This is a genomic window from Pseudomonas songnenensis (assembly GCF_003696315.1).
In the GTDB taxonomy this organism is placed as follows: domain Bacteria; phylum Pseudomonadota; class Gammaproteobacteria; order Pseudomonadales; family Pseudomonadaceae; genus Stutzerimonas; species Stutzerimonas songnenensis.
In genome coordinates, this window is sequence record NZ_RFFN01000008.1 from 57,672 (window position 1) to 114,952 (window position 57,281).

The following is a 57,281-nucleotide window of genomic DNA, read 5'->3' on the forward strand; positions in this document are numbered from 1 at the left end:
AAGTCCCCTTCCGAGCACCAATCGGGCAACGGCCCCGGCTGCATGTCATCTTCGAACAGCGTGCCGTCGGCAGGCTTGTCTTGCAGCAGCAGGTTTCGCTCCTGGTAGTACATGAGTAGGCGCAGGGTGCGATCGATATCGGCGTCCAGCTCACGCTCGGCGCGTCCTGGCTCCTGGAAATAGAGGATGTAGTTGAATCGATCTCCACTGGTTTCACGCATGATTTCGATCGCGGGCCGCCGCGGCCTTCCAGCGAAGGGAACCGACATGGTCACCAGCGCGGTGACCCGCTCCGGCTCCAGCAACGCGAAATACCAGGCGACCATTGCGCCCCAGTCGTGCCCAACCAGTGCCACCTGCCGGTGACCGAAATGATCCATGGCTGCCCGAATATCGCCACACAGGGTCAGCACGTCGTAGGCGGCAACCTCAGCTGGCGCACTGCTGCGCCCATAGCCACGCATCTCGGGAACGAACACGCGATAACCAGCAGCCACCAGCGGATCGATCTGATTGCGCCAGGAATACCAGCACTCGGGGAAGCCATGCAGCAGCCACACCGGCCGGCCCTCTTCGGGGCCGGCGCTATGAAGGCTGAGTGAAATACCGTTCAGGTCGAGCTGGAAATGGTCCGTGGTACTGTTCATGAGGCCTCCTGACTGGGAGGCCCACTATGGCAAAGCCAGACGCGCGCGTGTGTTGTATCAGCGGGACGAAGGCCACGACATCGGGCCGATGGATCAGGCCTGGACGCTGGTCCAGTCGATCAGCCCGAGCTGCCAGGTAGCCAGAATCAGCAGTCCGAAGCCAATCCGGTACCAGGCAAATGCCGCATAGCTGTGGTTGCCGATGAACTTGAGCAACGCCCGCACTGCGAGCATCGCGAAGATGAATGAAGTCACGAAACCGATGGCGAACACAGCGAAATCACCAGGCTGAAACAGGTCGCGGTACTTGTAGCCCGAGTAGACCGCCGCACCCACCATCGTCGGCATCGCCAGGAAGAAGGAAAACTCGGTTGCCGCCTTGCGTGACAGGCCGAAAAGCAATCCGCCAATGATGGTCGACCCTGATCGCGACGTGCCGGGTACCAGCGCCAGACACTGCGCGAAGCCCACCTTCAAGGCCAGCGCCCAGTTCATGTCATCGACTGTCTCGGCGCGAATGGCATGATCGCGGCGCTCGGCCCAGAGCATCACGATGCCGCCGATGACAAGCGCGGTCGCCACGGTGATCGGGTTGAACAGATACTCGTGAATCAGATCGGCAAAGGCGACGCCGAGCACCACGGCAGGAAGGAAGGCAATCAGCAAATTGGCGGTGAACTTCTGCGCCTGACGTTCCTTGGGCAAGCCTACAACCACATCGATGATCTTGCGGCGGTACTCCCAGATCACGGCGAGAATCGCACCCAGCTGGATGATGATGTTGAAGGCCAGCGCCCGCTCGCCACCGAAGCCGATCAGGTCCGCCACGATGATCTGGTGGCCCGTGCTGGATACCGGGAGAAACTCGGTTACACCCTCTACCACGCCCAGAATAAGCGCCTGAATCGCAACCCAAAGATCCATCTATTCCCCTAAAGCGATGCAGTCCATCGCGACTCAATGCAACCAAGGTATATGTCAGACAGCCATCTGGCCGGCTGTTCTGACTCGCCCCGGAGAATTAAATTCCTCGGCAGGACGACGAGGGGGCTCATTTTTAGCCACGCGCGGCCGAAAAGCTATTCAGAGTGCCACGGCACGACCGGTGCGGTCGGGTGAAGCGCTTACCACCGACCAGCCAGTGAAGAACGATAAGAAAAGAAACCTCAGGAGCCGTATTCATGAATCTGCTGCGCAACGTTCCCATAAGCAAGCGCCTCTGGCTGATCCCCGTGGTCGCCGTGGTCATGCTGTTCATCCTTGGTCTGCTGATGATTCAGCAGGTGCGCTCCGATCTGTATCGCGGCAAGCAGGAGTCCACGAGGCACGTGGTGGAGGCAGCTTCAGGTGTCTTCGAACACTATCGAAAGCTCGAAACCAGCGGTGCCATGACCACCGCTGAAGCTCAGCAGGCGGCCATCGAGCAGATCCGACTGCTGCGCTACGACGGCCAGGACTATTTCTGGATCAACGATCTCGGCCCGACCATGATCATGCATCCGATGCAGCCGAAACTCGACGGCCAGGATCTGTCGAAGATCAAGGATCCGGAAGGCAAGGAACTCTTCAATGAGATGGTCCGGGTCGCCCAGCGCGAAGGTGCCGGCCTGGTCGATTACATGTGGGCCAAGCCGGGCGAAGAAGACCCCGTTCCGAAGATCTCCTATGTGCAACTGTTCAAGCCGTGGGGCTGGATCATCGGCTCGGGCATCTATGTGGATGACGTCGAGCAGGAATTCTGGAACTACCTGACCCGCTTCTCCCTGATCGGCCTGCTGATCTCGGCAATCATGGCTGTCCTGGTGGCGATTCTGATCCGCAGCATTGTCCGTCCGCTTCGTCACACGATGGCGGCCATGGCCAATATCGCCAGCGGTGAAGCCGACCTGACCCGTACCCTGGACGTTTCCGGCAATGACGAGCTGAGCACCCTAGGTCGTGATTTCAACCGGTTCACCCAGAAGCTGCGCACCGTTGTCGGCCAGCTGTTCGAGACCGCGGGAGCATTGGACCAATCCTCTCGTTCGCTCAGCCAGTTGTCTGGCCAGGCACACGAGCAGAGTCAGCAGCAGATGCTGCAGATGGAGCAGGTAGCCACAGCAATCAACGAAGTGACCTACGCCGTACAGGAAGTGGCAAAAAACGCGGAACATGCCTCCAGCGAGGTAGGCAGCGCCGAGAATCAGGCGGGCCAGGGCCAGCGCAACATCGAGACAAGCCTGCAGCAGATCGACGAGCTCTCGGCAACCATCGGCCAGGCAGTCGACGTCATCCAGTCACTGGCTGACGAAACGACCAAGATCGGCTCGGTACTTGAGGTCATTGGCTCGATCGCGGAACAGACGAACCTGCTGGCGCTCAACGCCGCGATCGAAGCCGCCCGCGCTGGCGAGCAGGGCCGTGGTTTCGCCGTCGTCGCCGATGAAGTTCGCCTGCTTGCCCAGCGCACCCAGCAATCGACCGCCGAGATCCACGGCATGATCGAGCGCCTGCAGAAGAACTCGGGAGCTGCGGTAAACGTGATCATGGAGAGCAACCGCGCTTCGCAGCTGACTGTCGAGCAGGCGAGCCAGGCGGGTGAGAGCCTGGGTGAAATTGCCCAGGCCTTGCGCAACCTCTCCGGCTTGAACGCCTCGATTGCCAGCGCAACGCTGCAGCAATCCCATGTGGTTGAAGACATCAACCAGAACGTCACACAGGCGGCAGGGCTCGCTCAGGAAAGCACCTTGGCAGCCGAGCAATCCAGCGAAGCCGGCAAGCAACTTGGCGAGCTTGCCGGTCAGCTGAACCGACTGCTGAGCCAGTTCCGCGTTTGATCGTCTCTGCGACTCGCCCGGCGCGGGCGAGTCGCAAGGCGCCATTATCAGGCACCCTCCCTCCTGATCGACACCACGGTGAAGCCGCGACGCTCCGAAAAAGGTGGTTTCTGTTCGCGACAGGTTGTCGCACCGAAAAATTTTCGCGACTCGACGCCAGCGGCCTAACCCGTTCGATCGCCACCGATTTTTCCATTATTTCCAGCGACTTAAGTAGGCCTGCCGAACCACTGCCAGAGAACCGCCAGCCTTATACTTTTGGCTAATTGCAAAGACCTTCAAATTTTTTCGAACTCGCATGTGACTTGCCAGTCCTCTGGGTACATCAACTGCAATGTAAGGCCAACGCCAACGAGCTTGGCCGCAGGTATTTTGGGTATCACACAGAGAGACATGCCCCATGCACACCCCGCTGCGTATCAACGAAGCCCTTTTGATCACCGACCGCGCCTTCAAGCCTTTCCAGTGCGTTGCCTGGACGCTGCCCGAAGGAAACGGTGAAGTCAGCATCACCGTCGTCGATCGCGACGAAGCCCGCCTGCTCGGCCGCTGCAAGATGTCCAGCAGTGTCTTCACCGACCCGGTGAAGCTTGGCGAAACCCTGGAACAAACCCGTGAACAACTAAGCCGCAACGGTGCTCACTTCTCGCCGTGGCACATGCCCGAGTAAGCATGAGTTGCTCGAATCAAGGCCTGCAGCGGCGCGCTCCAGGCCTTTTTTCTTGCTTGACGTTCTGTATGCAGCCAGACGCTGACTGATCCAATCGCCTGTTTGAAGGTCACAACATCAACAAACGAAACAGGAGAAGTTCATGAAAGGCGCAGAAGCATACGTCAACGACCAATGGCACAGCTGTGGGCTCGCAGACCTCCCACAGGGACCTGAAGCCCATGCCGTTAAGCTGCACTTCGTTGTGCCGCGCGACGCTCAGATGCCCGGCCTGATCGAACACATCAACGAAGTGGCACAGCGACATCTGAACGAGTTCTATGAAGGCCGTACCGTCACACACAAGCCCGTGGTCGGCTCGGTGGTAGGCGACGGCAGCGGCGACGGAATCAACCTGGAGTTCGACGTAGCGCCAGCAAGCTGAACTGGCTGGCAACCTGCCCTTGTGTAGCGAAGCGCTCTAGAATGAGCCGGGAAGAGGCGCTCAGCTGCGTCTGTGCCCGCTCTATCGGAAGGATGGACCGTAATGACTCCCTTTGACCTGCAGCGCATGCTACTGCACGAATTTCCGCTGATGTTCGTCGCGGAGGTCGCGCTGAGGGCGCTGTTGGCGTTCATCGCGGTTTTCGTCTTCCTGAAAGTCAGCGGACGGCGCGGGATTCGCCAGCTGTCGGTGTTCGAACTGGTGATCATCCTGACCCTCGGTTCGGCTGCGGGCGATGTTTCCTTTTACGACGATGTACCCCTGCTGCCGGTCGCGGCAGTGTTCGCCACGTTACTGGCGCTGTATCGCCTGACCGTGTTCTTCATGAACCGCAGTCCGCGTTTCGGCGTCTGGCTGGAAGGCAAGCCGGTCACCATCATTCGCGACGGCATCTATGAACTGCGCAGCCTGGACGGCCTGAACATATCCGCCGACGAGTTCTTCATGGAGCTGCGCCAGCAAGGGGTCGAACACCTCGGGCAGGTCAGGCTCGGCATTCTCGAGAACGATGGCAATGTCAGCCTGTTTTTCCATGAGCCCGAAGCGGTGCGCCCAGGGCTTTCCGTGCTGCCACCGGAGTACCGCCCGGTTTTCCGTCAGGTGCCGGCAGCCGGTATGTATGCCTGTAGCCGCTGCGGCTTTCCTCAGGCACTCGAAAGCCAGCAAGCACAACCATGCCCACGCTGCTCCAACCCGACCTGGTCGAAAGCACTTTCTACGCTTAGGTCGCGCTGATACACGGTACGAACCGCCACGACTGTCGCCGGTCAGTTCTTTACAGGCTGCCGAAACAAACGTTTCGACACCCCGTCCTTCCGATCCAGCAGCAGGAGCAAACCATGCTTGGCGACTATTCATCGATCAACGACCACCTCGAAACAGCGCGCAAGCACGCCGACCAGGCGGAAACCGAAGCCAAACCGGAGCTTTATCGTGAAGCCGTGGATGAGCTGGTTGCAGCCATCCGCTTGCTGATGCGCAACAGCGACGAAAAAGATAACTGAGCCCATCCGATAGTCGTGCCGGCGCACCGTCGGCGCGGCCATAGCGGGAATCGCAGACATGCGTAATGACACCGTGCTGGACGAGCCTCCGCGACTGGCCGAAGGTACCCGCCCTGTTCCCGCCGACGAAACCAGCGATACCGGTACCCTGCTGTGCCCCGCCCTGCCCGATGATCTGCATTACGTCGATGACTCACAGCCTGGCATCAGTCGCAAATTGCTGCGCGGCAAGTTCGTTTACTTCGGGCCAGACGGCGAGCGCATCCGCGACGAGTCGGAGATACAGCGGATCAACAAGCTGGTAATACCACCTGCCTATCGTGACGTATGGATCTGTCCTGACCCGCAAGGGCATCTGCAGGCCACCGGACGTGACGCGCGTGGTCGCAAGCAGTATCGCTACCACAGCCGCTGGCGGGAAATCCGTGACGGCAACAAATATGACCGCATGCTCCAGTTCGGCGAAGCGCTACCGAAACTGCGCCAGAGACTGGAAAACCACCTGTTGGCTCCGGGGCTCTCGCGCGAGAAGGTCATGGCATTGGTAGTGACGCTGCTCGAATCCACACTGATCCGAATCGGCAATTCCCGCTATGCCCGGGACAACCGGTCCTATGGGCTGACGACCTTGCGCACGCGGCATGTCGATATCAGCGGCACCTCGATCCGTTTTCATTTTCGCGGCAAGAGCGGCGTTGAACACGAAGTGACTCTGCGCGACCGCCGCCTGGCCAGACTGATGCGTCGCTGCATGGAGCTGCCAGGTCAGCAGCTGTTTCAATACCTGGATGAAGACGGCCAGCGGCGTGCCGTCAGTTCCAACGATGTGAACCTCTATCTTCGCGAGATGACCGGCAGCGACTTTACCGCCAAGGACTACCGCACCTGGGCTGGTAGTGCCCTGGCGCTGGAAAGGCTGCGCAAACTCGATAGCACCCCAGAGAGTGTTGCCAAGCAAAACCTTGTGGAAACGGTCAAGCGGGTCGCCAGTCAGCTGGGAAATACCCCTGCAGTCTGCCGTCAGTGCTATATCCATCCGGCAATCATCGACGCCTTCAGCGCAGGCGATCTGACCAGACTAAGGACTGCGCGCAAGCGCAAATGGCTCAGCGCGGAAGAAGTTGCCCTGCTCAACTTTCTGCAGCTACAACGAATCGCTTAAGCGCGGCGCGCAAACCCGCAACGGCATTAATGCTCGTGCAGCGTAACCCGATTGCGCCCAGAGGCTTTCGAGACATACAGCGCTGAATCGGCCCATTCGATCAATTGGGCGTGGCTGGTGGTTGGCATGCTGAGATCGGCCACACCCAGACTGATGGTGAAGCGAATGCGGTACTGCTCATGGCGAATTTCGCGGGCCTCGACCGCCTGCCGTAGTCGCTCGGCAAAGATCAGCGCACCTTGCTTGTCGGTATCCGGCAACAGCACCACGAACTCTTCACCGCCGTAACGCCCGGCCACATCCGAGTCGCGCAGATTTTCCCGGATCAGATCCGCAACCTGTTGAATGACGCTGTCGCCGACCTGATGGCCATAGCTGTCATTGATTGCCTTGAAATGGTCGATATCGAACATGACGAGCGCCGCCTGGCTGTCGTAACGCCGGTGGCGGGCGTAATCCAGACGCAGCATTTCTTCCCAGTGTCCGCGGTTGTACAGGCCCGTCAGCCGATCGGTGCTGGACAGGCGCTGTAATTCGGCATTGGCCGCCTGCAACTGGCGTCGGTTCACGGCTACGTCGGTGACGTCGTAGATGATCAGGCATACCTGATCGATGCTGCCGTTGATGCCCTTGAGCGGCAGCAGCGTGGTGTTCTGATACATGAAGTCTTCCAGCCCGGTGATTGGCTGGTAGTTCTTGAAGCGCAGCAGATACGGCCGCTGCTCCCAGATGGTGAACGACGGCGTGCCCAGGGTCATCACACTCTCGACCTTGCGGCGGAACCAGTCCTCATCCACCTCTGGAAAGAGCGAAAAGAAACACTGGTTGCGCGCAGTCTCCGGCTGCAGACCGGAGCGGTTTTCCATGAAGGTGTTCCAGACTTCGACGCGGTAGTCGCGGTCCAGCACCACCACGCCCACATCAATGCTCTGGACGATCGCCAGTAACCAGTGAAGCTCGTTCAACTCGTGGGTATCGCTCATGCTCAATCCATCAGGTGGGCGAGCTTGCGGGTCAGCAGCTCGACCGAATCTTCCGTGAACAACAGCAGCAGGTCGAAATGGATATCGTGACCTTCCAGGCTGTAGCTGATCTCCACCGCCAGCGTCTTCTTCCACCGACCGCTGTTGATCCTGATCAGCTCTTCGATCGAGGCGTGCTGACCGAGTACCTGTGGGTGCCCCTGGGAAAAGACCACCTCGATCTGCTCGGCGATGCCGCTCAGGCAGGCGCTGATCAGCAGGCTCGAGAGATCCAGCAGCATTTCCATCTCGAGGTAATCCTGCCGCCGCATGAGTCGCGCCATGTCGGCTACTTCCGAATCATGGAACAGTAGCAGTGCTTCACCGGCGATGCCGCCGCCAATGTAGCCCTGGCAGACAGCGGTAAGCTTTTCGCCCCGCGCGGCATCGGCCAGTGCCATGTGCAGCTCGCCGACCTCGAGGATGTTCACGTTGGGAATCGGCAACTGGATGAACACGCCGAGCACTCTCGCCAGCAGGGCGGCGGCGCGCCCCATGGCGATATTGACGACTTCGCGGAAGGTGTCGCGAAAGCTGATACGCTCCCCGTCGACCCGGGTGATCAATGCGGATACATCGTCCAGCAGCCCGAGGCTGGCTAGGGTCTGCCGCAGGTGAACCGGATCGGCCGGCTTCTTGATGAAGGCGCGTGCGCCGAGCGCCAGGACGCGGCGCACGGCCTCTTCCTGGATATCGGCGGAAATCACGATGGTCTTGCATTCGAGCTGCTCTTCGCGCAGCTGTGCGAGAACCTGATACCCATCCATTTCCGGCATGGTGAGATCAAGCAGCAGGACATCGATGTCGCCTTGGCGAATCCGGTCCAATGCCTCGACGCCAGTAGCCGCTTGGCTGACCGTAACCGGCCAGCCAGCGGGCAGCGCATGCAGTAGCTGCTTGCGCGCCAGGCTGGAGTCATCACAGATCAGCAGGGAAATGGCAGACATCTGGTGCGAGCTCTCGTTGCCCGATCAACCTAAGCGCGAGAGCTTATCGCAGGACTGACCTGCTGTGTGCACCATGAAGGCAAAATAGTGGCATTTGGTCCGAAAAACTGCCGGACGGCCCGGTGAGCGGGGCTCACCGGAAATGCCAGGGATCAGTAATAGGCGTTTTCGCGATTGGTGTGATCGGTCACGTCGCGCACACCCTTGAGCTCCGGGATACGGGCCAGCAGGGTCTTCTCGATGCCTTCCCTGAGCGTGACGTCGGCCTGGCCGCAGCCCTGGCAACCACCGCCGAACTGCAGTACCGCGATGCCCTCGTCAACCACATCGATCAGGGTGACCTGCCCGCCATGGCTGGCCAGGCCAGGATTGATTTCCGTCTGCAGGTAGTAGTTGATGCGCTCGTTCAGCGGGCTGTCTTCATTGACCATCGGTACCTTGGCATTAGGCGCCTTGATCGTCAGCTGGCCACCCATGCGATCGGTCGCATAGTCGACCAGTGCATCTTCCAGAAACGGCTCGCTGGTGCCGTCGATCCAGGCAGTGAAGCTCTTCAGAGCCAACGCCGTGTCGTCCGGCTTCTCCTCGCCCGGCTTGCAGTAGGCAATGCAGGTTTCGGCATAGGGAGTGCCTGGCTGGGTGATAAAGATGCGAATGCCGATGCCCGTGGTGTTCTGCTTCTCGAGCAGGTCAGCCAGATAATCGTGTGCAGCTTCGGTAATAGTGATCGCGCTCATGAGAACTCCTCGCAGACATGCGCCGCAGTGTACGCCAAACCACTGCCGCGGTTAAGTCCTAGTATTTTAGTCGGACTATCGATTTTCAAGTTCCCTGAATCATCCGAACGCTCCGCAGTGCGGGGGTCACAGATTCTCGTAGCGGTTCATGTCGAGCACGCCGGCCTCAACCGGATCGGTTTCCTCAAGGTAACGAGTCAGATCGGTGAAGTAGTCCCAGAAGCGCGGATGGCTGCGGCGCACGCCCCAGCGCTCGACCAGGCGCTCGAAGTCACGGTCTTCCCGGACCTGCTCGAGCGCGGAGACAAAGGCCGGCACATCCGCTGCGGGCATGTTGAACAGGAAGTTCGGGTAACTGCTGAGGATGCCGGGATACACCGTCAGGGTGTCCAGCCTGGGCTGCCAACGCAGTGATTCGCCGTACATGAAGGCTACATTGCTGTGGGCGCGATTGCGCAACAGGCTGTAGAGCTCCCGCCGGCCATCACCAGACTCGACGCGCAGCAGCGTGGCTTCAGGCAGGTACTGAATAACGGGCAACCCGGCTGCCAGCCGGTTGGTAAGGCGGCTGAGCGCCTGGTCGGCGCGCTGCAGCGACGCTGGCTGATCCGCGCGGTAGCAATGGCTACCCTGGCAACGGTTGATCGGATCGGGCGTCGCATTGATGCCGGCATAGCGCGCAAGCAGTTGGCGGGCAAACGCTCGCTTGGCGTCGGCCTTGCCCAGATCGATCCGCGAAGGCGTTGTACTGTCGATCGACGTATAGGCCAGCAGCAGCTTCAGCTGCCCGCCTTGCTCGTACCAACCGTTGAGGATCGACTGCCGGGACGCGGCGGGCAGCAAGCGGAGGAAATTCAGCTCCGCACCATTGCGAATCAGGTCGAAGTACAGCCGCGTCTGGCCCTGATGGGAGACATTTCCGAAGACGTCGAAGTTGACCACAAGCTGGTAATAGGTGCGCTCGAGCAGCGGATAGTCCATCCACCAGAGCGTCTGCGGAATTTCCCCTATCAGACCCTTGCGCACCGAGGCACTGTGATGCTGGCGGAAGATGCTCAGCAGCGCGTTGTCATTGTCGGACCAGATCTGCTCCCAGTCAGCGGGCTTGTTGGCATAAGCCTGCGTCCGCAACTGCTCGTACTGATTGCGTTTCACACGGTAGGTCTTCCAGAACGCCAGCAGGTTACCCATCTCGTCGAACTGTCCCGGAATCGCCAGTAGCGGTGTTGTCTGCTGGCGGTAGCGACGGTCGGTTACGTACAGGTCGTGCTCTGGATGCTGGAAAAACACCCAGAAATTATCGCGAATCACGTCGGTCGCAATCTGTCCGCGGCACACCGGCCCACGAATGAAAGTGCGGACGAAATACTCTGCGTTATCCAGCATGAACTGGTAGCGCGCCTCGGCGGGTATTGCCTGGAAGGTCTTGAACGGATTGGCGCGGTGATCAGCGCCGTAACCGGGAATCGCATCTACCGACCAGTCGCTTTCGAAGAACAGCGATCTGACTCGAGCCAGCTTTGCCGCGCTCAACGGATAGGTGATGTGCGTTTTGTGCACGATCACGTCGGTAATGGGCCGCAGACGATAGCTGAAGTGGTTTCCCGGATCGTCATTGGGTCGTCGCGTCGCGATGGGGTCGATCGGCTCGCCACTGGACGTGCGCGAGCGCACCAGCTGATAGAAGCGACCGCCCTCTCCCCCTTCGAAGTAAAGGTGCGCAATGAAGAGGTGCTCATACAGCCAGCGACCAACAAGGTTACCGCGAGCGCCAGGCGTGTTGAGCAGACCCTCCCACTCGGCGATCTGAGAGACTTCTGCAGGCGTCGGCGCAAGCTGCCGATGCTCGACCGGTGCGCCTTGTTCTAGCCAACGCTGAATGGTGGCGTATTCCTCGTCACCAAGGCCGGTGACGGCGAACGGCATGCCACCGTGGGCGTTCTTGCGCGCATAGCTATCGAACTCACCCGGGAGGGGGCAGCTATTTTCCCGGTCAATGCTGATATCCAGCCCCGCCGGCAGCTTGGCGTTCGGCACCAGCGGTTGACTGCGCCCCAGCTCCAGCATGCGCGCCATCAGCGCCGCCTGATTGCCTTCAGCCTTCAGAACCGAGTGAAAGCCCTTGCGCCGCCATGCTGCATCGCCATCGGCATCGAGAAACAGTCGGGTCGGCTGTTGCGCCTTAACCCGAACGCCATTGTAAACCGGCAGTTTGTGGCCACCACGGGACGCTCCCTCGCCGCTGCCCAGATTGAGCTGACAAGGCGAGTCATAACAGGCATGGCAGGCGACACACTTGGCGGTAAAGATTGGCTGGATATCGCGCTGGTACGAAACAGCTTCGGCCTGCACAGCGCTGCCAATCAGTAGCAGCAGACAGCCGAGCCATACACGGATGGACATGAAACGAACGCCTGGGAGTGAGTCTGCATTCTATTCGTCTCAGGCGGCAGCCGCTTGCGCGTTGAACCTGAATAATCTTCATGCAAAAGCGCGGAAGCTAAAAAAGCATGCAGCTTTGCTATCATTCGCGCTCTTTTGTCTCAGCTTTTTCAGGTAGTTCCCATGTCCACTCGCAGCTCACGTCTTCAGGCCCTCCAGCAAGCGCTCAACGAGCGCATTCTGATTCTGGATGGTGGCATGGGCACGATGATCCAGAGCTACAAACTGGAGGAAGAGGACTACCGCGGCGCACGCTTCGCCGATTGGCCACAGGATGTCAAAGGCAACAATGACCTGCTGCTGCTCAGCCGCCCGGACGTGATCCAGGCCATCGAGAAAGCCTATCTCGATGCCGGCGCTGACATTCTCGAGACCAACACCTTCAACGCCACTCGCGTTTCCCAGGCCGACTACGGCATGGAAGAGCTGGTCTACGAGCTGAACGTCGAAGGCGCGCGCCTGGCCCGTGAAGTGGCGGACGCCAAGACTGCCGAAACACCGGACCGTCCGCGCTTCGTCGCCGGCGTACTCGGCCCGACCAGCCGCACCTGCTCGATCTCCCCGGACGTCAACAACCCCGGCTATCGCAACGTCACCTTCGACCTGCTGGTGGAAAACTACGTCGAGGCCACCCGCGGCCTGATCGAGGGCGGCGCCGACCTGATCCTGATCGAAACGATCTTCGACACGCTCAATGCCAAGGCGGCCATCTTCGCCGTACAGCAGGTGTTCGAAGACGAAGGCGTCGAACTGCCGATCATGATCTCCGGCACCATCACCGATGCCTCCGGCCGCACGCTGTCCGGCCAGACCACCGAAGCGTTCTGGAACTCGGTGCGCCACGCCAAGCCCATTTCCGTCGGCCTGAACTGCGCGCTGGGCGCCAAGGATCTGCGTCCGTACCTGGAAGAGCTTTCCAGCAAGGCCGACACCTTCGTTTCCGCGCATCCCAACGCCGGCCTGCCCAACGCCTTCGGCGAGTACGACGAAAGCCCGGCGGAAATGGCTGCGGTGGTCGAAGAATTCGCCGCCTCCGGCTTTCTCAACATCATCGGCGGCTGCTGCGGCACCACGCCGGCGCACATCCAGGCAATTGCCGAGGCCGTCAGCAAATACCCGCCGCGCGTGATTCCAGACATTCCCAAAGCCTGTCGGCTGTCGGGCCTGGAGCCGTTCACCATCGATCGCAGCTCGCTGTTCGTCAACGTAGGTGAACGTACCAATATCACCGGTTCTGCCAAGTTTGCCCGCCTGATCCGCGAGGAGAACTACACCGAGGCGCTGGAAGTCGCCCTGCAGCAGGTGGAAGCCGGCGCCCAGGTGATCGACATCAACATGGACGAGGGCATGTTGGATTCGAAGGCGGCCATGGTCACCTTCCTCAACCTGATCGCCGGCGAGCCGGATATCTCCCGCGTGCCGATCATGATCGACTCGTCGAAGTGGGAAGTGATCGAGGCGGGCCTCAAGTGCATCCAGGGCAAGGGCATCGTCAACTCGATCTCCATGAAGGAAGGTGTCGAGCAGTTCAAGCAGCAGGCCCACCTGTGCAAGCGCTACGGCGCCGCCGTGGTGGTGATGGCCTTCGATGAAGCCGGCCAGGCCGACACCGCTGCACGCAAGCGCGAGATCTGCCAGCGCAGCTACGACATTCTGGTCAACGAAGTCGGCTTCCCGCCGGAAGACATCATCTTCGACCCGAACATCTTCGCCATCGCCACCGGCATCGAGGAACACAACAACTACGCGGTCGACTTCATCGAAGCCTGCGCCTTCATTCGCGACAACCTGCCCTATGCCCTGACCTCGGGCGGCGTGTCCAACGTGTCGTTCTCCTTCCGCGGCAACAACCCGGTGCGCGAAGCGATCCACTCGGTGTTCCTCTTCCATGCGATCAAGGCGGGCCTGACCATGGGCATCGTCAACGCCGGCCAGCTGGAGATCTACGACGAGATCCCCAAGGAGCTGCGCGACGCGGTCGAGGATGTGGTGCTCAACCGCAGCGCCGGCGGCACCGAGGCGCTGCTGGACATTGCCGACAAGTACAAGGGTGACGGCTCGGTCAAGGAAGCCGAAACCGAGGAATGGCGCGGCCTGCCCGTGGACAAGCGCCTGGAGCATGCGCTGGTCAAGGGCATCACCGCCTTCATTGTCGAAGACACCGAGGAGTGCCGGCAGCAGTGCGCGCGGCCGATCGAGGTCATCGAAGGCCCGCTGATGAGCGGCATGAACGTGGTTGGCGACCTGTTCGGCGCTGGCAAGATGTTCCTGCCGCAGGTGGTCAAGTCGGCGCGCGTCATGAAGCAGGCCGTGGCCCACCTGATCCCGTTCATCGAGGCGGAGAAAGGCGACAAGCCGGAAGCCAAGGGCAAGATCCTCATGGCGACGGTGAAAGGCGACGTGCATGACATCGGCAAGAACATCGTCGGCGTGGTGCTGGGCTGCAACGGTTACGACGTGGTGGACATGGGCGTGATGGTGCCGGCGGAGAAGATCCTGCAGACCGCCATCGCCGAGAAGTGCGACATCATCGGCCTCTCCGGCCTGATCACGCCGTCACTGGACGAGATGGTCCACGTCGCCAAGGAAATGCAGCGCCAGGGCTTCAGCCTGCCGTTGATGATCGGTGGCGCCACCACCTCCAAGGCGCATACGGCGGTGAAGATCGACCCGCAGTACCACAATGATGCCGTGGTCTACGTCACCGATGCCTCGCGCGCGGTGGGTGTCGCTACTACCCTGCTCTCCAAGGAGCTCAAGCCGGCCTTCGTCGAGAAGACCCGCGAAGAGTACGCGATGATCCGCGAGCGCACCGCCAACCGCAGTGCACGCACCGAGCGCCTGAGCTATGCCCAGGCCGTCGCCAACAAGCCGCAGTTCGACTGGGCCAGCTACACGCCGGTCAAGCCGAGCTTTACCGGCCGCCAGCTGCTGGAAGACATCGACCTGCGCACGCTGGCCGAGTACATCGACTGGACGCCGTTCTTCATCGCCTGGGACCTGGCCGGCAAGTACCCGCGCATTCTCGAGGACGAAGTGGTCGGCGAAGCGGCCACCGCACTGTTCAGCGATGCCCAGGCCATGCTGAACAAGCTGATCGACGAGAAGCTGATCCGCGCCCGTGCGGTGTTCGGCTTCTGGCCGGCCAACCAGGTGCAGGACGATGACCTGGAAGTGTACGGCGACAATGGCGAGAAGCTGGCCACCTTGCATCACCTGCGCCAACAGATCATCAAGCCGGATGCCAAGCCGAACCTGTCCCTGGCCGATTTCGTCGCACCAAAGGACAGTGGCATCACCGACTATGTAGGCGGCTTCATCTGTACCGCCGGCATCGGCGCCGAGGAGCTGGCCAAGGCCTATCAGGACAAGGGCGACGATTACAACTCGATCATGGTCAAGGCGCTCGCCGACCGCCTCGCCGAGGCCTGCGCCGAATGGCTGCACGAACAGGTGCGCAAGCAGTACTGGGGCTACGCCAAGGATGAACAGCTGAGCAACGAGGAGCTGATCCGCGAGCAGTACAAGGGCATCCGCCCTGCCCCGGGCTATCCTGCCTGCCCGGACCATACCGAGAAAGGCACGCTGTTCCAGCTGCTGGATGCCGACGGCATCAGCCAGGTAACGCTCACCGAGCACTACGCCATGCTGCCAACCGCGGCCGTCAGCGGCTGGTACTTCGCCCATCCCGAAGCGCAGTATTTCGCCGTCGGCAAGATCGACAAGGATCAGGTGGAAAGCTACAGCCAGCGCAAGGGCGAAGACATCGCCGTCAGCGAACGCTGGCTGATGCCGAACCTGGGCTACGACAACTGATCCCGCGGCGGGCGCTGGTGAGCGCCCGCCGTCGTTCCGCTCAATGGAGCTTGCACCATGTCATCCGAAACACCGCTGCTGATCGACGAACTTGAAACCGCCGACATGCTGATCATCGACGACCTGCATGCCTGGCAGTTCGCGCTGAACGAGACGCTGCTCGACGATGCCGACGCCGCGGCTGAAGCCAATCAGCCATTCGCGAGCGAAGACATCCTGCTGACCATCGATCTGGTCGACGGCCGCACGCGTCGCCAGTGGCAGTTCAGCTACAACCAGATCATGGAAGCCCAGCGCCAGCCCGACGGCGAGAGCTGGCTACTGGAAGGCCCGCATCGCCTGCAGTGCCTCAGCGCCATCGGCGGCGAGGACGAGAACGAGTAACGCCTGTTCCTAGCCGCTTCGCCCCGCGCGGGCGACGGCTATTGAACTCGCGGCTGTCCCGTCTCCGGCGGGTGCCGCTGACTTGCGACCCTCCATCAACGGCCGTTCGATATAGCGATAGCTCAGACCGGCGACGATCAGCGACATCGTTACGCAAACCGTCACGCGCGGCAGCAGCGGCTGGCCGTCGAGCCAGCCTATGCACAGCAGCCAGACCGGGATATGGCAAAGATACAGCGAAAACGATATCTGGCCGATCGCCTCGAACGGTCGCGACAACGCGCCGAATACCGCCTCGCTGGAACAGACCGCGAGCATGAAGGGCACGGCCAGCACCAGCGTCGTCGCCGCCCAGCGAAACGACGCGTACGGCTCCAGGGCGATGGCCAGAATGCTCGCCGAGACCACCGCCAGACCGATCACCAGCACTTTGCTGCTGGCGGTCATCGCCTCGATGTCGCGCTCAACGACACGGAACTGACCCAGCGACGACAGCTTCCACAGCAGCAGCCCCATGAACAGGCCGTTCGCCCGGAACAGCCACTCGGGCGCGAACGGATTGGCGAAGCTGAACCAGAGCACGATGCCGATCACCGCCGGCCAGAACGCCCGGCGCAGCAGGAGCAGCAGCGGGAACAACAGGTAGAACTGCACTTCCAAGGCGATCGACCAGAAATAGCCGAAATCCGTCTCGTGCAACCCGTTAAAGACATTGGCGAAGAAGAACGCGGCGCTCGCTGTCACGCCGAGCAGCGTATCCAGCGAGTAAGCCGGCGCCCCACGCGGCGGCTCGATGACGCTGAACAGCAATACTACGGCCGCCCAGAACCATGTCGGCAGCAGCACCCGGCGAATTCGCTTCTTGTAGAAGACATACACCGCCTCGGCTTCGAAGACCTGCTGCTTGCGCAAGAAGGTCGCGCCCATCAGGTAGCCCGAAATAAGAAAGAACAGATCGACCCCGACGCCTGGCAGGAAGCGCTGCAGCAGGCCGTCCCACCAGTCGGCCTCCGCGCCGACCAGCATCACCGAGGCATGGGCCAGCAGCACCATCACGATTGCCACGCCACGGAGAAATTGAATATTGCGATTCTTGCCGTGCATCGCTCCGGCATCACTCATAAGCAGTCCGATATTCGCAAGCCGCCGCGACTACCAGCCTTTGCCAGGGTCACTCAGGATCATCTCCCTTTCCTCGGAGGCTTGGTTCAACTTCGGCGAGCCTCCCGCTTCGCCCTTGCCTCAACCATGACCAGTGGATACGGGCGGCGTTCAATCACCGCGGGGCGCAAGACGTGCAGTCTTCGGCAGCGACGTCCGCTATGATCGCGCCCCTCTTTCACAAAGCCGGTCTTACGCCATGTCTTCACTCGAACTGATCGCCTCGCTACTCGGCGTGATCGCCGTATGGCTGACGGTGCGTCAGAACCCGTGGTGCTGGCCGATCGGGCTGGGCATGGTATCGCTGTATGCCTGGTTCTTCTTCGACGCCAGGCTGTATTCACAAGTATTGCTGCATAGCGTTTTCGCCGCGATGCAGCTCTACGGCTGGTGGGCCTGGACGCGAGGTGCCGCAGGCGAACACGGTAGGCCCGTGACCCTCGCCAGCCCGCGCGAGGTAGCTATAGGCATTGCCTGCGCAGTGCTCGGCAGCCTGTTGCTCGGCAGCGCCATGGCGAGCTTCACCGAGGCCGCCTTTCCCTGGGTCGACGCCAACCTCACTGCATTCAGCCTGCTCGCACAGCTGTGGATGGCCCTCAAGCGCCTGCAGTGCTGGGTTTTATGGATCGTCGTGGATGTGCTGTTCGTTGCCTTCTTCAGCTATCAAGGCTACTGGCTAACCGCCGGCCTCTACGCGCTGTTCACAGGACTTGCGGTCATGGGGCTGCGGGAATGGCGCATGGCACGGGTGGCGACGCGATGAAGGTGCTGGTGCTCACCGGTCCGGAGTCCACCGGCAAAAGCTGGCTTGCACAGCGGCTGCTGCGCACATTCGGCGGAGTGATGGTGGGCGAATACGTTCGCCATTACATTGAGCAGACGCAACGCGACACGACGCTTGCCGACATTCCTGCGATTGCCCGTGGCCAGCTGGACTGGGAAGACGCCGCGAGAATTCAGGCACCGCCTCTGCTGATTCTCGATACCCATCTGCTGAGCAACATGCTCTGGAGTCATGCGCTGTTCGGCGATTGCCCCGCCTGGCTCGAGGACGAGCTGCTGGCGCGGGATTACCACCAGCACCTGCTGCTCTCGCCCGAGGGTATCGAATGGCATGCCGACGGCCAGCGCTGCCAGCCGGATATCAGCGAAAGACTGGAGTTCTTCGAGGCATGCCGCAGCTGGCTGGTGCAGCGGGATCGGCCCTTCGTCGAGCTCGGTGGCAGCTGGACCGACCGCGAGCGGCAGGCGATCGCACACACCCGTGCTCTGCTAGGCGAATGACTGGCTGCAAGCCCTAGGGCTGACGGTCGCGACGGAGCAACAGGCCGATGGCAAGCACGACCAGCAGGCTACCCGGCAACCAGTGCACACCCATGCGTGCCGGCTGATCGAAGAACAGCAGCAGCATCGAGACGAAGGGCACCAGGTAGCTGTAGGCCGTGACCGCACCGGGCGTGAGAACGGACGTCGCTCGCTGTTGCAGAAAAAAGGTCATGGCGCTGGAAAAAACGCCGAGGTAGGTCACCAGCAGCAGATCCAGCAGGTTCATGCGAAGCAGCGACGCCGGTCGCTCCCAGATAAAGCCCATCAGGCCGATCAGCAGTGCGCCGGCGATCAGGCTCCAGAAGGTGCGCAAACCCGCCTGCCGGGGCAACGTGCCGTTCGCCAGTCCCCATTTGCTGAGCACCGGATACAACGCCGAAGCGACGCAGCCAAAGAAGAAACCCAGCTCGCCCAGGCCAAACTGCATGCCGGAGAAATCGCCGCCGTTCTCGGCCCATGCCAGCCCAAGCGCCCCGCTCGCACCAAGCGCCAGGATAGCCAGCAGGCGACCGGCTGGCTGCTCGACACCAAGCCCGCGGCCCAGGCAGTAAGCCAGCAGCGGCACGCTGACGAACAGCGTCGCCATCGACAATGCACTGACCCGATGGGCCGCCCAGAACATGGTGCCGAAAAAGCCCGCCAGGCATAGCCCCATGGCGGCGTACAGCAGCAGCGTGCGCCACCCCGGCAGCCCTTCGCTCTGGCTCCAGGCCAGCGGCGCCAGGACCAATGCCGCAATGCTGAAACGCATGGCGGTCAGCAGCAGTGGCGGCAAACCGTCAGTGAGCAAACCCACCGCGGGAAAGGACAATCCGACAAATAGCGCCCAGAGCAGCATGCCCAGATGCGCACGGGTGGTTCCGCCACGGCTATCGCCCATGCGCGTCTCCGGCGTGTGGTTGCCAAGGCTGGTGTTGATGGCATGCGGATGGTGGCTGCGGTTCAAAGCTCGCTCCCTGTGAGTTGCCTCGCAGCCCATTGGGCGATTACAGACGCGAGGGGGACCGTCGAATGACCCTGATCGAGTGGCTGAGGTTCGGTTTGCGCGTCACGCTGATCGGGCGCCGGGTGACCGTATCAATGGTGATGTTCCAGAAGCCGGTACTCGGCACCACGATTTTCGCCGGGAACTTATCGAATGCCCCGCCATGATAGGTGTGCCGACCGCCGTTCTTGAAACTGCGGAAATTGGCATCGTTCATCAGGCGGATGTTGCAGGTCTGCGAGCATTCGATGACAACGATGTCGTCTTCGTTGAGGTGCTCGCGCTGGTGTATGAACTTCATCGACTGCTCCGACAGCGCACATGGCGGCAAAGCGGCCAACGATAGCATGCACACCCACCGAATCGGACCGGTTGTCAGCCTCGAGGGAGGTGCACAGTGGTGTCAGGCCTGCGCGCGGGTTGTTCAGTAGCCCGGGTTGTGTATCCTCTGTGCACCTATCCAACAGCTACCCTCCTTCCATGCCCAGCACGTCACGCCCCTGCTCTTCAAGCCTGCCCGCGGGAAGCCGACTGCTGTTTCTCTTCGATACCGGACTGCTGGCCCTGTGGTGAAACGCGGCTCGCCGCGCACTCAACCCATCGCCAACCCAGTTCATCGAGGAATGCCGCCCATGCTTGCGGTCCGTAACACCGTTCAGATCGACGCCCCCATCGTGCGCAACGCAACCCGCTGCGGTTTTTTCATGGCCGGCTTCGGCCTGTCCGTCTGGGCGCCGCTGGTGCCCTATGTACGCGAACGCATCGAGATGACCGATGCAGTGTTCGGCCTTTTGCTGCTCTGCATTGGCGTCGGCTCGCTGACCTGGATGCCACTGTCCGGCGTACTGGTTAGCCGCTGGGGTATCCGCCCGGTGCAGCTGTGCAGCGTCGTGCTGTTGGCGTTGGCCCTGGCCGGCATGGCCCTGACCGACTCGATGCTGTTGCTGGCCCTGGCACTGTTCTGCTTCGGCGGCAGCCTGGGCGTCATCGACGTGATCATGAACATTCAGGCGGTGCTGGTGGAGACCGCGGTCGGCCGCCGGCTGATGTCGAACTTCCACGGCATGTACAGCCTCGGCGCCATCAGCGGCGCACTGATGCTCACGGGTTTGCTGACCCTCGGTCTGGCGCCGGAGATCGGCAGCTTTCTGATGATCGGGCTGATCGTTGCGGCGAATCTCGGCCTGGCTCGCGGCTTTCTGCCCAATCGTGCGCCGGGCGGCGGCATCGCCTTCGTGCGGCCCACAGGCGTGGTGCTGCTCGTAGGCCTGATGTGCTTTGTCGTCTATCTGGCCGAAGGCGCCGTGCTGGACTGGAGCGCGCTTTACCTGACCGGAGAGAAAGGCCTCGAAGTGGCCAAGGGCGGCCTGGGTTACGCAGCCTTCGCCCTCATGGTGACCATCGCGCGCTTTGCTGGCGGCCCGCTGGTCAATGCGCTCGGCACGGCCCGCGTCATTGCCTTCGGCGGGTTGCTCGCGGCATTCGGCATCGGCCTGAGCCTGGCCGCCGAGCATTGGGCCGTGGCGCTGATCGGCTACGGATTATGCGGGCTGGGCTGCGCCAACGTCTCGCCGGTGCTGATTTCGTCCCTGAGCCGGCAGGACGGCATGCCGGTGCAGCTGGCCGTTACCGTGGCGACCACCATCGGTTTCGCCGGAGTCCTCGCCGGCCCGGCCATGATGGGCGTGGTCGCGCATTTCAGCTCGCTGGGCATGGCCTTCGCGCTGCTCGCCGTCCTGCTGGTCGGCATCGTGCCGTTCTGCCGTCGCTTCACCGCGTGACCCCGGATAGAATGCGCGCCCTATGCGAATCCCAGACCTGCAGCAACGCCTCGCCGATATCGGCGCCAAGCCCCGTCATATCGGGCGAATGACCCGTGCCTGGCTCAAGGGCCTGCCGCTCGATGTCGGCCGGCGCCAGCAACAGGCCGAGGACTTCCTGCCGCTGAGCGTGCGCGAAGGGCTGTCGACGCTGAGCGCCGAGATCGACGGACTGGCGCGGCTGCGTTCCGAACACCCGGCGGCCGACGGTTCGGCGCGTCTACTAGTGGAGCTGACCGATGGGCAGATGGTGGAAAGTGTCCTGCTGCCGCGCGACGGCCTGTGCGTGTCCAGTCAGGTCGGCTGCGCCGTAGGTTGCGTGTTCTGCATGACCGGCAAGAGCGGACTGCTGCGTCAGCTGGGCAGTGCCGAAATCGTCGCCCAGGTCGCCCTCGCCCGACGCTTCCGCCCGGTAAAGAAGGTGGTGTTCATGGGCATGGGCGAGCCCGCACACAATCTCGACAACGTGCTCGAAGCCATCGACCTGCTCGGCACGGACGGCGGCATCGGCCACAAGAATCTGGTGTTCTCCACCGTCGGCGACATGCGCGTGTTCGAGCGCCTGCCGCAGCAGCGGGTCAAGCCGGCGCTGGCCCTGTCCCTGCACAGTACCGATGCGGCGCTGCGTCAGGCCCTGCTGCCGCGAGCGCCGCAGATCACACCCGACGAACTGGTCGACCTCGGCGAAGCCTACGCCCGCGCGACCGGATTCCCGATCCAGTACCAGTGGACCCTGCTCAAGGGCATCAACGACAACCAGGATGAGATGGATGGCATCCTGCGCCTGCTCAAGGGCAAGTACGCGGTGATGAACCTGATCCCCTACAACAGTCTGGAAGATGACGAATATCAGCGTCCCGATGGCGAGCGCATCGTGCAGATCGTGCGTTACCTGCACAGCCGCGGCGTGTTGACCAAGGTACGCAACTCGGCCGGCCAGGACATCGATGGCGGTTGCGGCCAGCTCCGCGCCCGGGCCGAGCAGGTGCTCGATCGCAAGCGACGCGTTGATCGCGGGGCCTGAACCCGCAAGCCGCAGTCACTGTCCCAGCGCAATACGATTGATGGCCCGCCTGGCCTCATACAGCAAGGAAAGCGCAAGCCGCATGCACACACTGGAACAACTGGAAAGTGGTGAACTGACAGGAATCCGCCGTCTCGATCTCTCGGCCGACCTGCAGCATTTTCCCGAAACGATCTTCGCTCTCGCCGATACGCTGGAAGTACTGAATCTCTCCGGCAACCGACTCGACAGCCTGCCGTCCGACCTGTCCCGCCTGCGCAAGCTGCGCATTCTGTTCTGCTCCGACAACCTCTTCGCCGAGGTGCCGGACTGCCTCGGCGACTGCGAGCAGTTGGAGATGATCGGCTTCAAGGCCAACCAGATTCGCTATCTGCCCGCCGCCGCGTTGCCGCCGGCGTTGCGCTGGCTGATCCTCACCGACAACCAGCTGCAGGCATTGCCTGACGAGATCGGCAACTGCCGGCGGCTGCAGAAACTGATGCTCGCTGGCAACCAGCTGTCTTCGCTGCCGGATTCGCTGGCCAATTGCACCAACCTCGAACTGCTGCGCATCGCTGCGAACCACCTGCCGGCGTTGCCAGACTGGTTGCTGACGCTGCCGCGCCTCAGCTGGCTGGCCGCCGCCGGCAACCCCTTCAGCGATACCAACGAAGCGATGAGCCTCGCGCGTCATTCGCTACCGGCGATCCCGCGCGAACAGGTCATACTGCACGAGCAGCTGGGCCAGGGTGCATCCGGCATCATTTACCGTGCCGGGTGGCAGCCAACCGGGCAAGCGCCGAAGCAAATGGCCGCCAAGCTGTTCAAGGGCCATGTCACCAGCGACGGCCTGCCCCACAGCGAGATGGCCGCCTGCGTGTCCGCTGGCGCCCATCCGAACCTGATCGATGTTGCCGGGCCGCTGGCCGATCAGCCGGGTCAAACGCCGGGTCTGCTGATGAATCTGGTCGAGCCGGCCTTCCAGCCACTGGCTGGTCCGCCGTCGCTGGTCAGTTGCACACGCGATTGCTACGCCGAGGATCGATCCTTTGCGCTCGAGCAGGTGCTGTGCATTGCCCGCGGCACCGCCTCGGCAGTCGCTCACCTGCATGAGCGCGGCATCCTGCATGGCGATCTATACGCGCATAATCTGCTGGTCGACCCAACGGGCGAATGCCTGCTCAGCGATTTCGGTGCGGCATCCTTCTTCGAGCCGCAGAGCGCTACCGGACGTGCATTGCAGCGGATCGAATCCCGTGCCTTCGGTTGCCTGCTCGAGGAATTGCTGCAACGCTGCGCTGGCTTCGATGACGACCCGCGTCTTCGCGCCCTGCTCGAGATGCAAGATCGATGCATGAGCGAGCAGCCGGAGCACCGCCCCCTTCTCAGCCAGTTGGCCACCACACTCGCCGCGCTCTGACGCGCCTTACCGGAGCGACCCATGCAATGCCATCACCCATAGATGAAGAACACACGCCCTACCCCAAGCCCTATTCGGATCTGCCCATCGATCAGGACCCATTCATTCGGGGGCTGAAACAGCGCCTGCCGCAGGATTTGCGTGAGTCTTTCAGCGACGAGCAGCTCGAAGCGTTGCGCGGTGTATTTGGCGCACGCTCCTGGGTCAAGCATCGGATCGATCTACGCGGCACGATACGGTTGTGGAGCGATCGCTACTACTTCGCGATCGTTGCCGGCCGCAACAAGCGAAACCTGATACGCCCGCAACAAAACCTCTCGCTGATCGCAAAGGCTGCGTTGGCCACCGTGTTCCTGCTGTTCTCTGGTCTGGTCGGCCTGGTGATTCTTTATCTGCTCAAGTCCGCGCTGGGCATCAATCTGTTCCCAGGCTTCTCGCTGGGGCTGTGGGACTGGTTCAAACAGAGCCTCTGAGCAAACGGTGCTCAGGAGTCCTTGCCACTTGCCAGGCAGGCACTACGCTTTGATATCGCCACGATAGTTGGTCCGCCGTTGATCAGAATCAAACCGGAATCTGTACGGCGGGTAAAAACTGAATGCGCTGTTAACTTCACGAGCTTCTCAGGAGTTTGCGAAATGAATGACGCTTCGAACAAACCATCCGTATCAGCGGACGAAAAGAAGATCACATCTACGCCTCAGGAGCCATGGCGCCCCTTTGACTCCCTGCGCCGACAGGTAGACCGTCTCTTCGACGACTTCGAACGGCCCTGGCATCTGCCATTCAGCCGCCACGCCATGGAGACCACGCCACTGTGGCAGGGCGGTCCCAGCCGGATGCCGGTGGTGGACGTTGTCGAGAAGGAAAACGCCTTCGAGATCACCGCGGAACTTCCCGGGCTGGATGAGAAGGACGTCGAGGTAAAGCTCGTCGGCAACAGCCTGGTCATCAAGGGCGAGAAGCGTCAGGAACACAAGGAAGAAAAGGACGGATATCACCTGTCCGAGCGATCCTATGGCAGCTTCCAGCGCAGCTTTGCGCTGCCCGAAGGCGTAGACCGCGACAAGATCGATGCGAAATTCGGCAAGGGCGTGTTGCGCCTTTCGTTGCCCAAGCTGCCGGGCTCTGCCGATGGTGCGAAAACCATCGCCGTCAAGGCCGAGTAACGATAGCCGGGACCGACCGACGGGCCGGTCCCCGCTTTCCGTCAAGTACGACTCCACGCGCCCGCTTCTCTTTCCCGCCCGATCACCTTTGCCACGCTCGGCTAGACTCCGGAAAAGCCCAGACCCGAGGCAACCATGAAAGATGAGCAGGAAAAACGCCTGACCCTACGTGAGATGCTTGGCAGCGTATTGGCGGCCGCATTGGGCGTGCAGAGCGGCAAGAACAGAGCTCGCGATTTCAGCCACGGTAAACCCAGCCACTTCATCATTCTTGGCGTGGGCTTCACCGTGCTGTTCGTGCTGATGATCCTGGGATTGGTCAAACTGGTGCTGTATCTGGTCAGCTGATAGCCGCTACTGATGGCTGACCCAGAATATCGCCGTACCTACCGCAAGCATGATCAAGCTGAAGATCGCCGCAGCGTCCACTACACTGTCGCGCTGGTCGTTTCTCACGGGACGTCTCCTCTGACAGTTCGATGACATCGAAAGCCTGCATTTACCGAGTTAAGACCACGTATCGCTGTTGCTCAAGGGCACATGGCTATAAGCCAATTTCGGCTGGTTTAGTTCTAAACATATTCCCAAACATCACTTTTGCGTATAACCGGTAGCTGGTATCGTGCCGCCCTCCCTGAATGGGTGCGCGGCCGTGCGCGCGAATGCTGTAGACAGCCTGAAAACAGGACATTTATGTACGTTTACGATCAGTACGACCAACACATCATCGAGGATCGGGTCCGGCAGTTCCGCGACCAGACTCGCCGCTTCCTGGCTGGCGAACTCGCTGATGAAGAATTCCGCCCGCTGCGTCTGCAGAATGGCCTGTACATCCAGCGCTACGCGCCCATGCTACGGGTGGCTGTGCCCTATGGCCTGCTCTCTTCCACCCAGGTGCGCAAGCTGGCCGAGATCGCGCGACATTACGACAAGGGCTACGCACACATCAGTACCCGGACCAACGTGCAGTTCAACTGGCCCGAGCTGGAAGACGTACCGGAGATTCTCGCCGAGCTGGCAACCGTGCAGATGCACGCCATCCAGACCAGCGGCAACTGCATCCGCAACACCACCACCGACCAGTTCGCCGGTGTCGCCAAGGACGAGCTGATCGATCCACGGCCGTGGTGCGAGATCATTCGCCAGTGGTCGACCTTCCACCCCGAATTCGCCTTCCTGCCGCGCAAGTTCAAGATCGCCGTCAACGGCGCAGTCAGCGACCGCGCCGCCATCGAAGTACACGATATTGGCCTGGAAGCAGTGAAGAACGACGCCGGCGAGTTGGGCTTCCGCGTTTCGGTCGGTGGCGGCCTCGGCCGGACCCCGATCGTCGGCAGCTTCATCAACGAATTCCTGCCCTGGCAGCATCTGCTGAGCTATCTCGACGCTATCCTGCGGGTCTACAACCGCTATGGCCGTCGTGACAACAAGTTCAAGGCACGCATCAAGATCCTGGTCAAGGCGCTCACGCCTGAAGTGTTCGCCGAGCGCGTGGATTCCGAGTGGGCGCACCTGAAAGACGGCCCGACGACGCTGACCGAAGCTGAAGTTCAGCGTGTCAGCAAGTTCTTCGTCGATCCGGCATACAAGGCGCTGGAAGACCAGGACGCGGCGCTAGCCCAGCTGGACGCCGAGCATCCGGGCTTTGCCCGCTGGCGCCAGCGCAACGTGGTCGCACACAAGAAGCCCGGCTACGCCGCTGTCACCCTGTCGCTGAAGAGCACTGGCGTGGCACCCGGCGACGTCACCGACAAGCAGCTCGACGCCATCGCCGATCTGGCCGATCGCTACAGCTTCGGCGAGGTGCGCAACTCCCACGAACAGAACATGATCCTGGCCGATGTCGAGCAGGCCAAGCTGTTCGAACTGTGGCACGAACTGCGCGAGCTGGGCCTGGCTACGCCGAACATCGGCCTGCTGACCGACATCATCTGCTGCCCTGGCGGCGACTTCTGCTCGCTGGCCAATGCCAAGTCCATTCCGATCGCCGAATCCATCCAGCGTCGCTTCGATAACCTCGATTACCTGTTCGACCTGGGCAACATCGATCTGAACATCTCTGGCTGCATGAACGCCTGCGGTCATCACCATGTCGGCCACATAGGCATTCTGGGCGTGGATAAGAAAGGCGCGGAGTTCTACCAGGTCTCGCTGGGCGGCAGTTCCGGCCGTGATGCGAGCCTGGGGCAGATTCTCGGTCCATCCTTCGCCCAGGATTCGATGCCGGATGTGATCGAAAAGATCATCAACGTTTACGTGGAGCAGCGTACCGAGGATGAACAGTTCATCGATACTTTCCGCCGCATCGGCATTGATCCCTTCAAGGAGCGCGTCTATGCAGCGAATCATTAAGAACGATCAGCTGGTCGATGAAACCTGGCACCTGCTGCCCAAGGAACAGACGCTCGACGACCTGTGCAACAGTGACGACCTGATCGTGCCGCTGCATCTCTGGCTCGATCACGCCCATGCGTTGAAAGCCCGTGATGGCGGCCTCGGTGTATGGCTCGACGCGCACGAACAGATCGAAGAGATCGCCGACGATCTGGAGTATTTTCAGGTCATCGCGCTGAATTTCCCGAGCTTCACCGATGGTCGTCACTACTCCAGTGCCCGCCTGCTGCGTGAACGCTATGGCTATAAAGGCGAAATTCGTGCTATCGGTGACGTGCTGCGTGACCAGCTGTTCTACATGCGTCGCTGCGGCTTCGATGCTTTTGCCATTCGCGCCGATCGTGACCCAGTCGACGCGCTGGAAGGTTTGAAGGATTTTTCGGTTACCTATCAGGCAGCGGCCGATGATGAGCGCCCGCTGTTCCGCCGGCGTCAGGGCTGATACCAACTCAGCCGTACCCAGCAAATGAAAAGCCCGCCTATTGGCGGGCTTTTCATTGCTTCACTGGTACATCCAGAAATTCGGATGGTCGACCGGAGCGGTAACCTCTACGGCCTTTTTTCCGGCAGCGATCTGTTTGATTTTCTCGGCAAGCTTCTTCATGAACGATTTCCTCGGTTGCGGTCAGGAGTGGCGCTAGAGTCCGTCAATCGCTGCTTGCGAGGAAATTCATTACAGCTATCGCGCCGATAAACCGCTCAGTAGAAGCGATTCAATCGATGCGCACCAATATGCGCCCCACTTGGCCTCCGGCCAGGATACGCTCGATGGCCTGAGGCAGTTGCTCAAGGCTGATTTCGTGAGTCAGATCGTCGAGGTTGGCCAGCTTCCATTGCAATGACAGCTTGTCCCACATGGAGGCCTTGACCACCAGGGGGATTTCCACCGAGTCCACGCCCAGCAGATTGACCCCACGCAAGATGAAAGGCAGGACGCTTGCCTGGAAGTGAGTGCCCGCGGTGAGTCCGCAACAGGCTACGCTGGCGCCACGCTGCAACGACTTGACCACGTTGAACAGGATGTCTCCACCGACAGTATCCACCGCCCCGCCCCATTGCTCCTTGAGCAAGGCCTTCTCCACGCCAGCCTGCAATGCCGAACGCTCAACGATCTGACTGGCACCAAGGCGAGTGAGGAACGCTGCCTGATCAGCCTTGCCGGTTACCGCCGCGACCTTGTAACCGAGACTGGCCAGCAGCGCGACCGCAATGCTGCCAACGCCGCCCGTGGCTCCGGTCACGAGCAAGGGTGCTTCGCCCGGCTCCAGGCCGGCCTGTTCGAGCTTGTCGACACAGAGCGCGGCAGTCAGCCCAGCTGTGCCGAGCACCATCGCATCGCGCAGTGACAGGCCCTGTGGCCGCTTGATCACCCAAGCTGCCGGAACGCGGATGTACTGAGCGAAACCACCAGAGGTATTCATGCCCAGGTCGTAGCCGGTGACGATCACCTCGTCACCTTCGGCGAACTCGCCCACACTCGACGAAGCCACGACGCCCGCCGCGTCGATTCCCGGCGTATGCGGGTAGGACCGGGTCACGCCGCGGTTGCCGCTCGCGGATAGAGCGTCCTTGAAGTTCAGCGAGGAATAACGCACCCGGATGAGCACCTCACCGGCTGGCAGCTCGTCGATACCCCGCTCGACGAGTCTGGATTCGAAGCGGCCGTCGGCCACCTCACTGACTTGTAGTGCCTTGAAGCTGCTCATCGCGGTCCCCTTGTCATTGCCAAAAACGTTGTTCGTTCAGCCGGCTCCAGCCTTTCAGCAAGCCGTGCTCCATGACCGTACTGGCCGCCATGCCGAAACGCTCCGGCAGGCTCTTCTTCTGGATGTAATGCAGCTGGAACAGTTCCGCTTCCTGGGCGCGCTCGGCGAGGTACTGATCACTGGTCTTCAGCTCGTCCGCCAGGTGCTTGCCCAGCGCAGCGATGCCCAGCCAGACCTCCCCGGTTGCAACATCGTCTATCGAGAGGTTCTGCCGATAGCGGGCGACGAAGTTCTTGAACAGCTCATGGGTGGTTTCCAGATCCTCCTGGAACTTCTCCCGCCCCTTTTCGGTGTTCTCACCGAAAACGGTCAAGGTCCGCTTGTACTCACCCGCGGTGAGCACTTCGAAATCCACATCATGCTTCTTCAGCAGCCGATGCACGTTCGGCAACTGGGCCACCACACCGATGGAGCCGAGGATCGCAAAGGGGGCAGTAAGAATCCGGTTGCCGATACACGCCATCATGTAGCCACCGCTCGCCGCCACCTTGTCGACACAGACCGTCAGCGGTATGCCAGCGTCGCGGATGCGTACCAGCTGCGACGCGGCCAGGCCATAGCCATGCACCATACCGCCACCACTCTCCAGGCGCAGAACCACTTCGTCCTGCGGTGTTGCCATCGTCAGCAGGGCGGTGATCTCGTGGCGCAGGTTGTCGACGGCCGATGCGCGGATGTCGCCATCGAAATCGAGGACGAATACCCGCGCGGGCGTTTCAGGCTTCTTGTTCTGCTTGGCGGCCTTGGCTTCGCGTTTGCGCAATGCCTTGAACGCATCCTTCTCCAGCACGGCCTGCTCCAGGCGCTCGCGCATTGATTTGTAGAAGTCGTTGAGCTTGTGCACCTCAAGATGGCCACCGCCCTGCTTGCTGCGCCCCCGACGCATCGAAGCGAGCGCGATCAGCACGATCACGATTGCGACCACCAGCGTGACGGTCTTGGCCAGGAAGCTGGCGTAATCGACAAGAAATTCCACGTATTACCCCTCGGTGTGTTCCGGTTGCCGACAAGCACCCTTCGGCAGCAAGCCGCCAGCATACCGATGGGCCTTGGGCTGGGCTAGCGCATGCAATTCAAACAAACGTTCGAATTATCGTTGACACTCCGGAACGATGTCCCTACCCTCGCGAAAAACAGTGCCGGCCGGAGCAGCATGCATGGGCAGTATCTACCTGATCAGACATGGTCAGGCGTCATTCGGCGCAGAAAACTACGACGTGCTCTCTCCTCTCGGTTATCGCCAGTCCGAAGCGCTTGGCGACTATCTGGCGCAACTTGATGTGACCTTTGATCGCTGCCTGAGTGGCGAACTTGATCGTCAACAGGACACCGCACGCACCACGATTGCCAGACTGAGCACCCAGCCGGAACTCGAAATCGACGCGGCCTTTAACGAATTTCATGCCGATGCGGTTATCCGCGCCCACCTGCCCGACCTGCTCAAAGTCGAGCCGAACGCGATGCATATTCTGCGTAACGCCGCAGACCATCGGGCCGACTTCCAGCGGTTGTTCACCTATGTCGTACATCGCTGGATTTCCGGTGAACATGAAAAGGACGAACTCGAGAGCTGGCAGCACTTTCTCGACCGCGTGCGCGGCGGCCTGGAACGGGTACTGGAGCACGCCGGCAAGCGGGATCGCATTGCCATCTTCACATCCGGCGGAACCATCACCGCGCTGCTACAGCTGATCATCGGCGTACCGCCGGTCAAGGCATTCGAGATGAACTGGCAGATCGTCAACACTTCACTCAGTCTGTTGAAGTTTCGTGATCGCGATGTCGCACTCGCGTCCTTCAATAGTCATGCGCACCTGCAACTTCTGAAGAATCCGGAGCTCGTCACCCATAGATGAGCCCAGCCCCAAGCGGCCTTGAGCTGCGCACCCATAACGACCAGAAAAGGAAACCCTCATGAGCAACGTCGCCGAGACTTTCAAAGGCATGCAGTCGAAGTTCAACCCCAGTGCCGCTGCCGGCCTGGACCTGGTGTTTCAGTTCAACATCACCGATGCCGAGAACTACTACCTGGTAGTCAAGGATGGCACTTGCGATCTGCAGCAGGGCGAATCCAGCGACGCCAACGTCACCCTGATCATGGACAGCGAAACCATGCAGGGCATCGTCAGCGGTGAAACCGATGGCATGCAGGCCTTCATGGGCGGCAAGCTGCGCGCTGAAGGCGACATGATGCTGGCCCTGAAGCTCAGCGAACTGTTCCCGGCCTGAGCCGCAGGCGAGCCTGCCAGGTGACACAAGAAACCGAAGTCTCAGACTTCGGTTTTTTTATGCAGACGAACTTTCCGCCAGCGAATCAGGCACTTTGATTGACCGGCAACACTCAGGCCAATAACGGCGAGCGCCGCTTGGTCTGAGGAACTGCGAGCATTAGATTACTGAATCATCTTGGGCACCGAACATAAGCAGAAGGGATAACAATGGCGCTTACAGATCAAACCACCCGAGTCCGAGAAGGCGAAGAATTGCCGGTCGATGTGATCGACAGGTACCTCAAGGCGCACATCCCTGATCTGGAGGGTACGCCGCAGATTTCGCAGTTTCCCGGCGGCGCCTCCAATCTGACTTATCTGCTGAAGTACCCCGCGCTGGATCTGGTTCTGCGCCGCCCGCCCTTCGGCCACAAGGCGAAATCCGCCCACGACATGGGCCGTGAATTTCGCATCCTCAACCAGCTCAACGACGGTTTTCCCTATTGCCCGAAGGCCTATGTGTACTGCACCGACGAGTCGGTGATAGGCGCCGAGTTCTACGTCATGGAGCGGGTCAACGGCATCATCCTGCGCTCGGAGCTACCTGCGGAGCTGAATTTCGACGAGGCGCAGACCCGTGCCCTGTGCGAGAGCTTCATCGACAAGTTCGTCGAACTGCACAACGTCGATTACCAGGCCTGCGGGCTCGGCGATCTGGGCAAGCCGGAAGGCTATGTGAAGCGCCAGATAGAAGGCTGGAGCGAGCGCTACGAGCGCGCCATGACGCCCGATGCGCCCGCATGGGAGCCGGTCAAGGCCTGGCTGAAGGACAAGATGCCGGCTGATCACCCCAAGCCCGGAATCATTCACAACGATTACCGTTTCGACAACGTGATCCTGAACCCGGACAACCCGATGGAAATCATTGGCGTACTGGACTGGGAAATGACCACGATTGGTGATCCGCTGATGGATCTGGGCAACACCCTCGCCTACTGGATCGAGGCCGATGATCCACAGCCAATGCAGGCGATGCGTCGGCAGCCGAGCCATCTGCCCGGCATGCACACCCGCCAGGGCTTCGTCGATTACTACGCCCAGCGTGCCGGGATCGAAATTCCCTGCATCGACTTCTACTACACCTACGGCCTGTTTCGCCTGGCCGGAATCGTCCAGCAGATTTACTACCGCTTTTATCATGGCCAGACGCAAGACAAGCGTTTCGCCCAGTTCATCCACATGAACAAGTTGCTCGAGCAAAAGGCACTGCAAGTGATCGGGCAATCGAAGCTCTGAAGCCAACCCAAGCCCCGTGGCCCACCACGGGAACGAACAAGAAAAGAGGAACGACCATGTCCAAGACCACCCTGTTCGACCTAGACGGCAAGATCGCCTTCGTTTCCGGCGCCAGCCGCGGTATCGGCGAGGCCATCGCCAAGCTGCTCGCGCAGCAAGGGGCCCACGTGATCGTATCCAGCCGCAAGATCGAGGGATGCCAGGCCGTCGCAGATGCGATTGTTGCCGAAGGCGGCAAGGCCACTCCGGTGGCCTGCCATATTGGCGAGATGGAGCAGATCCAAGCGGTTTTCGCGCAAATCCGCGAACAGTTCGGCCGCCTCGACATTCTGGTCAACAACGCGGCCACCAATCCGCAGTTCTGCCACGTCCTGGATACCGACGTCTCGGCCTTCCAGAAGACCGTCGATGTGAATATCCGCGGCTACTTCTATATGTCCATCGAGGCCGGCAAGCTGATGCGCGAGCACGGCGGCGGCAGCATCATCAATGTCGCCTCCATCAATGGCGTCACGCCGGGCAACTTCCAGGGCATCTACTCGATCACCAAGGGCGCTGTGATCAACATGACCAAGGCTTTCGCCAAGGAATGCGCGCAATTTGGCATTCGCTGCAATGCGCTTCTACCGGGCCTGACGGATACCAAGTTCGCCTCGGCACTGGTCAAGAACGACTCGATTCTGCAAATGGCACTTCAGCATATTCCGCTGAACCGTGTCGCCCAACCGAGCGAAATGGCCGGCGCAGTGCTCTATCTGGCCAGCGATGCGTCCAGCTATACGACGGGAGTATCGCTCAACGTCGATGGCGGTTATCTGGCCTGACAGCTTCTGTGACGAGAACCTGTAGCGAAAGGGAGCCGTAAGGCTCCCTTCTTGTTTACCAGTTCTTCAGCGCCTCGGTTGCCGCTGCATTTGCCGGCTTCGCAATCAGCCCGGTCGGCGCGAGCTCCACAGTGTAAACGGCGCCATCGGCAATCGGCATGTAATCCACGCGCAGCATCTGCGCATCGACCAGATGCATGTCACGCTGTCCGAGTTCCAGCGATTGCCAGATATCCACGCCCAGGGGCTTCTCGCTCAGCTCCACGCGACCATAACGTGCGAGATTCTGCTGCTCGACCGCGAGATACCGGCCGGATAGCCGCTCCAGTCGATAGCCTGACTCAAGCCCGATCAGTTCGGCCAGGCTTTTCCAGCGCAACATATGCAGGTCGAGCTGCCAGAGGTCACCTTCCAGCATCGCCGTACGCGTCTCCTTGCCCTGATCCAACCGGACCTCATAGCGCTGCGGCCCCTGGGCCTGGAACGTCAGCGTTACCAACGGCTGCTCACCCGGTAGCGAGGCGTAGGTACTGATGTCGTAGCCAATCAGCCCGATCAGTCCGGCAAGCGCAAGGACCACGAAGCCACAGGTGCCGCGCAACCAGCCCATCAGCCAGCTTCCCCCTAGCAGCAAGCGCAGCGCCACCAGCAGGACGATCACAGCCAGTAACGCGATCACGATCGCGAGCCCGAGATATTGCATAGCCAAGCATCCTTTTCATTGGGTGCGACATTATCCGCAGCTGCCGCCAGCACAACCAGCTCCTGCGTGGGACGGGGGTCACGGGTTGGTGTTGTTCTTCGCACCGAGCAGGCTGCCAGTCGTTCAATCTTCCCTTCCGCCGGCGTGACAGCCGCATTATCCTCCGCTGTCACTCAGCCCACCGAGACCCGCATGCCCTTCGCGCTTGAGCTCGCGCTCGACCCGTCCACCCTGGTGATTCTGTGCGCCGTAGCCTTCACTGCGGGATTCATCGATGCCATTGCCGGTGGTGGCGGGTTGCTGACCATTCCTGCCTTGCTGACTGCCGGACTGCCCCCGCATCTTGTGCTGGGTACCAACAAGCTGTGCGCCACATTCGGTTCGGCCACCGCCAGCTATACGTTCTATCGACGCCGCCTATTCGAGCCTGAGATATGGCGCAGGGCGCTTGTGGGCACTGCAATCGGAGCGGCGTTAGGCGCTGCACTCGCCCAGTTCATGCCCGCTAGTTGGCTCAACCAGCTGTTGCCCTTGGTGGTTTCTGCCTGCGGTATCTATCTGCTCTTCAGCCACCTGCCCGCAAAGCCCGGCAGCGATGCCGTGGTGATCGGACGCAAGCGTCAGTGGCCGCAGAGTCTCTCGCTAGGCTTCTACGATGGAGTAGCGGGACCTGGGACTGGCGCCTTCTGGACCGTTAGCAGCATGCTGCTCTACCCGCTCGACCTGCTCAGGGCCAGCGGCGTTGCACGGACGATGAACTTCGTCAGCAATGCAGTGGCTCTGAGTGTGTTCGTGATCGGTGGGCACGTGGCATGGGTGCTTGGCATCGGTATGGGCCTGGCGCTGATGGCCGGCGCCTATTTCGGCGCGCGCACAGCGATCCGTGGCGGCTCTCGGTTCATCCGCCCGATATTCATTCTGGTGGTTCTGGCGATGAGCCTGCGTCTAGCCTGGCAGCACTGGTTCGGGACGGCCTAACCGACGAGCCAGATACAGTTCTATCAGGTAGCGGGCGATGGACTGGCGAGCGGGTAATGCCGGGAGATTGTCGATGGGAAACCAGCGCGCATCTTCGATCTCCTCCGGCTGAGGCACGATCTCGCCGCCGGCATATTCGGCATGGAACCCCAGCATCAGCGAATGCGGAAACGGCCAGCCCTGGCTCGCGACGTACTGTGGCGCGTGAATGGAGACACCGACTTCCTCGCGCACCTCGCGCGCGACGCACTTCTCCACCGACTCGCCAGGCTCCACGTAACCCGCCAGTGTGCTGTAGACCCCAGGAGCGAAGCGCGGCGAGCGGGCCAGCAGCAGTTCATCGCCGCGCGTGACCAGTACGATCATGCTCGGCGACAGTCTTGGATAGTGTTGTACGCCGCAGGCCGGGCAGTACATCGCGCGCTCGCCTACTCGCGCCTGCATTGGCGAACCGCAGCTGCCACAAAAACGATGCTGGCTCGCCCAGGTGCCTATCTGCGTCGCGTAACCAAGGAGCTGAAACAGGTCCCGATCGTCCCCCTGCATGAACTGGCGCAGGCCCTGCCAGCGTGCGCCGGGCACATCGGCTGGGAATTCAAGCTCGAACAGAAAAACCGGCTGCCCGTCAAAATGCCCCAGACCCTGCTCGCTCAGTACGGGAAGCTCCAGGCGCTTGAGCCAGTCCCGTGGAAACAGCGCGCCGTTGTCGTCGAGCAGGAACTGCTGCCGGCAGTGCACCACCACCCAGCCCCCGGGCAGACTGGGGTCGAGCAGCGCCGCCTGCCAGCGCAGGCTCATCAGGCCGCTACCGGCATGCCCAGCGCGCGCACGCTGTCGCTGGCCAGATCAAGCACGCTCACGCGCGAATCGTCGCGCCGCAATACCGCCCCGCCTTCGAGGTAGTACTCCAGGCTGGTCAGGGCGTCGGCGAGGGTTTCCAACAGCTGCTCGGGCGGCATCTGATTCGATTCGAGCATCTGTTTCTGAATGAAATCAGCGCAGGCGCCAATCAGCTCCGCCGCACGCTCCTGTTCGAGGAACCGTAATCCCCCTCGCACGGCCTGCAGGCTGAACGGCACGTTCGCCAGGTGCAGCTTTTCACCGTTTGATTCCAGATAGGCAGTAATCGCCCGCTTGGCCAGGGCCAGCCCGGCGGTCGCCTCGTCGATCACCACGATGCGCGCCTCGGTCAGCTGGTGATTGGCGAAGGCTTCCGCCTCCATTCCGGGACGAGCAACCTGAGGCTTGCTGTCACGTCGATCGCCACGCTCGAGGCTGGCTACCATGCTCTCGACGTAGAGCACCGCGTCAGCAAGACGCTGGATAACCTGCGGCTCGGGCGCATGCTCCAGGCTCCAGCCGGACACATCGCCCAGCTGCGCCTGCAAGGTGCTGGCCGCAGACGAAAGACCAACCATGCCAAGGGTTTTGGCCATCTTTCCGAGCAGGTTATGCAGGTTCGAGTAGGCTTCCGCCTGCGCAGTACCACGCTCGATCAGATCCAGGAGGTCCTTCAGGCTAGCCAGCTCTTCGCGGATTGCCGAAGACAGCGAACGCATGACTGCCTGACCAGGACCAGCCAGACGCTGGGATTCCTCTTCGAGCAGGTGGTCGGTGAATGGCAGCGGGCTTAACGAGAAGACCTGGCGAACCTGGCTGGCGATCGGCCCTTGGGTATCCGCCAAAGCGACAACATAGAGAAGCTCTTTGAGCAGACTGCGCGGGGCTTCGTATGCAGGATTGCCAAGCACCTGCTTGAGTTCGCGGTCGAGCCGCGAAAACAGCTGCTTGCGCGACTTGCGCGGCAGCAGCTGGCCGTCGAGCTGGGACTCGAGAGCAGCGCTGCCGATCCAGCACAGCCGGCTTGCCGGTGATTCGATGAACAGGTGATCCAGGCGCGTCAGTGCACGCCCCATCAGCTTCAGGCTGGCAGGCAGATTGTCTTCACGAATGAAGCCCAGCAATCCAACCTGGTACATCTGACGCAAGCGCCTTGCTTCGGCAACTGGTGCGGCACCGGACCTGGCCGGCACATCCACAGCAGGACGAGCATGATCGAGACGAACACTGAAGAAGAAGCTTTCCGGCAAGGCGGGCTGTGCACACGCCTGTCGCAGCGCGTTGATGGCTGGAAGCAGCAGTTCGGGAATTTCCTGGCGGCTCGCGTCGACGCTTTCCAGATAACGGCGCAGGACATAGAGCGCGTTGCTCAGCGCGGCTAGCTGCACGTCGCGGTCTTCCCCAGCACCGACGGGGATATCGGTCGCCAGCTGCAGAATCTCCTGCGCCAGCAACTCGGCTCCGGTCAATTCGATGAGGTTGAGCGTGCCGCGCACCTGCTTGAGGTTTTCCACGGCCTGCTGCAGCAGGCCGCCGTTGTTGCGATCGATGATGAAGTGTTCAAGGCTCTGCTCGGCCTCTTCCATGGTGGCGAACAGTTCGTCACGTACCAGACCGAGTGAAGTAGCTCCAGTAACCATGCCTAGTGCGCCTCCCGCGCAAACGTGTGATGGCGCATCAGTCGGCAAAGTCCGGCTTTTGTTTGCTCATATGAGCGGCGATTGCGACCTTGATATCGGCCGACTGCAGCATGGCCGCGTTCCAGGTGGCGATGTACTCAAGCCCGTCGTGGACGCGATGATCACGCATATAGCGGATCATTTCCTTGGTGCCGCGAATGGCGACAGGTGATTTGCGAGCGATGTCGTGGGCCAGTTCCAGAACGCCATCCATCAGCGTCTGCTGGTCGGCATAGGTGCGATTGACCAGACCGATGCTGCGTGCTTCTTCACCGTCAATTGTACGGCCGGTAAATGCCAGCTCACGCATCATCCCATCGCCAATGATGCGCGGCAGACGCTGCAAGGTCCCGACATCGGCGGCCATGCCCATGTCGATTTCCTTGATCGAGAATTTCGCGCCCACCGTGCTGTAGCGCATGTCGCATGCCGAGATCAGATCGATCGCGCCGCCCAGGCAGTAGCCCTGGATGGCCGCGATGACCGGCTTTCGGCAGTGATCGACAGCATTGAACGAGGCTTGGAGAGAAAGGATCTTGCGCCGCAGCCGCTCGGCGTTGCGCCCGACATCGCTGCCCAACTGGCTGCCGACCGAAGCCAGCAATTGGAGGTCGATGCCAGAAGAGAAATGCTCACCGGCCCCGCTGAGGACCACGACGCGCACCTCGTTGGTGGCATCGACCCAGTTGAAGATATCGATGATTTCCGACCAGAACGCGGCGTCCATCGCATTGATCTTCTCGGGCCGGTTGATCACGACGCGGGCAATCTTGTCTGCCAACTCTACACGGAAGGCTTTGTATTCGGTCACGCTATCATCCTCGACAGCAAGGGCGCATGGGGGGCGTCATGACGGCCAAGCCGCACGACGGTGGGCAACTATAACAACTGGCACCAGCACGAGTGAATGTCGATGCAGACGATGTGATACAGACCACGCCGCCAGCCGACCTGTTCGTGCCGCGGTAGAGGGCCGCGTTGCTGGCCCGACGATCATTCACGGATGCAATCCACGGTGTACGAGCCACCAGCTGCCCCGACCTCATGTTGCAGACCGTGCACATCGGCATCGAATCCAGGAAAGCGTTCGGCAAAATCACGGGCAAAGCGAAGGTAATCGAGAATCGAACGAGTCTCTCCGGTAAAGCGCTCACCCGGCATGATCAGCGGGATACCCGGCGGATACGGCACCAGCATGACCGCTGCTATGCGCCCTTCCAGCGCTTCGATCGGCACCGCCTCCACCTCGCCGCGAACCAACTTGTCGTAGGCCTGTGCCGGGGTCATCGCGGGCTCTGGCAGCGCTGTATACATCCTGCGCATGGCGCGCGCTGTGGCGTTTTCGCAGTAGCAGGCATGCAGGGCATCGCAGAGGTCGCGCAGGCCCATCCCGGCGTAGGCAGCCACGCCACTCCGGGTGATCGAAGGCAGCGCTTCTACCAGTGGGATGTTCGCATCATAGTGACGCTTGAACTCCAGCAGTTCGGTAAGCAACGTGCTCCATTTACCTTTGGTGATGCCCATGGAGAACAGCACGAGCATCGAGTACAGCCCGGTCTTCTCCACCACCAGACCACGCTCCCAGAGAAACTTGCTGACTACCGCAGCCGGAATGCCACTCTTGCCCAGCGCGCCGGATGCGGTAAGACCCGGTGTGACGAGCGTGACCTTGATTGGATCGAGCAGCACGTAATCGTCGGCGATTTCGCCGAAACCGTGCCAGTCGGCCGTCGGCTCCAGCAGCCAATCCGGAGTCACCAACGCCTCAGCACCATCGACCAGTGGCGGTTGCCAGATACTGAACCACCAATCGTCCGCGTCGATGTGCTGGCGCAGGTTGGCCAGAGCACGGCGGAAGCTCAGCGCCTCATCGAACGTCTCCTGAATCAACGAGCGACCGGCCGGTCCTTCCATCATCGCCGAAGCCACGTCGAGCGATGCCAGGATGCCGTACTGCGGCGACGTGGAGATGTGCATCATGAAGGCTTCGTTGAAGCGGTCGCGATCGAGCTGCCGTGTCTGGCTGTCGAGCACATGGATCATCGATGCCTGGCTGAATGCCGCCAGCAGTTTGTGCGTTGAATGGGTGGTGAACACCAGCGGGCCCTGTTCGCGGGTATCCATGCCGTAACGACCATCGTAGAACTCGTGGAACGCCGCGTAGGCGTACCAGGCTTCGTCGAAATGCAGCACTTCGACATTGTCGGCCAGGGTGCGCTTGATCAGATTCGCGTTGTAGCAAAGCCCGTCATAGGTGGAGTTCGTCACCACTGCCAGCTTGACCTTCGGCGGGCGGCCGCGGGCCAGCGGGTTGGCGGCAATCTTGGCCTGGATCGACTCGCGGGTGAACTCTTCCAGCGGAATCGGCCCGATGATGCCCAGCTCGTTGCGCGTTGGGCTCATGTACAGCGGTATCGCGCCGGTCATGATGATCGCGTGGAGGATCGACTTGTGACAGTTGCGATCGACCAATACCAGATCGTCGCGGGCGACCATCGAATGCCAGACGATCTTGTTCGCGGTCGAGGTGCCGTTGATCACGAAGAAAGTGTGGTCAGCGCCAAAATTGCGCGCTGCACGGGCTTCCGCCGCCGCCACCGGCCCGGTGTGATCAAGCAACGAACCGAGCTCGGGCACCGAAACCGACAGGTCCGAGCGCAGCGTGTTTTCCCCGAAAAACTGATGGAAGGCCTGGCCGACCGGACTCTTGCGGTAGGCAACACCGCCACCGTGACCGGGCGTATGCCAGGAGTAGTTCGACTCACCGGTGTGCCGGACCAACGCGCTGAAGAACGGCGGCAGCAGATCCTCCAGGTAACTGCGCGCGGCGCGCGCGACCTGGCGCGCGAGGAACGGCACGGTGTCTTCATACAGATACAGCAGACCGCGCAATTCGTTGAGATCGGCCATCGCCTCGGCCGGCGCGTTTTCGATGGTGATCTGCTCGCCCAGCGCGAAGATCGGCAGACGCGGGGCACGGCGACGGGCGACGCGGATCAGCTCCACCACATCTTGCAGCAGACGCTGGTTGTCCCCGGCGCCCTCCGCCGCTACCAGAATGCAGGCCAGCCCGTGATGAGTCGAGGCGACGATGCGCCCCTCGTTCGAGCTGGCTGTGGGCAGGATATTGAAGCCGTCGCGCTCCAGCTCGGAAGCGATACCACGTACTCGCTCACCGGCAACGGTGTCAGCCTTTATGTCACGGTGAACGATAAGGATGGGGAATTTCAGGTCTTTGTACATGCGCACTCTCTGCGGACGATCCATCTACAGGGTAGAAGGGTCCGCAGCAAAGCAACAGCGCATAAAGACGACAGTCTTCTCGATCAGCCTTCGAGCTGAGCCCACAGCGGGGCTGCACCCGCAGCTTTTTCGATGGCAGCCATGCGCGCAGCGTGCGCGGCAAGCTCCTCCTCGCTGGCACGCAGCACCGTGGTGCGCGGCCGATCAGCCGGCAGCCGACGAATCGGTGTGGGCTGTTGCCGTCCACCATCGGAGCTTTCGCCATCACCGGCAAGCGACAGATTCGTCTGCCCACCGGTCATGGTCAGCCAGACGTCGGCCAGGATCTCGGCATCGAGCAGAGCGCCGTGCAGATCCCGACCGGAGTTGTCCACGCCGTAGCGCTTGCACAGCGCATCGAGGCTGTTGCGCTGGCCAGGGTGGCGCTCGCGCGCCATCAGCAGGGTATCGAGGACCGAGCAGTGATCGGCGATCTCGGCGCGCTCCTGCTGACCGAGCAGAGCGAACTCGTTGTTGATGAAGCCAAGGTCGAACGCGGCGTTATGGATAACCAGCTGCGCACCCTTGATGAAATCGAAGAATTCATCAGCGACATCACGGAAACGCGGTTTGTCGACGAGGAACTCGTTGGTGATACCGTGAACGGCGATCGCCCCCTCGTCCACTTCGCGGTCAGGCTGCAGATAGACGTGGTAATGCCGTCCAGTCAGACGGCGGCCGATTACTTCGACACAACCAATCTCAATGATCCGGTGGCCATCGGCCACTGGCATGCCGGTCGTTTCGGTATCCAGCACTACGCTGCGCATGTTGCTTCGCTCACTTACACAATCGGTTGACGTTTTGCCTGCACTACACCACGGTTGGCCAGCAGGTCGGCATGCTCGTTGCCAGGGTGCCCGGTATGACCGCGGACCCATTCCCAGCTCACCTGATGGCGGTTGACCTGCTCGTCGAGCTGCTGCCAGAGATCGGCATTCTTGACTGGTTGCTTGCTTGCCGTTTTCCAGCCGCGCTTCTTCCAGTTGGGCATCCAGTCATTGATGCCCTGCATCACGTACTGCGAGTCGGTCACCAGGCGCACCTTGCACGACCGCTTCAGCTCGGCGAGCGCCCGAATCGCGGCCATGAGTTCCATGCGATTGTTGGTAGTTTCCGGTTCGCCGCCCCAGAGCTCACGCTTGACGCCTTTATAGATAAGCAGCGCGCCCCAACCGCCCGGGCCAGGATTGCCCTTGCAGGCGCCGTCGGTATAGATCTCGACCCAGTCGTCACTCATTTTCGATCGCTTACTCGGTTTGCCGGCAGAGTCTGGTCTTCAAGGCAGCCGGTGCTGTTCAGCGTCGCGGCGACTGATCTTCGCCACGGGCATCGGCAACAATTTGCCCATCCGCTCGCGTCGCTCCTGACGCAAGGGTCGCAGGCCGATCATCAGCTTGCGCGCCACCAGCAAATAGAAGCCACCAGTGGGCGCCTGCAACTGCTGCCCAACCGACTCCAGCCGCGACAAACGCGCCTGCCAGTCGGTCGAAGAAAGCGGCGGACAATAGCACCCGAAGCGACGTTTCTCCAGCGCGAATCCCAGCAGGTTCAGCCAGTCACCAACCCGAGACGGGCGAATACAACGAGCCTCGCGAAATACCTCGCGTGATAACAGGTGGCGGACGCCCCAGGCGCTCCAGGGATTGATCCCGACGATCAACAGGTGCCCGCCTGGGCGCACTCCGCGTGCAGCCTCGCGCAGCAGGCCGTGGGGAGAAAGGCTGAAATCCAGAGCATGCTGCAACACCACGACATCGGCGGCGTGCTCACCCAGGGGCCAGGCCTGCTCCTCACAGTGAATTTCCACTCCGGGTAACGGCGCACCCAGGCGGACGCTGCGTTTGATGTTCTGCGGCTGCACCGGCTCCCCGCTGAATGGGCCGTTATGCACCAGATAACTGCCGAAACAACGCGCGAGCTCTTCGGTGAGTACATGCTTTTCCTGAACCAGCAGCTGCTGGCCAAGCGGCCCTGCGAACCAGTCGGATGCCTGATTGATCATGGACAGCCAATGGTCGCTGGCCTGGGGGGACGGTTGATCGTTCATCGCTCGGCTCCGTTCACGGCGCGGATCTGCGCGGCGCTGGGTTCGCTCGGGTTCAACTTTTTCTTGGGACTGCTAGGATGCGCCTTTGTCCCTCGCTTGGCGACCCGCCCCATGTTGAAGATCGAAGCACTCCCCGCCTTCACCGACAACTACATCTGGTTGCTACAGGACGATGCAACCCAGCAATGTGTCGCTGTAGACCCCGGTGACGCCGCGCCGGTACTGAGCTGGCTGCAGGATCACCCGGACTGGCGACTCAGCGATATTCTGATTACCCACCACCATCACGACCATGTTGGCGGTGTCGAACGGCTCAAGGCGCAGACAGGCGCCCGTGTTCATGGGCCGGCAGCCGAGAACATTCCCGCACGCGACGAAGCGCTGAGCGATGGCCAATGCATCCGTGTGCTGGATAGGGACTTGCAGGTGATCGCGGTTCCGGGGCACACCCTCGGGCATATCGCTTACTTTCACAGCGATGCCGAGCAGCCCTGGCTGCTGAGTGGCGACACGCTGTTCGCAGCGGGATGCGGCCGACTTTTCGAAGGCACACCCGAGCAGATGTTCGCGTCACTGCAACGTCTGGCGGCCTTGCCGGACGGCACACTTATCTATTGCACCCACGAATACACCCTGAGCAATCTGCGTTTCGCCCAAGCAGTGGAGCCGTATAACCAGGAAATTGAGCAGCGCGTGCGCGAGGTAACCGCGCTGCGTGAAGGGAACCACTTCAGCCTGCCCACTCGAATGAATATCGAACGCGCTACCAACCCCTTTTTGCGCAGCAGTGTCGAGGCTGTGCGGCAGGCCGCGAGCGGGCATTGCGGCCGCAGACTAGAGGATGACGTCGCGGTTTTCGCGGCCTTGCGCGCGTGGAAAGACCATTTCTGACAAGCTCGACAGGTTCCCGAAACGGAGCCTGCAAACTTGACCCCACCAGGGTGCGTTCCTAGAATCCCCCGAATTTTGTTTCCGGGGAAGATTCCAGCCAATGCCGCCAGCTCCCAAGAAACGCCACGAAACGGACGCCTTGGCAGCCTCTGGTCGTGCGTTGGCTCTCGCCATATGCGTCGCCCTAGCGGGCTGTCAGAGCAATGCCACGCGCGACGACACCCGCGAGCAGACAAGGCGCGCCACTACGCCTGTGGCACAAGAGCCCATCTGGCTGAACGACACCACCGCCATCACCGAACACGAAGATATCTGGGAGCGAATCCGCGAGGGCTACAAGCTGCAGGAGCACCTGGACAGCAACCCGCGTATCGAGCAACAGCGCCTGCTGCTCTCCAGCCGCCCGAAGTCCATCGAAATTGTCAGCGAGCGCAGCAGTCCATTTATCCACTACATCGTCGAGCGTCTAGAAGAGCGCGACATGCCACTGGAGCTGGCGCTGCTGCCAATCATCGAAAGCTCCTATGATCCCTTCGCCTACTCCCCAGCCCATGCTGTCGGGCTCTGGCAGTTCATCCCCTCGACAGGTCGGCATTTCAACCTTCGTCAGACCAGCTGGTATGACGGCCGCCGGGATATCACTGCTTCGACCAATGCGGCGCTGCGCTACCTGAGCTACCTGCACGGCCTGTTCAACGGCGACTGGCTGCTAGCCCTTGCGGCTTATAACGCTGGGGAAGGCACGGTCAGCCGAGCGATCGAACGCAATCAGAAGCTGGGCCTGCCAACCGATTACTGGAACCTCCCGCTACCACGCGAGACCCGCGACTACGTGCCCAAGTTGCTGGCGCTGTCGCAGTTGATCCAGGCGCCGGAGGCTTACGGCATCAACCTCAATCCGATCGCCAACGAACCCTACTTCGAGGTGATCGCCCTCAAGCAGCGCATGGATCTGGCGCGGGTCGCCAAGCTCGCCGACCTTGATGAGGACGAGCTGTATCAACTGAATCCGGCCTTTACCCGGCGAATCACGCTAGACGGTCCGCAACAGCTTCTGGTGCCGATGGAAAAGGCCGAGATGCTGGCAGCCAACTTGGCACTGATGAAACCGCAGGACCTGGTCGACTGGCAGCAGTACCAGGTGCGTGCAGGGGACACGCTGGGTGTCATCGCCAACCGGCATCACCTGACCGTCAACATCATTCGCGACGTCAACCGCTTGAAGAGCGATACGCTGCGCGTCGGCCAGGTTCTCAGCCTTCCAACCAGCAGCGATGCGAAAGCCTCGCGTGAGCTGCTGCATGCCGTCGCGCGACAGCCCGCGTCGACACCGCGCACCTACCGGGTCAAGACGGGTGACAATCTCTGGGACATCGCCAAGGCCCAGCGGGTCTCGGTACGCGACCTGCAGCGCTGGAACAAGCTTTCCGGGAGTCAGCTGAAGGTTGGCCAGGCGTTGTTTCTGCAAGGCCCGGCGACCAGTACGCCGACGAAGAAAGACAACTCGCCTACCTATTACAAGGTCCAGAAAGGCGATTCGCTTTACCAGATCGCCAAGCGCTTCAACGTGCAGCTCACCAACCTGAAGACCTGGAACCCCAAAGGCACCGAAGTGCTGCGGCCTGGCCAGCTGCTGACTCTCTATCTTCCGAACTGAGCCACGACACTCAACTGACCGGCCGTTTGCTAAGTGACTCCAGACAACGGCCGGTCAACTGCGTAAAGCGCTGGAACGCAACGAACTGCTCGTGTTTGAGCGCTCGTCCGGAGAGCCTGCAGTCCCCATAGATCACGCCGATTTCGCGAGCCCCGGCCACCAATGGCGCGATGAAGAACATGCCGCTGCCAAAGCACTGACGCAGCGGCTGGGTCACCAGATCTGCCAGGTTGTAACTGGCCGGAACCCCCATCCACAGCGCCTGCCGATGGCGCAATGCATAGCTGAATATATGCGGCTGCTCGAGCTGTTCAGCTGGCATCACGAACTCCTGCAACCAGGCCTCAGTGCCTTCGCCTATGGCACAGCGAGCCTTGAAACGCGTCTGCTGATCTGCCAGCACGGCCACCATGACTCGCTCCAGACCGACCCCGTGGTGCAAGCCTCCGAGCAGCGTATCCAGAATTATCCCGGCATCGCCTCCGCCCGTCGCCATCAGGCCAAGATCCTGCAGTGATTGTTGCAGCAATAGCAGATTCGGCTGCAACAAGGCTGCCTGGCGCTGAGCCTGCTGCAAGCGAATCTGCTCCGGGTCGGTGCTGGGTATGAGCCTGCCCAGACGGCTAGCTCCGAAGGTCGTGGCGACTTCAACGGTTTCATCGGCGCTGGCGAGAATCTGCTGCAGCGCGTCAGCCTCCTCCACCCCGGTGAACTCCGCGACGGCCCTGGTCAACGCTGCCATCCGCTCGCACTCCCAACCGCCCAGCGCGGCTTCGCTGATCTGCACGCCCAACGCTACCGCACGCGCCGCCGGATCGCTGCTGGCCGCCTGGCTATGCGCGAGGCTGGTCAGCTCGCCCAGACTCCAACTCCGAACCAGGCCAAGACTGAGCTGCCGAAAACTCGTACCCAGGACCGCCTGAACCGCCTCATCAGCCTTGACACCCGGCTGCGCCAGCTGAGCTGCCAGGTCGTCGACCTGCTCGCCCCCGCAGCCCCAGAACGCCAATTCGCCAATGTTGTAGAGCAGCGCAGCGATGAACACTTCTTCATCGTGGCGGGACAGTACGTAGCCGGCGATGTTTCGTGCCTGTACTGCCGCGTGAAACGAGCGCGCAAGCAGCTCCAGCAGCTGCTCCCGCGGGGCGCGCTCGAGCAGGCTGTCGATCAGCGTCACCGACAGGCTGATCAGACGCACATTCTCGAAGCCGATCATCACGATCGCCCGGGAAATCGTCTTGATGGTTTCCTGCGAGGGGTTGTAGTAGCTACTGTTGCCGACCCTGAGCACTTTGGAAGTCAGCGCAGCATCACGCAGAAGAACGTCGGCGAGCTGCTGTACCGAGGCGTGCTCATGCACGGCCAGGCGTTGCAGATCCTTGACCACGGACGCCAGCGCCGGCAGTTCCGATTGATTGAGGCGGTCGACCCACGCCTGCAGACCCTGGGCACGTACATCCAAGAGGTCACCGCTCCACAATGCCATTACGGGAAATGACCCGCAGTTTGCCCGAGTTGCCCGGCCTTTTTCCAGCGCATACAAGCTGTTACTGTACCGGCCCGAGAAGCCCGTAAGCGCCAAGGATCGGATCCCCCGTCTGATGCGAGCCCTGCTACTGTTACTGACCTGCCTGGCCTTGAGCTTTCCCGCCCTCGCTACCATCAGCGAAAGCCATGGTTATGCGCAGTTCGGCACTCTTAAGTACCCAGCCTCGTTCACCCACTTCGATTGGGTGAACCCGCGCGCGCCCAAGGGCGGCCAGATCAAACTGATGGCGTCGGGCACCTTCGACACGCTCAATCCCTATACCTTCAAGGGCACCAGTCCCAGCGCCACACCGGGCTTCCTCCAGTACGGCATCAGTGAGCTGAACGAGCCGCTGATGGTCGGCACCGGCATCTACGATCCGTCCGGAGACGAGCCCGCTTCCAGTTACGGGCTGATCGCCGAATCCGTTGAGTACAGCGACAACAACAGCTGGGTGGTCTTCAACCTGCGCAAGGAAGCCCGCTTTCATGACGGCAAGCCGATCACCGCCTACGATGTCGCCTTTTCCTACCGCCTGCTGATCAAGGACGGTCACCCTCAGTACCGCACCAATCTGCAAGGCGTGAAGCGCGTCGACATCCTCAATCGCCATCGCATCCGCTTCGTCTTCGAGCAGCCGAACAACCCTTTGCTGGTCATGCGCCTCGGCGAATTGCCGGTACTGCCACAGCATTACTGGAAGAACCGCGACTTCAAGGCCACTACCTTCGAACCGCCGCTGGGCAGCGGCCCCTATCGCATCACTCATGTACAACCTGGGCGTCAGGTGGTGTTCGAGCGGGTACGCAACTGGTGGGGCGCCAAGCTTCCGGTCAACCAGGGCAAGTACAATTTCAACCGTGTCGACGTCGAGTTCTATCGCGACAGCGTCGTGGCATTCGAAGCCTTCAAAGTCGGTGAATTCGATTTCTATATCGAGCACCAGGCGAAGAACTGGGCCAACGGATACCAGTTTCCCGCCATGATGCGTGGCGACATCATCCGTGCCGAGATTCCCCACCAGATTCCCACCCAGACCCAGGCGTTGTTCATGAACGGCCGCCGCACGACGTTCGCCGACCAGCGCGTGCGCGAGGCCCTGGGGCTGATGTTCGATTTCGAGTGGACCAACCGCGCGCTGTTCTATGGCGCCTACCGCCGCAGCGAAAGCTACTACCCCAACAGCGACTTCACCGCGACCGGCAAGCCTGAGGGTGGCGAGTGGCTGCTGCTATCCCCCTATCGCAAACAGCTCCCGGCCAGGCTGTTTACCGAGCCATTCGAACTACCACGAACCGACGGTCGTGGCATCCCGCGGGAAACGCTGCGTCGCGCGCTGGGTTTGCTCGCCGAAGCGGGCTGGAAAGCCTCGGATGCGGGCCTGCTCAATAGCGCTGGGCAGCCACTGCGCTTTGAAATCCTGCTGGTCAATCCGCGGCTCGAGCGAGTCCTTCAGCCCTACATCGAGAATCTCGCGCGCATCGGCATCCAGGCCAACCTGCGCACGGTCGACAGCGCACAGTACAAGCAACGGCTCGATCACTACGACTACGACATGATCCTGATGACCCTGGTGCAGAGTCTCAGCCCAGGCATCGAGCAGCACCTGTACTTTCATTCCAGTCAGGTCGACGTCAAAGGCGGCCGCAATTATGCCGGTGTCGCCAACCCGATCGTCGACGACCTGATTGCCAAACTGCTCGCCGCGCAAACACGCGACGAGCAGGTCGCAGCCGCCCGCGCCATCGACCGGGTACTGCTGTGGAACCACTACACCATTCCGAACTGGTTCATCAGTAACCACCGCCTGGCGTACCGCAATCGGTTCGCCCATGTCACCACGCCGCCCTATACCCTGGGTCTGCGCGCGTGGTGGCTGAAGAGCCTGGAGAAGAAACAATGAACAATCGCGTGCGCTTTCCGCTGCTTCGCGCCGGCCTGCTGAGCCTGCTCTGCATGGCGACCCTGGCCGAGGCTGCGCCCCGGCATGCCCTGACGTTGTATGACGAGAAGCCCAAGTACCCGGCCGACTTCAAGCATTTCGAGTACGTCAATCCCGACGCGCCTAAAGGCGGCACGCTGCGACAGGCCGGTTTCGGCAGCTTCGACTCACTCAATCCCTTCATCAACAAGGGTGTCGCCGCCGACGACATCAGCCTGGTCTATGACACCCTGACCACCAACAGCCTGGACGAGCCCTTCACCGTCTACGGCCTGCTGGCCGAGAAGATCGAAAAAGGCCCGAACAACAGCTGGGTGCGTTTCCATCTAAGGCCGGAAGCCCGTTTTCACGATGGCGAGCCGGTGAAGGCCGAAGATGTGGTGTTCACTTTCGAAACACTGATGAGCAAGGGCGCACCGCACTACCGGGGCTATTACGCCGATGTGGAGAAGGTCGTCGCCGAAAGCCCTCGACGGGTTCGCTTTGATTTCAAGCACGCCGGCAATCGCGAGCTGCCGATGATCCTCGGACAACTGCCGGTATTACCCAAACACTGGTGGGAGGATCGTGATTTCAGCTCCGGCAGTCTGGAAGTCCCGCTGGGAAGCGGTCCCTACCGGGTCGATAAAATCCAGGCCGGACGTTCGATCCGCTACGCCCGGGTCGAGGACTACTGGGGCAAGGATCTGCCGGTCAATCGCGGGTTCTACAACTTCGACCGCATCAACTTCGATTACTACCGCGACAACACCGTTGCACTGCAAGCCTTCAAGGCCGGCCATTTCGACTACTGGTTCGAAACCAGCGCAAAGAACTGGGCCACCGCCTATGACATCGCCGCGGTCCGGGACGGACGCATCGTCAAGGACGAGATCCGCAACTACAACCCGACCGGGATGCAGGGCTTCATCTTCAATATCCGCCGCCCGCAACTGGAGGACCGCCGCGTACGTGAGGCCCTCGGATTGCTGTTCGATTACGAATGGACCAATCGGCAGCTATTCAACGGTGCCTATACCCGCACCCGCAGCTATTTCGACAACTCCGAGCTGGCCTCATCCGGCTTGCCGGATGAGGACGAGCTGAAGGTACTCGAGCCACTGCGCGGCAAGATTCCGGACGAGGTGTTCGACAAGGCATTCGAGCTGCCGCGTACCGAGGGCAACGGGGTGATCCGTGAACAGCAGCGCCAGGCGTACCGGCTGCTGACCGAAGCGGGCTGGAAGGTCGAGAACGACCGGATGCTGGATGCCCAGGGCAAGCCGGTAAAGCTAGAATTCCTGCTCGTGCAGGCAGAGTTCGAACGGGTTCTGCTGCCCTACAAGCGCAACCTGGCCGATCTCGGCATCGAGCTGGAGATCCGTCGGGTTGACGTGTCGCAGTACATCAACCGCCTCCGTTCGCGTGACTACGACATGATCGTCAGCGGCTTCGGCCAATCCAATTCGCCCGGCAACGAGCAACGCGAATACTGGCATTCGGCGAGTGCGGACAACCCGGGCAGCCGCAACTTCATTGGCCTCAAGGATCCGGCGATCGACAGCCTCGTGGAAGGACTGATCGGTGCAGACTCACGCAAGGAGCTGGTTACCCATACCCGCGCTCTGGATCGCGTACTGCTCTGGGGTCACTACGTGGTGCCGAACTGGCATATCAAGACCTGGCGCGTGGCTTACTGGAACCACCTTGCGCACCCCGAGGTAACGCCAAAACAGGACATCGGCCTGATGACCTGGTGGCGCAAGCCCGATGCGAAGGCACCGGTCGCCGATCCGGTGGAAGCGAAGAAAGCCGAGGAAGCTGGTGCGAGCACGCCAGCCGATAACGGCGAGGCGGAGCGCTAAGCATGCTCGCTTATATTTTTCGCCGCCTGCTGCTGATCATCCCTACGCTGTTCGGCATTCTGCTGATCAACTTCATCATTATCCAGGCAGCGCCAGGCGGTCCGGTCGAACAGGCAATCGCCAAACTGGAAGGCTTCGAAGGCGCAACCAGCCGCATCGCTGGCGGCGGTTCGGAAGTTGCGGTCGCCGGCACCAGCTACCGCGGTGCGCAGGGCCTGGACCCTGAGCTGGTAGCCGAGATCGAACGCCTGTATGGCTTCGACAAGCCACCGGTAGAGCGCTTCTGGATCATGCTCAGCAACTACCTGCGGCTGGATTTCGGCGAAAGCTTCTTCCGCGATGCCAAGGTTACCGACCTGATCATCGAGAAGATGCCTGTCTCCATCTCGCTGGGGCTATGGAGCACGCTGATCATGTACCTGGCCTCGATTCCGCTGGGGATCGCCAAGGCCACACGCCACGGCAGCAAGTTCGACGTCTGGACCAGCTCGGCAATCATCGTCGGCTACGCCATCCCGGCGTTCCTGTTCGCCATCCTGCTGATCGTGCTGTTCGCCGGGGGCAGTTACTGGAACTGGTTTCCGTTACGCGGACTGACATCGGCCAACTTCGAAGACCTGACCCTCGGCGGCAAGATCATCGACTATTTCTGGCACCTGGCCCTGCCTGTCACCGCACTGGTTATCGGCAACTTCGCGACGCTGACGCTACTGACCAAGAACAGCTTCCTCGACGAGATCAACAAGCAGTACGTGATCACGGCACGGGCGAAGGGCTTGAGCAAGAATCGTGTGCTGTATGGCCACGTGTTTCGCAATGCGATGCTGATCATCATCGCCGGCTTTCCGGCGGCCTTCATTGGCATGTTCTTCACCGGTTCGCTACTGATCGAAGTGATCTTCTCCCTCGACGGGCTCGGGCTGCTCAGCTTCGAGGCGGCGATCAACCGCGACTATCCGGTGGTGTTCGGCACCCTCTTCCTCTTCACCCTGCTCGGCTTGGTGGTGAAGCTGATCGGCGACCTGACCTACACGCTGGTCGACCCGCGCATCGATTTCGAAAGCAGGGAGGCCTGAGATGCAGTTGTCCCCCCTCAATCAGCGCAGGCTGGCACTGTTCAAGGCGCACAAGCGTGGCTGGTGGTCGCTATGGATCTTCCTCGCGCTGTTCGTGCTCAGCCTCGGCGCGGAGATCATCGCCAACGACAAGCCGATCGTGGTGCGCTACGACGGCGAATGGTTCTTCCCGGTGTTCAAGCGCTACCCGGAAACGGCCTTCGGCGGCGAATTCCCATTGCAAGCCAACTACAAGAGTCCGTACATCCAGGAGCTGATCGCCGAGAAGGACGGCTGGATGGTCTGGCCGGCCATCCCCTTCAATTATTCGAGCATCAACTACGAACTGCAGGTGCCAGCACCGGCGCCACCGTCACTGGAGAACTGGCTGGGCACCGATGACCAGGGTCGCGACGTACTGGCCCGGGTGATCTACGGTTTCCGCATCTCGGTACTGTTCGCCTTGACGCTGACCCTGATCAGCTCGGTGATCGGCGTCATCGCCGGCGCCCTGCAGGGCTTCTATGGCGGCTGGGTCGACCTGGTCGGCCAGCGCCTGCTGGAGATTTGGTCGGGGCTGCCGGTGCTCTATCTGCTGATCATTCTGGCCAGCTTCGTGCAGCCGAACTTCTGGTGGCTGCTGGGCATCATGCTGCTGTTCTCCTGGATGAGCCTGGTGGATGTGGTACGCGCCGAATTCCTCCGCGGACGCAACCTCGAGTACGTGCGCGCCGCCCGTGCGCTCGGCATGCAGAACGGCGCGATCATGTTTCGCCACATCCTGCCCAATGCCATGGTTTCGACCATGACCTTCATGCCGTTCATTCTCACCGGTGCCATCGGCACCCTCACCGCGCTGGACTTCCTCGGCTTCGGCCTGCCAGCCGGCTCGCCGTCGCTGGGTGAACTGGTCGCCCAGGGCAAGGCCAATCTGCAGGCGCCCTGGCTCGGCATCAGCGCCTTCATGGTGCTGGCGGTGATGCTGACCCTGCTGGTGTTCATCGGGGAGGCGGCGCGCGATGCCTTCGACCCAAGGAAATAACATGGCCGAACAACCGATAGCCGAGAACCTGGTCGAGGTCCGCGATCTGGCCGTCGAGTTCGTCACTGGCGAGCAGGTCCAGCGTGTCGTCGAGGGCGTCACCTTCGATATCCGCAGGGGTGAGACCCTGGCGCTTGTCGGCGAAAGCGGCTCGGGTAAATCAGTTACCGCGCACTCGATACTGCGTCTGCTGCCCTACCCGCTCGCCCGGCACCCGCAGGGCCAGATCCTGTTCCATGGCCAGGATCTGCTCAAGGCCGATGAAAAGGCCATGCGTAAAATCCGTGGAAATCGCATCGCCATGGTCTTCCAGGAACCGATGACCTCGCTCAACCCGCTGCACACCGTGGGCAAGCAGATCAACGAGGTTCTGGAGATTCACAAGGGTCTGCGTGGCAAGGAGGCAACCGCCCGCACACTGGAGTTGCTGGAACTGGTTGGCATCCCCGAGCCACGCAAGCGCATCCGTGCGTACCCGCACGAGTTGTCGGGCGGGCAACGCCAGCGAGTGGTCATCGCCATGGCGCTGGCCAACGAGCCGGAGCTGCTGATCGCCGACGAGCCGACCACGGCGCTCGACGTCACCGTGCAGCTGAAGATCCTCGAATTGCTGAAGGAACTGCAGGCACGCCTGGGCATGGCACTGCTGCTGATCAGCCACGATCTCAACCTGGTTCGGCGCATTGCCCATCGCGTATGTGTCATGCAGCGCGGTCGCGTCGTCGAACAGGCGTTGTGTGAAGATCTGTTCCGCGCGCCCAAGCATCCGTACACCCAGGAACTGCTCGCGGCCGAGCCCAGCGGCGGCCCAGTGGCAGTGGAGGAAGCGCCGCCATTGCTCGAGGTCGACGACCTGCGCGTGTGGTTCCCGATCAAGAAGGGCCTGCTACGGCGCACCGTCGACCACATCAAGGCAGTCGATGGTGTGAACTTCAGCCTGCCCAAGGGGCAGACGCTGGGCATCGTTGGCGAAAGCGGGTCGGGCAAGTCCACGCTGGGCTTGGCTATCCTTCGTTTGTTGGGTAGTCGCGGCGAGATCCGCTTCCAGGGCCAGCAACTGCAGAGCATGTCGCAGCGCCAGGTCCGGCCGCTGCGCCGGCAGATGCAGGTGGTCTTCCAGGACCCCTTCGGCAGCCTGAGCCCGCGCATGTCGGTCGGGCAGATCGTTGGCGAGGGGTTGCACATCCACCGGATGGGCAATGCCAGGGAGCAGGAACAGGCAATCATTGACGCACTCGTGGAAGTGGGTCTCGATCCGGAAACCCGGCATCGCTATCCCCACGAGTTTTCCGGCGGGCAGAGGCAACGCATTGCCATCGCCCGGGCTCTGGTGTTGAAACCGGCGCTGATACTGCTCGACGAGCCGACGTCTGCGCTCGATCGCACGGTGCAGCGACAGGTGGTGGAGCTACTGCGCTCGTTGCAGGCCAAGTACAACCTGACTTACCTGTTCATCAGCCATGACCTGGCGGTGGTCAGGGCGCTGAGCCACCAGATGATGGTGGTCAAGCAGGGCCAGGTGGTGGAACAAGGTGCGGCCGCGGACATCTTTGCGGCACCGCAACATCCGTATACACAGCAGCTGCTGGAATCCGCCTTCATGGCGCCCGGCACTGCCGAACAACCAGAAGAGGGACAAGCACATGGGTTTTCTCACCGGTAAGCGCGTACTGATCGTCGGCGTTGCCAGCAAACTGTCGATTGCCTCGGGCATCGCCGCCGCCATGCATCGCGAAGGTGCAGAACTGGCTTTCACCTACCAGAATGAAAAGCTCAAGGGCCGCGTCGAGGAATTCGCCGCAGGCTGGGGTTCGGGCCCGGAGCTGTGCTTCCCCTGCGACGTCGCCAACGATGAGGACATCGCCCGCGTATTCGAAGAGCTGAGCAAGAAGTGGGACGGTCTGGATTGCATCGTGCATTCCGTCGGCTTCGCTCCCGGCGACCAGCTCAACGGCGACTTCACCGAAGTCACCACCCGTGAAGGCTTCAAGATCGCTCACGACATCAGCGCCTACAGCTTCGTCGCCCTGGCCAAGGCCGGCCGCGAGATGATGAAGGGCCGCAACGGCAGCCTGCTCACCCTCTCCTACCTGGGCGCCGAGCGCACCATGCCGAACTACAACGTCATGGGCATGGCCAAGGCCAGTCTGGAAGCCGGTGTTCGCTACCTGGCCGGCAGCCTCGGCCCGGAAGGCACCCGCGTCAACTGCATCTCGGCCGGTCCGATCCGTACCCTCGCCGCCTCCGGCATCGCCAGCTTCCGCAAGATGCTCGCTGCCAACGAGAAGCAGACCCCGCTGCGCCGCAACGTCACCATCGACGAAGTCGGCAACGCCGGTGCCTTCCTCTGCTCGGACCTGGCGTCCGGCATCAGCGGTGAGATCCTCTACGTCGACGGCGGCTTCAACACCACCGCGATGGGCTCGCTGGAAGACTGATCCCGCGCCTGTAAAGCACCGAACCCCGCCTACTGGCGGGGTTCGTGTTTCTGCGGCGGCATCAGCCGGCCGTGACCGTCATGCCGCCATCGGCCATGACCACCGAGCCGACCATGAAGCTGGCCCGCTCCGAGGCGAGAAAGGCGACGATCTCGGCGATCTCCTCCGGCTGCGCCGCGCGCCCGATGGGTGCGGCTTGCCCATGCTGGGCGAGAAAGCCCGGCCCGTCCTCGACCACATCGTTGAGGATGTTCGTCACCACATCGCCTACGCCGATGGCATTGACCCGGATGCCATGCTCGATCGCCTCCAGTGCCAGCGTGCGAGTCAGCTGCGCCAGCGCACCCTTCGAGGCCGTATAGGCGGCGATGGTCGGAAAGGCAAAGTAGGACGCGTAGGACGCAATGTTGACGATCGCCCCCGAGCGATTGGGCATCATTGCCTTGACCGCTTCGCGGCAATGCAGGAAGGCCGCCGTGGCGTTGACCGCCTGAATGCGCTCCCAGTCCTCGCGGGTCATGTCCACCACCAGCTTGTTGATGATGATTCCGGCGTTGTTGACCAGAATGTCCAGCCGGCCGAACTGCTCGATGGCCAGGCCGACGGCACGCTCGGCGGCGCCGTCTTCGGTGATATCCGCCTGCAACGGCACCAGCCCCGGCCGGGTGAGTTCTTCGACCGCGGGGTCGATGTCTTCAGCGACAACCTTCGCGCCGCGCTCGTGCAGCAGCAAGGCGATGGCCCTGCCGATGCCGCTGGCCGCGCCAGTGACCAGCGCGACCTTGCCTTCGACTTCCTGGATAACAGTGTGCTTGGAATCGGTCATGGTGCTCTCCTCCCGTTACGGACGACGCCAGGGCGCCTTCGTTATTGACGGGTTCAGTCTCCCTCAGTGCGGCAAGCCCGGCTTTCGCACGCTTGCGCTGGCTGTCGGGGTTTTGCGCGCAGCATAGCCGGCCAGTGGCGAGGGCCTGCGCTAACCTATCGACGCCTACTTGTTATGGGAGCACGCCGTGCCTCGGTCGTCCGAAGCCCCACCAGTGCCTGATACGTGGCGCGCCACTGCTCAGTCCATGCGCGACCACCTACCCGGAGATGCTGACGTAACTGCGCTGCCGCCGCTGCAGGACGTGGTCGTGCAGTTCTTCAGCCATCGCACCATCACCGAGCCAATTCGAGTACCCGCAGTGGTAGAACCGCTACTGGTTCTGGTACTCGCCGGTACGGCCCGTGTCGAAGAGCGTGGCTTGGATGGGCCATGGAGCGCAGCAACCGTGAGGGTCGGCGACTTCTTTCTGACCAACACCCAAGAGCCGTACGAAATGCGCTGGCAGACGCTTGAAGGGGACCGCTTCGAGGTGATGCACCTGTATCTCGGTCTGCCATTCATCGAACAGGCCGCACGGGAACTGCTCGGACCACAGAGCACAGCGGTCGCGCTGCTGGATGTTTCCGGCGGCAGGGACGAAACGGTTCACTGGCTGATGGAAAGCCTGCGCCAGGAGTTGCTCGACCAGCGTACGCCCAGCCTGCTGTGCCTGCGTGGCCTGGCTCAAACGCTGGCCGTGCATCTGCTGCGCCACTATCGGGCCCCACAAGGCGTCATCCGCCGCAGCAATGCCCTGCAGGCGTACAAGCTGCGGAAAGTCATCGACGCAATGAACGCTCGGCTGGCCGATGAGTTCAGCCTCACCAGGCTGGCCCGTACCGCCGAGCTGAGCGAGTACCACTTCAGCCGGATGTTCAAACGTGCCACCGGATTCTCGCCGTCGCAGTACTTCATCGGCCTGCGCATGGCGCGGGCTCGACAGCTGCTGATCGAAACCCAGCGCAGCGTCATCGACATCGGA

At 61.4% G+C, this 57,281-nt stretch carries 53 protein-coding genes and 1 pseudogene (2 of these 54 cut by a window edge); 33 read left to right on the plus strand and 21 right to left on the minus strand.

All coding sequences use genetic code 11. The features are described from left to right. Both EA798_RS17870 and EA798_RS17875 read right to left on the minus strand, forming a co-directional pair. Positions 1–647, minus strand: the 5' portion of a protein-coding gene (locus tag EA798_RS17870; protein WP_122099810.1) for an alpha/beta fold hydrolase. It extends 313 nt beyond the left edge of the window; the window shows 647 of its 960 coding nt (coding positions 1–647); it begins with the start codon at positions 645–647; its stop codon lies off the left edge, out of view. A 93-nt stretch (positions 648–740) separates the two neighbouring features. Further along, positions 741–1,571 carry an undecaprenyl-diphosphate phosphatase gene (locus tag EA798_RS17875; RefSeq protein ID WP_122099811.1) on the minus strand — a complete coding sequence of 277 codons (831 nt, stop codon included), beginning with the start codon at positions 1,569–1,571 and terminating at the stop codon, positions 741–743. Between the two features lie 347 nt (positions 1,572–1,918). Here EA798_RS17875 and EA798_RS21015 point away from each other — a divergent pair. The 7 genes and pseudogenes from EA798_RS21015 to EA798_RS17900 form a co-directional block, all read left to right on the plus strand. After that, positions 1,919–2,605, plus strand: a pseudogene (locus tag EA798_RS21015) (cache domain-containing protein); the annotation flags it as partial. 123 nt (positions 2,606–2,728) lie between these two features. Continuing rightward, positions 2,729–3,463: a methyl-accepting chemotaxis protein gene (locus EA798_RS21020; RefSeq protein ID WP_376780556.1), complete on the plus strand. Its 735-nt coding sequence runs from the start codon at positions 2,729–2,731 to the stop codon at positions 3,461–3,463. Positions 3,464–3,863: 400 nt separating this feature from the next. Beyond that, positions 3,864–4,133: a hypothetical protein gene (locus EA798_RS17885; RefSeq protein WP_015276931.1), complete on the plus strand. Its 270-nt coding sequence runs from the start codon at positions 3,864–3,866 to the stop codon at positions 4,131–4,133. Between the two features lie 142 nt (positions 4,134–4,275). After that, entirely contained in the window at positions 4,276–4,557 is a 282-nt protein-coding gene (locus EA798_RS17890; RefSeq protein ID WP_106158644.1) for a hypothetical protein, read from the plus strand. A 102-nt stretch (positions 4,558–4,659) separates the two neighbouring features. After that, positions 4,660–5,352 carry a DUF421 domain-containing protein gene (locus EA798_RS17895; RefSeq protein WP_106158643.1) on the plus strand — a complete coding sequence of 231 codons (693 nt, stop codon included), beginning with the start codon at positions 4,660–4,662 and terminating at the stop codon, positions 5,350–5,352. Positions 5,353–5,456: 104 nt separating this feature from the next. Further along, entirely contained in the window at positions 5,457–5,621 is a 165-nt protein-coding gene (locus EA798_RS20675; protein WP_165362478.1) for a hypothetical protein, read from the plus strand. Positions 5,622–5,679: 58 nt separating this feature from the next. Then, complete coding sequence (locus EA798_RS17900) at positions 5,680–6,783, plus strand: DNA topoisomerase IB (RefSeq protein ID WP_122099813.1); 1,104 nt, start codon at positions 5,680–5,682, stop codon at positions 6,781–6,783. 26 nt (positions 6,784–6,809) lie between these two features. On the opposite strand, the gene EA798_RS17905 is transcribed toward EA798_RS17900, so the two are convergent. From EA798_RS17905 to EA798_RS17920, 4 genes are all read right to left on the minus strand, one after another. Further along, positions 6,810–7,766 (minus strand): sensor domain-containing diguanylate cyclase, encoded by a 957-nt coding sequence (locus tag EA798_RS17905; protein ID WP_122099814.1) that lies wholly within the window; start codon positions 7,764–7,766, stop codon positions 6,810–6,812. Between the two features lie 2 nt (positions 7,767–7,768). Next, positions 7,769–8,752, minus strand: coding sequence for a response regulator (locus tag EA798_RS17910; RefSeq protein WP_015276925.1), 984 nt, complete (start codon positions 8,750–8,752; stop codon positions 7,769–7,771). Positions 8,753–8,904: 152 nt separating this feature from the next. Then, a complete protein-coding gene (nfuA, locus tag EA798_RS17915; RefSeq protein ID WP_106158639.1) occupies positions 8,905–9,489 on the minus strand; it encodes a Fe-S biogenesis protein NfuA in 585 nt (194 codons plus the stop codon). 126 nt (positions 9,490–9,615) lie between these two features. Then, entirely contained in the window at positions 9,616–11,892 is a 2,277-nt protein-coding gene (locus tag EA798_RS17920; RefSeq protein WP_122099815.1) for a fatty acid cis/trans isomerase, read from the minus strand. 162 nt (positions 11,893–12,054) lie between these two features. Between EA798_RS17920 and metH the strand changes: the two genes are divergently transcribed. Together metH and EA798_RS17930 are read left to right on the plus strand one after the other, a co-directional pair. Then, entirely contained in the window at positions 12,055–15,747 is a 3,693-nt protein-coding gene (gene metH / locus EA798_RS17925; RefSeq protein ID WP_122099816.1) for a methionine synthase, read from the plus strand. 57 nt (positions 15,748–15,804) lie between these two features. Next, positions 15,805–16,131, plus strand: a complete 327-nt coding sequence (locus tag EA798_RS17930; protein ID WP_106158636.1) for a DUF5629 family protein — start codon at positions 15,805–15,807, stop codon at positions 16,129–16,131. A gap of 9 nt (positions 16,132–16,140) precedes the next feature. Here EA798_RS17930 and EA798_RS17935 read toward each other — a convergent pair whose 3' ends face one another. Continuing rightward, positions 16,141–17,253 (minus strand): acyltransferase family protein, encoded by a 1,113-nt coding sequence (locus tag EA798_RS17935; RefSeq protein ID WP_122099817.1) that lies wholly within the window; start codon positions 17,251–17,253, stop codon positions 16,141–16,143. Positions 17,254–17,491: 238 nt separating this feature from the next. Here EA798_RS17935 and pnuC point away from each other — a divergent pair, with 238 nt between their 5' ends. Together pnuC and EA798_RS17945 are read left to right on the plus strand one after the other, a co-directional pair. After that, positions 17,492–18,055: a nicotinamide riboside transporter PnuC gene (gene pnuC / locus EA798_RS17940; RefSeq protein ID WP_122099818.1), complete on the plus strand. Its 564-nt coding sequence runs from the start codon at positions 17,492–17,494 to the stop codon at positions 18,053–18,055. After that, a complete protein-coding gene (locus EA798_RS17945; protein WP_122099877.1) occupies positions 18,052–18,576 on the plus strand; it encodes an AAA family ATPase in 525 nt (174 codons plus the stop codon). The genes pnuC and EA798_RS17945 overlap by 4 nt, the downstream gene beginning before the upstream one ends. Before the next feature lie 13 nt (positions 18,577–18,589). Here the strand turns inward: EA798_RS17945 and EA798_RS17950 are convergent, their stop codons facing one another. Next, entirely contained in the window at positions 18,590–19,564 is a 975-nt protein-coding gene (locus tag EA798_RS17950) for a DMT family transporter (protein WP_122099819.1), read from the minus strand. Positions 19,565–19,604: 40 nt separating this feature from the next. Then, positions 19,605–19,904 (minus strand): DUF1883 domain-containing protein, encoded by a 300-nt coding sequence (locus tag EA798_RS17955; protein ID WP_003279791.1) that lies wholly within the window; start codon positions 19,902–19,904, stop codon positions 19,605–19,607. 331 nt (positions 19,905–20,235) lie between these two features. Between EA798_RS17955 and EA798_RS17960 the strand changes: the two genes are divergently transcribed. From EA798_RS17960 to EA798_RS17995, 8 genes are all read left to right on the plus strand, one after another. Further along, complete coding sequence (locus EA798_RS17960) at positions 20,236–21,384, plus strand: MFS transporter (RefSeq protein ID WP_122099820.1); 1,149 nt, start codon at positions 20,236–20,238, stop codon at positions 21,382–21,384. A gap of 22 nt (positions 21,385–21,406) precedes the next feature. Then, a complete protein-coding gene (locus tag EA798_RS17965) occupies positions 21,407–22,447 on the plus strand; it encodes an RNA methyltransferase (RefSeq protein ID WP_122099821.1) in 1,041 nt (346 codons plus the stop codon). An 82-nt stretch (positions 22,448–22,529) separates the two neighbouring features. Beyond that, positions 22,530–23,846 (plus strand): leucine-rich repeat-containing protein kinase family protein, encoded by a 1,317-nt coding sequence (locus EA798_RS17970; RefSeq protein ID WP_122099822.1) that lies wholly within the window; start codon positions 22,530–22,532, stop codon positions 23,844–23,846. A gap of 26 nt (positions 23,847–23,872) precedes the next feature. After that, on the plus strand, positions 23,873–24,319 hold the full coding sequence (locus tag EA798_RS17975; RefSeq protein WP_122099823.1) for a 3-phosphoshikimate 1-carboxyvinyltransferase: 447 nt from the start codon (positions 23,873–23,875) through the stop codon (positions 24,317–24,319). A gap of 162 nt (positions 24,320–24,481) precedes the next feature. Then, positions 24,482–25,012: an Hsp20/alpha crystallin family protein gene (locus tag EA798_RS17980; protein WP_122099824.1), complete on the plus strand. Its 531-nt coding sequence runs from the start codon at positions 24,482–24,484 to the stop codon at positions 25,010–25,012. A gap of 135 nt (positions 25,013–25,147) precedes the next feature. Next, complete coding sequence (locus tag EA798_RS17985) at positions 25,148–25,360, plus strand: DUF2970 domain-containing protein (protein ID WP_122099825.1); 213 nt, start codon at positions 25,148–25,150, stop codon at positions 25,358–25,360. A 345-nt stretch (positions 25,361–25,705) separates the two neighbouring features. Beyond that, positions 25,706–27,364: a nitrite/sulfite reductase gene (locus EA798_RS17990; protein WP_106158625.1), complete on the plus strand. Its 1,659-nt coding sequence runs from the start codon at positions 25,706–25,708 to the stop codon at positions 27,362–27,364. After that, on the plus strand, positions 27,348–27,848 hold the full coding sequence (locus tag EA798_RS17995) for a DUF934 domain-containing protein (RefSeq protein ID WP_106158624.1): 501 nt from the start codon (positions 27,348–27,350) through the stop codon (positions 27,846–27,848). The genes EA798_RS17990 and EA798_RS17995 overlap by 17 nt, the downstream gene beginning before the upstream one ends. Before the next feature lie 271 nt (positions 27,849–28,119). On the opposite strand, the gene EA798_RS18000 is transcribed toward EA798_RS17995, so the two are convergent. Then, the gene (locus tag EA798_RS18000; RefSeq protein WP_122099826.1) at positions 28,120–29,112 is read right to left on the minus strand and encodes a YhdH/YhfP family quinone oxidoreductase; all 993 of its coding nucleotides are present in this window, start codon (positions 29,110–29,112) and stop codon (positions 28,120–28,122) included. A gap of 13 nt (positions 29,113–29,125) precedes the next feature. Then, complete coding sequence (gene sohB / locus EA798_RS18005; RefSeq protein WP_122099827.1) at positions 29,126–30,148, minus strand: protease SohB; 1,023 nt, start codon at positions 30,146–30,148, stop codon at positions 29,126–29,128. Between the two features lie 181 nt (positions 30,149–30,329). Between sohB and EA798_RS18010 the strand changes: the two genes are divergently transcribed. From EA798_RS18010 to EA798_RS18025, 4 genes are all read left to right on the plus strand, one after another. Next, the gene (locus EA798_RS18010; protein WP_106158621.1) at positions 30,330–31,028 is read left to right on the plus strand and encodes a histidine phosphatase family protein; all 699 of its coding nucleotides are present in this window, start codon (positions 30,330–30,332) and stop codon (positions 31,026–31,028) included. Between the two features lie 58 nt (positions 31,029–31,086). After that, on the plus strand, positions 31,087–31,401 hold the full coding sequence (locus EA798_RS18015) for an SCP2 sterol-binding domain-containing protein (RefSeq protein WP_003296758.1): 315 nt from the start codon (positions 31,087–31,089) through the stop codon (positions 31,399–31,401). A gap of 209 nt (positions 31,402–31,610) precedes the next feature. Further along, positions 31,611–32,678, plus strand: a complete 1,068-nt coding sequence (locus EA798_RS18020) for a phosphotransferase family protein (RefSeq protein WP_122099828.1) — start codon at positions 31,611–31,613, stop codon at positions 32,676–32,678. A 56-nt stretch (positions 32,679–32,734) separates the two neighbouring features. Beyond that, positions 32,735–33,502 carry an SDR family oxidoreductase gene (locus EA798_RS18025; RefSeq protein WP_122099829.1) on the plus strand — a complete coding sequence of 256 codons (768 nt, stop codon included), beginning with the start codon at positions 32,735–32,737 and terminating at the stop codon, positions 33,500–33,502. Positions 33,503–33,557: 55 nt separating this feature from the next. Here EA798_RS18025 and EA798_RS18030 read toward each other — a convergent pair whose 3' ends face one another. After that, entirely contained in the window at positions 33,558–34,205 is a 648-nt protein-coding gene (locus tag EA798_RS18030) for a hypothetical protein (protein ID WP_122099830.1), read from the minus strand. Between the two features lie 192 nt (positions 34,206–34,397). On the opposite strand from EA798_RS18030, the gene EA798_RS18035 reads away from it, so the two are divergent. Further along, positions 34,398–35,183 (plus strand): TSUP family transporter, encoded by a 786-nt coding sequence (locus EA798_RS18035; protein WP_122099831.1) that lies wholly within the window; start codon positions 34,398–34,400, stop codon positions 35,181–35,183. Here EA798_RS18035 and nudC read toward each other — a convergent pair. From nudC to EA798_RS18070, 7 genes are all read right to left on the minus strand, one after another. Further along, positions 35,151–35,981, minus strand: coding sequence for an NAD(+) diphosphatase (gene nudC, locus EA798_RS18040; protein ID WP_122099832.1), 831 nt, complete (start codon positions 35,979–35,981; stop codon positions 35,151–35,153). The genes EA798_RS18035 and nudC overlap by 33 nt on opposite strands. Then, positions 35,981–37,663, minus strand: a complete 1,683-nt coding sequence (locus EA798_RS18045) for a FimL-related protein (protein WP_122099833.1) — start codon at positions 37,661–37,663, stop codon at positions 35,981–35,983. The genes nudC and EA798_RS18045 overlap by 1 nt, the downstream gene beginning before the upstream one ends. Before the next feature lie 37 nt (positions 37,664–37,700). Beyond that, entirely contained in the window at positions 37,701–38,513 is an 813-nt protein-coding gene (locus tag EA798_RS18050) for a crotonase/enoyl-CoA hydratase family protein (RefSeq protein ID WP_122099834.1), read from the minus strand. 182 nt (positions 38,514–38,695) lie between these two features. Further along, positions 38,696–40,945 (minus strand): Orn/Lys/Arg family decarboxylase, encoded by a 2,250-nt coding sequence (locus EA798_RS18055; protein WP_106158613.1) that lies wholly within the window; start codon positions 40,943–40,945, stop codon positions 38,696–38,698. A gap of 83 nt (positions 40,946–41,028) precedes the next feature. After that, positions 41,029–41,754, minus strand: coding sequence for a DNA polymerase III subunit epsilon (gene dnaQ, locus EA798_RS18060; RefSeq protein WP_122099835.1), 726 nt, complete (start codon positions 41,752–41,754; stop codon positions 41,029–41,031). Between the two features lie 14 nt (positions 41,755–41,768). Further along, positions 41,769–42,224, minus strand: a complete 456-nt coding sequence (gene rnhA, locus EA798_RS18065) for a ribonuclease HI (RefSeq protein ID WP_038659869.1) — start codon at positions 42,222–42,224, stop codon at positions 41,769–41,771. A 39-nt stretch (positions 42,225–42,263) separates the two neighbouring features. Next, on the minus strand, positions 42,264–43,034 hold the full coding sequence (locus EA798_RS18070) for a class I SAM-dependent methyltransferase (RefSeq protein WP_106158611.1): 771 nt from the start codon (positions 43,032–43,034) through the stop codon (positions 42,264–42,266). 111 nt (positions 43,035–43,145) lie between these two features. On the opposite strand from EA798_RS18070, the gene gloB reads away from it, so the two are divergent. Both gloB and EA798_RS18080 read left to right on the plus strand, forming a co-directional pair. Then, positions 43,146–43,925: a hydroxyacylglutathione hydrolase gene (gene gloB / locus EA798_RS18075; RefSeq protein ID WP_122099836.1), complete on the plus strand. Its 780-nt coding sequence runs from the start codon at positions 43,146–43,148 to the stop codon at positions 43,923–43,925. 100 nt (positions 43,926–44,025) lie between these two features. Further along, positions 44,026–45,582, plus strand: a complete 1,557-nt coding sequence (locus EA798_RS18080; protein ID WP_167462989.1) for a lytic transglycosylase domain-containing protein — start codon at positions 44,026–44,028, stop codon at positions 45,580–45,582. A 10-nt stretch (positions 45,583–45,592) separates the two neighbouring features. On the opposite strand, the gene EA798_RS18085 is transcribed toward EA798_RS18080, so the two are convergent. Continuing rightward, positions 45,593–47,044, minus strand: a complete 1,452-nt coding sequence (locus EA798_RS18085; RefSeq protein WP_122099838.1) for an HDOD domain-containing protein — start codon at positions 47,042–47,044, stop codon at positions 45,593–45,595. Between the two features lie 139 nt (positions 47,045–47,183). Here EA798_RS18085 and EA798_RS18090 point away from each other — a divergent pair, with 139 nt between their 5' ends. From EA798_RS18090 to fabI, 6 genes are read left to right on the plus strand one after another with little or no spacing between them, the layout of a single operon-like run. Next, positions 47,184–49,013: an extracellular solute-binding protein gene (locus EA798_RS18090; protein WP_122099839.1), complete on the plus strand. Its 1,830-nt coding sequence runs from the start codon at positions 47,184–47,186 to the stop codon at positions 49,011–49,013. After that, complete coding sequence (locus EA798_RS18095; RefSeq protein WP_106158606.1) at positions 49,010–50,896, plus strand: extracellular solute-binding protein; 1,887 nt, start codon at positions 49,010–49,012, stop codon at positions 50,894–50,896. The genes EA798_RS18090 and EA798_RS18095 overlap by 4 nt, the downstream gene beginning before the upstream one ends. A 2-nt stretch (positions 50,897–50,898) precedes the next feature. Next, positions 50,899–51,972, plus strand: coding sequence for a microcin C ABC transporter permease YejB (locus EA798_RS18100; RefSeq protein WP_122099840.1), 1,074 nt, complete (start codon positions 50,899–50,901; stop codon positions 51,970–51,972). A gap of 1 nt (position 51,973) precedes the next feature. Then, positions 51,974–52,993: an ABC transporter permease gene (locus EA798_RS18105; protein ID WP_106158604.1), complete on the plus strand. Its 1,020-nt coding sequence runs from the start codon at positions 51,974–51,976 to the stop codon at positions 52,991–52,993. A gap of 16 nt (positions 52,994–53,009) precedes the next feature. Continuing rightward, positions 53,010–54,656: an ABC transporter ATP-binding protein gene (locus EA798_RS18110; protein WP_165362493.1), complete on the plus strand. Its 1,647-nt coding sequence runs from the start codon at positions 53,010–53,012 to the stop codon at positions 54,654–54,656. Then, complete coding sequence (fabI, locus tag EA798_RS18115) at positions 54,637–55,431, plus strand: enoyl-ACP reductase FabI (RefSeq protein ID WP_106158602.1); 795 nt, start codon at positions 54,637–54,639, stop codon at positions 55,429–55,431. Before EA798_RS18110 ends, fabI begins: the two co-directional genes overlap by 20 nt. 61 nt (positions 55,432–55,492) lie before the next feature. On the opposite strand, the gene EA798_RS18120 is transcribed toward fabI, so the two are convergent. Beyond that, on the minus strand, positions 55,493–56,257 hold the full coding sequence (locus EA798_RS18120) for an SDR family NAD(P)-dependent oxidoreductase (protein WP_122099842.1): 765 nt from the start codon (positions 56,255–56,257) through the stop codon (positions 55,493–55,495). 247 nt (positions 56,258–56,504) lie between these two features. On the opposite strand from EA798_RS18120, the gene EA798_RS18125 reads away from it, so the two are divergent. After that, a protein-coding gene (locus EA798_RS18125; protein ID WP_122099843.1) for a helix-turn-helix domain-containing protein crosses the window boundary here: on the plus strand, positions 56,505–57,281 show its 5' portion. Its footprint extends 90 nt past the window's final position; only the first 777 of its 867 coding nucleotides appear in the window; its start codon is at positions 56,505–56,507; its stop codon lies beyond the right edge, outside the window.

What these genes read in the sequence shown, in the direction of transcription:
- EA798_RS17875 (WP_122099811.1), bottom strand. Translation starts at nt 1,571, where the DNA reads ATGGATCTTTGGGTTGCGATTCAGGCGCTTATTCTGGGCGTGGTAGAG.
- EA798_RS21020 (WP_376780556.1), top strand. Translation starts at nt 2,729, where the DNA reads ATGGAGCAGGTAGCCACAGCAATCAACGAAGTGACCTACGCCGTACAG.
- EA798_RS17885 (WP_015276931.1), top strand. Translation starts at nt 3,864, where the DNA reads ATGCACACCCCGCTGCGTATCAACGAAGCCCTTTTGATCACCGACCGC.
- EA798_RS17890 (WP_106158644.1), top strand. Translation starts at nt 4,276, where the DNA reads ATGAAAGGCGCAGAAGCATACGTCAACGACCAATGGCACAGCTGTGGG.
- EA798_RS17895 (WP_106158643.1), top strand. Translation starts at nt 4,660, where the DNA reads ATGACTCCCTTTGACCTGCAGCGCATGCTACTGCACGAATTTCCGCTG.
- EA798_RS20675 (WP_165362478.1), top strand. Translation starts at nt 5,457, where the DNA reads ATGCTTGGCGACTATTCATCGATCAACGACCACCTCGAAACAGCGCGC.
- EA798_RS17900 (WP_122099813.1), top strand. Translation starts at nt 5,680, where the DNA reads ATGCGTAATGACACCGTGCTGGACGAGCCTCCGCGACTGGCCGAAGGT.
- EA798_RS17905 (WP_122099814.1), bottom strand. Translation starts at nt 7,766, where the DNA reads ATGAGCGATACCCACGAGTTGAACGAGCTTCACTGGTTACTGGCGATC.
- EA798_RS17910 (WP_015276925.1), bottom strand. Translation starts at nt 8,752, where the DNA reads ATGTCTGCCATTTCCCTGCTGATCTGTGATGACTCCAGCCTGGCGCGC.
- nfuA (WP_106158639.1), bottom strand. Translation starts at nt 9,489, where the DNA reads ATGAGCGCGATCACTATTACCGAAGCTGCACACGATTATCTGGCTGAC.
- EA798_RS17920 (WP_122099815.1), bottom strand. Translation starts at nt 11,892, where the DNA reads ATGTCCATCCGTGTATGGCTCGGCTGTCTGCTGCTACTGATTGGCAGC.
- metH (WP_122099816.1), top strand. Translation starts at nt 12,055, where the DNA reads ATGTCCACTCGCAGCTCACGTCTTCAGGCCCTCCAGCAAGCGCTCAAC.
- EA798_RS17930 (WP_106158636.1), top strand. Translation starts at nt 15,805, where the DNA reads ATGTCATCCGAAACACCGCTGCTGATCGACGAACTTGAAACCGCCGAC.
- EA798_RS17935 (WP_122099817.1), bottom strand. Translation starts at nt 17,253, where the DNA reads ATGAGTGATGCCGGAGCGATGCACGGCAAGAATCGCAATATTCAATTT.
- pnuC (WP_122099818.1), top strand. Translation starts at nt 17,492, where the DNA reads ATGTCTTCACTCGAACTGATCGCCTCGCTACTCGGCGTGATCGCCGTA.
- EA798_RS17945 (WP_122099877.1), top strand. Translation starts at nt 18,052, where the DNA reads ATGAAGGTGCTGGTGCTCACCGGTCCGGAGTCCACCGGCAAAAGCTGG.
- EA798_RS17955 (WP_003279791.1), bottom strand. Translation starts at nt 19,904, where the DNA reads ATGAAGTTCATACACCAGCGCGAGCACCTCAACGAAGACGACATCGTT.
- EA798_RS17960 (WP_122099820.1), top strand. Translation starts at nt 20,236, where the DNA reads ATGCTTGCGGTCCGTAACACCGTTCAGATCGACGCCCCCATCGTGCGC.
- EA798_RS17965 (WP_122099821.1), top strand. Translation starts at nt 21,407, where the DNA reads ATGCGAATCCCAGACCTGCAGCAACGCCTCGCCGATATCGGCGCCAAG.
- EA798_RS17970 (WP_122099822.1), top strand. Translation starts at nt 22,530, where the DNA reads ATGCACACACTGGAACAACTGGAAAGTGGTGAACTGACAGGAATCCGC.
- EA798_RS17975 (WP_122099823.1), top strand. Translation starts at nt 23,873, where the DNA reads ATGCCATCACCCATAGATGAAGAACACACGCCCTACCCCAAGCCCTAT.
- EA798_RS17980 (WP_122099824.1), top strand. Translation starts at nt 24,482, where the DNA reads ATGAATGACGCTTCGAACAAACCATCCGTATCAGCGGACGAAAAGAAG.
- EA798_RS17985 (WP_122099825.1), top strand. Translation starts at nt 25,148, where the DNA reads ATGAAAGATGAGCAGGAAAAACGCCTGACCCTACGTGAGATGCTTGGC.
- EA798_RS17990 (WP_106158625.1), top strand. Translation starts at nt 25,706, where the DNA reads ATGTACGTTTACGATCAGTACGACCAACACATCATCGAGGATCGGGTC.
- EA798_RS17995 (WP_106158624.1), top strand. Translation starts at nt 27,348, where the DNA reads ATGCAGCGAATCATTAAGAACGATCAGCTGGTCGATGAAACCTGGCAC.
- EA798_RS18000 (WP_122099826.1), bottom strand. Translation starts at nt 29,112, where the DNA reads ATGAGCAGCTTCAAGGCACTACAAGTCAGTGAGGTGGCCGACGGCCGC.
- EA798_RS18010 (WP_106158621.1), top strand. Translation starts at nt 30,330, where the DNA reads ATGGGCAGTATCTACCTGATCAGACATGGTCAGGCGTCATTCGGCGCA.
- EA798_RS18015 (WP_003296758.1), top strand. Translation starts at nt 31,087, where the DNA reads ATGAGCAACGTCGCCGAGACTTTCAAAGGCATGCAGTCGAAGTTCAAC.
- EA798_RS18020 (WP_122099828.1), top strand. Translation starts at nt 31,611, where the DNA reads ATGGCGCTTACAGATCAAACCACCCGAGTCCGAGAAGGCGAAGAATTG.
- EA798_RS18025 (WP_122099829.1), top strand. Translation starts at nt 32,735, where the DNA reads ATGTCCAAGACCACCCTGTTCGACCTAGACGGCAAGATCGCCTTCGTT.
- EA798_RS18030 (WP_122099830.1), bottom strand. Translation starts at nt 34,205, where the DNA reads ATGCAATATCTCGGGCTCGCGATCGTGATCGCGTTACTGGCTGTGATC.
- EA798_RS18035 (WP_122099831.1), top strand. Translation starts at nt 34,398, where the DNA reads ATGCCCTTCGCGCTTGAGCTCGCGCTCGACCCGTCCACCCTGGTGATT.
- nudC (WP_122099832.1), bottom strand. Translation starts at nt 35,981, where the DNA reads ATGAGCCTGCGCTGGCAGGCGGCGCTGCTCGACCCCAGTCTGCCCGGG.
- EA798_RS18045 (WP_122099833.1), bottom strand. Translation starts at nt 37,663, where the DNA reads ATGGTTACTGGAGCTACTTCACTCGGTCTGGTACGTGACGAACTGTTC.
- EA798_RS18055 (WP_106158613.1), bottom strand. Translation starts at nt 40,945, where the DNA reads ATGTACAAAGACCTGAAATTCCCCATCCTTATCGTTCACCGTGACATA.
- dnaQ (WP_122099835.1), bottom strand. Translation starts at nt 41,754, where the DNA reads ATGCGCAGCGTAGTGCTGGATACCGAAACGACCGGCATGCCAGTGGCC.
- rnhA (WP_038659869.1), bottom strand. Translation starts at nt 42,224, where the DNA reads ATGAGTGACGACTGGGTCGAGATCTATACCGACGGCGCCTGCAAGGGC.
- EA798_RS18070 (WP_106158611.1), bottom strand. Translation starts at nt 43,034, where the DNA reads ATGAACGATCAACCGTCCCCCCAGGCCAGCGACCATTGGCTGTCCATG.
- gloB (WP_122099836.1), top strand. Translation starts at nt 43,146, where the DNA reads ATGTTGAAGATCGAAGCACTCCCCGCCTTCACCGACAACTACATCTGG.
- EA798_RS18080 (WP_167462989.1), top strand. Translation starts at nt 44,026, where the DNA reads ATGCCGCCAGCTCCCAAGAAACGCCACGAAACGGACGCCTTGGCAGCC.
- EA798_RS18090 (WP_122099839.1), top strand. Translation starts at nt 47,184, where the DNA reads ATGCGAGCCCTGCTACTGTTACTGACCTGCCTGGCCTTGAGCTTTCCC.
- EA798_RS18095 (WP_106158606.1), top strand. Translation starts at nt 49,010, where the DNA reads ATGAACAATCGCGTGCGCTTTCCGCTGCTTCGCGCCGGCCTGCTGAGC.
- EA798_RS18100 (WP_122099840.1), top strand. Translation starts at nt 50,899, where the DNA reads ATGCTCGCTTATATTTTTCGCCGCCTGCTGCTGATCATCCCTACGCTG.
- EA798_RS18105 (WP_106158604.1), top strand. Translation starts at nt 51,974, where the DNA reads ATGCAGTTGTCCCCCCTCAATCAGCGCAGGCTGGCACTGTTCAAGGCG.
- fabI (WP_106158602.1), top strand. Translation starts at nt 54,637, where the DNA reads ATGGGTTTTCTCACCGGTAAGCGCGTACTGATCGTCGGCGTTGCCAGC.
- EA798_RS18120 (WP_122099842.1), bottom strand. Translation starts at nt 56,257, where the DNA reads ATGACCGATTCCAAGCACACTGTTATCCAGGAAGTCGAAGGCAAGGTC.